54 protein-coding genes (1 of these 54 running past the window's edge) are annotated in these 57,671 nt (G+C 67.3%); 19 read left to right on the forward strand and 35 right to left on the reverse strand.

Translation table 11 applies throughout. The features are described 5' to 3' along the window. Positions 1-239 precede the first annotated feature (239 nt). From ABD932_RS30525 to thyX, 3 genes are all read right to left on the reverse strand, one after another. A complete protein-coding gene (locus tag ABD932_RS30525; RefSeq protein WP_345017531.1) occupies positions 240-1,925 on the reverse strand; it encodes a ribonuclease J in 1,686 nt (561 codons plus the stop codon). A 157-nt stretch (positions 1,926-2,082) separates the two neighbouring features. Then, positions 2,083-2,982, reverse strand: coding sequence for a 4-hydroxy-tetrahydrodipicolinate synthase (dapA, locus tag ABD932_RS30530; protein ID WP_345017533.1), 900 nt, complete (start codon positions 2,980-2,982; stop codon positions 2,083-2,085). 233 nt (positions 2,983-3,215) lie between these two features. Next, the gene (gene thyX, locus ABD932_RS30535; protein ID WP_126395501.1) at positions 3,216-3,956 is read right to left on the reverse strand and encodes an FAD-dependent thymidylate synthase; all 741 of its coding nucleotides are present in this window, start codon (positions 3,954-3,956) and stop codon (positions 3,216-3,218) included. Positions 3,957-4,156: 200 nt separating this feature from the next. Between thyX and ABD932_RS30540 the strand changes: the two genes are divergently transcribed. After that, the gene (locus ABD932_RS30540) at positions 4,157-4,393 is read left to right on the forward strand and encodes a hypothetical protein (protein WP_345017535.1); all 237 of its coding nucleotides are present in this window, start codon (positions 4,157-4,159) and stop codon (positions 4,391-4,393) included. Positions 4,394-4,483: 90 nt separating this feature from the next. Continuing rightward, positions 4,484-5,038 (forward strand): hypothetical protein, encoded by a 555-nt coding sequence (locus ABD932_RS30545; protein ID WP_345017537.1) that lies wholly within the window; start codon positions 4,484-4,486, stop codon positions 5,036-5,038. Positions 5,039-5,198: 160 nt separating this feature from the next. Here ABD932_RS30545 and ABD932_RS30550 read toward each other — a convergent pair whose 3' ends face one another. The 6 genes from ABD932_RS30550 to eccD form a co-directional block, all read right to left on the reverse strand. Continuing rightward, on the reverse strand, positions 5,199-5,651 hold the full coding sequence (locus ABD932_RS30550) for a tetratricopeptide repeat protein (protein WP_345017539.1): 453 nt from the start codon (positions 5,649-5,651) through the stop codon (positions 5,199-5,201). A 14-nt stretch (positions 5,652-5,665) separates the two neighbouring features. Beyond that, positions 5,666-6,418, reverse strand: a complete 753-nt coding sequence (gene dapB, locus ABD932_RS30555) for a 4-hydroxy-tetrahydrodipicolinate reductase (RefSeq protein WP_345017541.1) — start codon at positions 6,416-6,418, stop codon at positions 5,666-5,668. Between the two features lie 50 nt (positions 6,419-6,468). Further along, the gene (locus ABD932_RS30560; RefSeq protein WP_345017544.1) at positions 6,469-7,776 is read right to left on the reverse strand and encodes a M16 family metallopeptidase; all 1,308 of its coding nucleotides are present in this window, start codon (positions 7,774-7,776) and stop codon (positions 6,469-6,471) included. 52 nt (positions 7,777-7,828) lie between these two features. Beyond that, positions 7,829-10,051 (reverse strand): polyribonucleotide nucleotidyltransferase, encoded by a 2,223-nt coding sequence (locus ABD932_RS30565; RefSeq protein WP_345017546.1) that lies wholly within the window; start codon positions 10,049-10,051, stop codon positions 7,829-7,831. A 363-nt stretch (positions 10,052-10,414) separates the two neighbouring features. Next, complete coding sequence (gene rpsO, locus ABD932_RS30570; RefSeq protein WP_033529274.1) at positions 10,415-10,702, reverse strand: 30S ribosomal protein S15; 288 nt, start codon at positions 10,700-10,702, stop codon at positions 10,415-10,417. Positions 10,703-10,979: 277 nt separating this feature from the next. Further along, on the reverse strand, positions 10,980-12,443 hold the full coding sequence (eccD, locus tag ABD932_RS30575; RefSeq protein WP_345017552.1) for a type VII secretion integral membrane protein EccD: 1,464 nt from the start codon (positions 12,441-12,443) through the stop codon (positions 10,980-10,982). 262 nt (positions 12,444-12,705) lie between these two features. On the opposite strand from eccD, the gene eccCa reads away from it, so the two are divergent. Further along, positions 12,706-16,644: a type VII secretion protein EccCa gene (eccCa, locus tag ABD932_RS30580; protein WP_345017554.1), complete on the forward strand. Its 3,939-nt coding sequence runs from the start codon at positions 12,706-12,708 to the stop codon at positions 16,642-16,644. A gap of 201 nt (positions 16,645-16,845) precedes the next feature. Here the strand turns inward: eccCa and ABD932_RS30585 are convergent, their stop codons facing one another. The 6 genes from ABD932_RS30585 to ABD932_RS30610 all read right to left on the reverse strand — a co-directional run bounded on the left by ABD932_RS30585 (position 16,846) and on the right by ABD932_RS30610 (position 21,899). After that, positions 16,846-17,448, reverse strand: coding sequence for a hypothetical protein (locus tag ABD932_RS30585; RefSeq protein ID WP_345017556.1), 603 nt, complete (start codon positions 17,446-17,448; stop codon positions 16,846-16,848). Between the two features lie 63 nt (positions 17,449-17,511). After that, on the reverse strand, positions 17,512-18,402 hold the full coding sequence (locus ABD932_RS30590) for a hypothetical protein (RefSeq protein ID WP_345017558.1): 891 nt from the start codon (positions 18,400-18,402) through the stop codon (positions 17,512-17,514). Between the two features lie 27 nt (positions 18,403-18,429). Further along, complete coding sequence (locus ABD932_RS30595) at positions 18,430-19,551, reverse strand: hypothetical protein (protein WP_345017560.1); 1,122 nt, start codon at positions 19,549-19,551, stop codon at positions 18,430-18,432. Positions 19,552-19,556: 5 nt separating this feature from the next. Continuing rightward, positions 19,557-20,774 (reverse strand): WXG100 family type VII secretion target, encoded by a 1,218-nt coding sequence (locus tag ABD932_RS30600; RefSeq protein ID WP_345017562.1) that lies wholly within the window; start codon positions 20,772-20,774, stop codon positions 19,557-19,559. A 56-nt stretch (positions 20,775-20,830) separates the two neighbouring features. Continuing rightward, entirely contained in the window at positions 20,831-21,118 is a 288-nt protein-coding gene (locus ABD932_RS30605) for a WXG100 family type VII secretion target (protein ID WP_093911607.1), read from the reverse strand. 109 nt (positions 21,119-21,227) lie between these two features. Continuing rightward, on the reverse strand, positions 21,228-21,899 hold the full coding sequence (locus tag ABD932_RS30610) for a hypothetical protein (RefSeq protein ID WP_345017565.1): 672 nt from the start codon (positions 21,897-21,899) through the stop codon (positions 21,228-21,230). A 920-nt stretch (positions 21,900-22,819) separates the two neighbouring features. Between ABD932_RS30610 and ABD932_RS30615 the strand changes: the two genes are divergently transcribed. From ABD932_RS30615 to ABD932_RS30655, 9 genes are all read left to right on the forward strand, one after another. Further along, on the forward strand, positions 22,820-24,475 hold the full coding sequence (locus ABD932_RS30615; RefSeq protein WP_345017567.1) for a nucleic acid/nucleotide deaminase domain-containing protein: 1,656 nt from the start codon (positions 22,820-22,822) through the stop codon (positions 24,473-24,475). An 83-nt stretch (positions 24,476-24,558) separates the two neighbouring features. Continuing rightward, the gene (locus tag ABD932_RS30620; protein ID WP_345017569.1) at positions 24,559-25,188 is read left to right on the forward strand and encodes an SUKH-4 family immunity protein; all 630 of its coding nucleotides are present in this window, start codon (positions 24,559-24,561) and stop codon (positions 25,186-25,188) included. Between the two features lie 494 nt (positions 25,189-25,682). Continuing rightward, a complete protein-coding gene (locus tag ABD932_RS30625; protein ID WP_345017571.1) occupies positions 25,683-26,456 on the forward strand; it encodes a nucleic acid/nucleotide deaminase domain-containing protein in 774 nt (257 codons plus the stop codon). Between the two features lie 36 nt (positions 26,457-26,492). Beyond that, positions 26,493-28,337: a hypothetical protein gene (locus tag ABD932_RS30630; protein WP_345017573.1), complete on the forward strand. Its 1,845-nt coding sequence runs from the start codon at positions 26,493-26,495 to the stop codon at positions 28,335-28,337. 346 nt (positions 28,338-28,683) lie between these two features. Then, the gene (locus ABD932_RS30635) at positions 28,684-30,261 is read left to right on the forward strand and encodes a hypothetical protein (RefSeq protein ID WP_345017575.1); all 1,578 of its coding nucleotides are present in this window, start codon (positions 28,684-28,686) and stop codon (positions 30,259-30,261) included. After that, a complete protein-coding gene (locus ABD932_RS30640) occupies positions 30,261-32,000 on the forward strand; it encodes an outer membrane protein assembly factor BamB family protein (RefSeq protein ID WP_345017577.1) in 1,740 nt (579 codons plus the stop codon). The genes ABD932_RS30635 and ABD932_RS30640 overlap by 1 nt, the downstream gene beginning before the upstream one ends. Before the next feature lie 104 nt (positions 32,001-32,104). After that, positions 32,105-32,422, forward strand: coding sequence for a hypothetical protein (locus tag ABD932_RS30645; protein WP_345017579.1), 318 nt, complete (start codon positions 32,105-32,107; stop codon positions 32,420-32,422). Positions 32,423-32,964: 542 nt separating this feature from the next. Beyond that, complete coding sequence (locus ABD932_RS30650; RefSeq protein ID WP_345017581.1) at positions 32,965-33,660, forward strand: hypothetical protein; 696 nt, start codon at positions 32,965-32,967, stop codon at positions 33,658-33,660. An 8-nt stretch (positions 33,661-33,668) separates the two neighbouring features. Further along, positions 33,669-34,913 carry a S8 family peptidase gene (locus ABD932_RS30655; RefSeq protein ID WP_345017583.1) on the forward strand — a complete coding sequence of 415 codons (1,245 nt, stop codon included), beginning with the start codon at positions 33,669-33,671 and terminating at the stop codon, positions 34,911-34,913. An 87-nt stretch (positions 34,914-35,000) separates the two neighbouring features. Here the strand turns inward: ABD932_RS30655 and ABD932_RS30660 are convergent, their stop codons facing one another. From ABD932_RS30660 to ABD932_RS30675, 4 genes are all read right to left on the reverse strand, one after another. Continuing rightward, positions 35,001-35,492 carry a hypothetical protein gene (locus tag ABD932_RS30660; protein WP_345017585.1) on the reverse strand — a complete coding sequence of 164 codons (492 nt, stop codon included), beginning with the start codon at positions 35,490-35,492 and terminating at the stop codon, positions 35,001-35,003. Positions 35,493-35,732: 240 nt separating this feature from the next. Next, on the reverse strand, positions 35,733-36,206 hold the full coding sequence (locus ABD932_RS30665; RefSeq protein WP_345017587.1) for a hypothetical protein: 474 nt from the start codon (positions 36,204-36,206) through the stop codon (positions 35,733-35,735). A gap of 167 nt (positions 36,207-36,373) precedes the next feature. Next, positions 36,374-37,369 carry a WXG100 family type VII secretion target gene (locus ABD932_RS30670; RefSeq protein WP_345017589.1) on the reverse strand — a complete coding sequence of 332 codons (996 nt, stop codon included), beginning with the start codon at positions 37,367-37,369 and terminating at the stop codon, positions 36,374-36,376. Further along, entirely contained in the window at positions 37,366-37,686 is a 321-nt protein-coding gene (locus tag ABD932_RS30675) for a type VII secretion target (RefSeq protein WP_345017591.1), read from the reverse strand. Before ABD932_RS30675 ends, ABD932_RS30670 begins: the two co-directional genes overlap by 4 nt. Positions 37,687-37,979: 293 nt before the next feature. On the opposite strand from ABD932_RS30675, the gene ABD932_RS30680 reads away from it, so the two are divergent. Both ABD932_RS30680 and ABD932_RS30685 read left to right on the forward strand, forming a co-directional pair. Continuing rightward, positions 37,980-38,687 carry a hypothetical protein gene (locus ABD932_RS30680; RefSeq protein WP_345017593.1) on the forward strand — a complete coding sequence of 236 codons (708 nt, stop codon included), beginning with the start codon at positions 37,980-37,982 and terminating at the stop codon, positions 38,685-38,687. 92 nt (positions 38,688-38,779) lie between these two features. Beyond that, positions 38,780-39,328, forward strand: coding sequence for a hypothetical protein (locus tag ABD932_RS30685; RefSeq protein WP_345017595.1), 549 nt, complete (start codon positions 38,780-38,782; stop codon positions 39,326-39,328). Between the two features lie 121 nt (positions 39,329-39,449). Here ABD932_RS30685 and ABD932_RS30690 read toward each other — a convergent pair whose 3' ends face one another. The 8 genes from ABD932_RS30690 to ABD932_RS30725 form a co-directional block, all read right to left on the reverse strand. Beyond that, positions 39,450-40,070, reverse strand: a complete 621-nt coding sequence (locus tag ABD932_RS30690; protein WP_345017597.1) for a hypothetical protein — start codon at positions 40,068-40,070, stop codon at positions 39,450-39,452. A gap of 46 nt (positions 40,071-40,116) precedes the next feature. Continuing rightward, a complete protein-coding gene (locus ABD932_RS30695) occupies positions 40,117-40,827 on the reverse strand; it encodes a hypothetical protein (RefSeq protein WP_345017599.1) in 711 nt (236 codons plus the stop codon). Continuing rightward, positions 40,824-42,110, reverse strand: a complete 1,287-nt coding sequence (locus tag ABD932_RS30700; protein WP_345017601.1) for a putative T7SS-secreted protein — start codon at positions 42,108-42,110, stop codon at positions 40,824-40,826. Before ABD932_RS30700 ends, ABD932_RS30695 begins: the two co-directional genes overlap by 4 nt. Beyond that, the gene (locus ABD932_RS30705; protein ID WP_345017603.1) at positions 42,110-42,436 is read right to left on the reverse strand and encodes a hypothetical protein; all 327 of its coding nucleotides are present in this window, start codon (positions 42,434-42,436) and stop codon (positions 42,110-42,112) included. Before ABD932_RS30705 ends, ABD932_RS30700 begins: the two co-directional genes overlap by 1 nt. Positions 42,437-42,643: 207 nt before the next feature. Further along, the gene (locus ABD932_RS30710) at positions 42,644-42,871 is read right to left on the reverse strand and encodes a hypothetical protein (RefSeq protein WP_345017605.1); all 228 of its coding nucleotides are present in this window, start codon (positions 42,869-42,871) and stop codon (positions 42,644-42,646) included. Between the two features lie 293 nt (positions 42,872-43,164). Then, the gene (locus tag ABD932_RS30715; protein ID WP_345017607.1) at positions 43,165-43,818 is read right to left on the reverse strand and encodes a hypothetical protein; all 654 of its coding nucleotides are present in this window, start codon (positions 43,816-43,818) and stop codon (positions 43,165-43,167) included. A gap of 129 nt (positions 43,819-43,947) precedes the next feature. Next, complete coding sequence (locus tag ABD932_RS30720; RefSeq protein ID WP_345017609.1) at positions 43,948-44,253, reverse strand: hypothetical protein; 306 nt, start codon at positions 44,251-44,253, stop codon at positions 43,948-43,950. A gap of 557 nt (positions 44,254-44,810) precedes the next feature. Beyond that, on the reverse strand, positions 44,811-45,119 hold the full coding sequence (locus ABD932_RS30725) for a hypothetical protein (RefSeq protein WP_345017611.1): 309 nt from the start codon (positions 45,117-45,119) through the stop codon (positions 44,811-44,813). A gap of 486 nt (positions 45,120-45,605) precedes the next feature. Between ABD932_RS30725 and ABD932_RS30730 the strand changes: the two genes are divergently transcribed. Further along, positions 45,606-46,250, forward strand: a complete 645-nt coding sequence (locus ABD932_RS30730) for a hypothetical protein (RefSeq protein ID WP_345017613.1) — start codon at positions 45,606-45,608, stop codon at positions 46,248-46,250. Between the two features lie 123 nt (positions 46,251-46,373). On the opposite strand, the gene ABD932_RS30735 is transcribed toward ABD932_RS30730, so the two are convergent. Continuing rightward, positions 46,374-46,904, reverse strand: coding sequence for a hypothetical protein (locus ABD932_RS30735; protein ID WP_345017615.1), 531 nt, complete (start codon positions 46,902-46,904; stop codon positions 46,374-46,376). 9 nt (positions 46,905-46,913) lie between these two features. Here ABD932_RS30735 and ABD932_RS30740 point away from each other — a divergent pair, with 9 nt between their 5' ends. From ABD932_RS30740 to ABD932_RS30750, 3 genes are read left to right on the forward strand one after another with little or no spacing between them, the layout of a single operon-like run. Further along, on the forward strand, positions 46,914-47,237 hold the full coding sequence (locus ABD932_RS30740; RefSeq protein ID WP_345017617.1) for a hypothetical protein: 324 nt from the start codon (positions 46,914-46,916) through the stop codon (positions 47,235-47,237). Further along, on the forward strand, positions 47,234-48,274 hold the full coding sequence (locus ABD932_RS30745; RefSeq protein WP_345017619.1) for a WXG100 family type VII secretion target: 1,041 nt from the start codon (positions 47,234-47,236) through the stop codon (positions 48,272-48,274). The genes ABD932_RS30740 and ABD932_RS30745 overlap by 4 nt, the downstream gene beginning before the upstream one ends. After that, positions 48,271-48,906 (forward strand): hypothetical protein, encoded by a 636-nt coding sequence (locus ABD932_RS30750; protein WP_345017621.1) that lies wholly within the window; start codon positions 48,271-48,273, stop codon positions 48,904-48,906. Before ABD932_RS30745 ends, ABD932_RS30750 begins: the two co-directional genes overlap by 4 nt. Before the next feature lie 331 nt (positions 48,907-49,237). Here ABD932_RS30750 and ABD932_RS30755 read toward each other — a convergent pair whose 3' ends face one another. The 5 genes from ABD932_RS30755 to ABD932_RS30775 all read right to left on the reverse strand — a co-directional run bounded on the left by ABD932_RS30755 (position 49,238) and on the right by ABD932_RS30775 (position 54,510). Further along, positions 49,238-50,299: a hypothetical protein gene (locus ABD932_RS30755; protein ID WP_345017623.1), complete on the reverse strand. Its 1,062-nt coding sequence runs from the start codon at positions 50,297-50,299 to the stop codon at positions 49,238-49,240. Positions 50,300-50,655: 356 nt separating this feature from the next. Continuing rightward, positions 50,656-51,306 (reverse strand): hypothetical protein, encoded by a 651-nt coding sequence (locus ABD932_RS30760; RefSeq protein ID WP_345017625.1) that lies wholly within the window; start codon positions 51,304-51,306, stop codon positions 50,656-50,658. A gap of 2 nt (positions 51,307-51,308) precedes the next feature. Beyond that, positions 51,309-53,543, reverse strand: a complete 2,235-nt coding sequence (locus tag ABD932_RS30765; RefSeq protein ID WP_345017627.1) for a hypothetical protein — start codon at positions 53,541-53,543, stop codon at positions 51,309-51,311. A 57-nt stretch (positions 53,544-53,600) separates the two neighbouring features. Continuing rightward, positions 53,601-53,930: a hypothetical protein gene (locus ABD932_RS30770; protein WP_345017629.1), complete on the reverse strand. Its 330-nt coding sequence runs from the start codon at positions 53,928-53,930 to the stop codon at positions 53,601-53,603. A 376-nt stretch (positions 53,931-54,306) separates the two neighbouring features. After that, entirely contained in the window at positions 54,307-54,510 is a 204-nt protein-coding gene (locus ABD932_RS30775) for a DUF397 domain-containing protein (protein WP_345017631.1), read from the reverse strand. 183 nt (positions 54,511-54,693) lie between these two features. On the opposite strand from ABD932_RS30775, the gene ABD932_RS30780 reads away from it, so the two are divergent. Further along, positions 54,694-55,101: an ATP-binding protein gene (locus ABD932_RS30780; RefSeq protein ID WP_345017633.1), complete on the forward strand. Its 408-nt coding sequence runs from the start codon at positions 54,694-54,696 to the stop codon at positions 55,099-55,101. A gap of 189 nt (positions 55,102-55,290) precedes the next feature. On the opposite strand, the gene ABD932_RS30785 is transcribed toward ABD932_RS30780, so the two are convergent. Both ABD932_RS30785 and mycP read right to left on the reverse strand, forming a co-directional pair. Further along, positions 55,291-56,457, reverse strand: coding sequence for a S8 family serine peptidase (locus ABD932_RS30785; RefSeq protein WP_345018078.1), 1,167 nt, complete (start codon positions 56,455-56,457; stop codon positions 55,291-55,293). A 254-nt stretch (positions 56,458-56,711) separates the two neighbouring features. After that, positions 56,712-57,671, reverse strand: the 3' portion of a protein-coding gene (gene mycP / locus ABD932_RS30790) for a type VII secretion-associated serine protease mycosin (RefSeq protein ID WP_345017635.1). 369 nt of this gene lie beyond the right edge of the window; 960 of the gene's 1,329 nt are visible here — the last part of the coding sequence; its start codon lies beyond the right edge, outside the window — the gene reads right to left on this strand; the stop codon is at positions 56,712-56,714.

Genomic DNA, 57,671 nt, shown 5'->3' on the forward strand with positions numbered 1-57,671 from the left:
TCTCGATCCGATTTCCTCGGTGCTTTCCAGGTTTCCGCTCTCGCGTTTCCCTTTCCGGCGACTCCGACTTTATCAGAGATTCTGAGTCGGAATTCCCGCCCCCTCCGGGAGCTGGTTCCGGTGAACGAAGCTGCCGGGTTCCCGTTCAGGCGGAGCCGTAAACGTACTGGAGCGGGGCGCCTCGATGCAAATCGAGGCGCCCCGCTCCGGATTCGCCTGGTCGAGCGTCCGACGGACCGTCAGACCTCCACCACCACAGGCAGGATCATCGGCCTGCGGCGGTACGTGTCCGAGACCCACTTGCCCAGGGTCCGGCGTACCAGCTGCTGCAGCTGGTGGGGTTCGACCACACCGTCCTGGGCCGACCGCTCGAGCACCTCCGTGATCCTCGGGACGACGTCCCCGAAGGCGGAGTCGTCGATGCCGGAGCCACGGGCCTGGATGTGCGGGCCACCCGTGATCTTGCCGGTGGAGGAGTCCACCACCACGAAGACCGAGATGATGCCCTCGTCGCCGAGGATCTTGCGGTCCTTCAGGGCCGGCTCGCCCACGTCGCCGACCGAGAGGCCGTCGACGTACACGTATCCCGCCTGGACCTTGCCGGAGATCTTGGCCTTGCCCTCGATGAGGTCGACGGCGACGCCGTCCTCGGCGATGACGATGCGGTCGTGCGGGACGCCGGTCAGGGCGCCCAGTTCGGCGTTGGCGCGCAGGTGGCGCCATTCGCCGTGCACCGGCATCAGGTTCTTCGGGCGGCAGATGTTGTAGAAGTACAGCAGCTCGCCCGCTGACGCGTGGCCCGAGACGTGGACCTTCGCGTTGCCCTTGTGGACGACGTTCGCGCCCCAGCGGGTCAGGCCGTTGATGACGCGGTAGACCGCGTTCTCGTTGCCGGGGATGAGGGACGACGCCAGGATCACCGTGTCGCCGTGGACGATACGGATCTGGTGGTCGCGGTTGGCCATCCTTGACAGGGCTGCCATCGGTTCGCCCTGCGATCCCGTGCAGACCAGGACCACCTCGCTGTCCGGGAGGTCGTCCAGTGTCTTGACGTCCACGACCAGGCCCGGCGGGACCTTCAGGTAACCCAGGTCGCGCGCGATGCCCATGTTGCGGACCATCGAGCGGCCGACGAAGGCGACCCGGCGGCCGTACTCGTGGGCCGCGTCGAGGATCTGCTGGATGCGGTGGATGTGGCTGGCGAAGCTGGCCACGATGATCCGCTTGCGGGCGCCCGCGAACACCTGGCGCAGGACGTTGGAGATGTCGCGCTCGGGCGGAACGAACCCCGGGACCTCGGCGTTCGTGGAGTCGGAGAGGAGGAGGTCGATGCCTTCCTCGCTCAGCCGCGCGAACGCATGCAGGTCGGTCAGGCGGTTGTCCAGCGGGAGCTGGTCCATCTTGAAGTCGCCCGTGTGGACCACCATGCCGGCCGGCGTACGGATGGCGACCGCCAGGGCGTCCGGGATGGAGTGGTTGACCGCGACGAACTCGCAGTCGAAGGGGCCGATGCGCTCGCGGTTCCCCTCCGCCACCTCGAGGGTGTACGGGCGGATGCGGTGCTCCTGGAGCTTGGCCTCGATGAGGGCGAGGGTCAGCTTGGAGCCGATCAGCGGGATGTCCGGCTTCTCGCGGAGCAGGAAGGGGACGCCGCCGATGTGGTCCTCGTGGCCGTGCGTGAGGACGATGCCCTCGATGTCGTCGAGGCGGTCCCGGATGGACGAGAAGTCCGGCAGGATCAGGTCGATTCCGGGCTGCTCCTCCTCAGGGAAGAGCACTCCGCAGTCGACGATCAGCAGGCGGCCGCCGTACTCGAAGACCGTCATGTTTCGGCCGATTTCGCCGAGGCCGCCGAGCGGGGTGACCCGCAGGCCGCCTTCGGGGAGCGGCGGGGGCGAGCCGAGTTCAGGATGCGGATGACTCAAAAGACTCTCCTCACCACGCGCGCCACGTACCGGTAGGGCACGTGGCGCGCGTGACGTTCGTGCAGAAGCAGTTGTCATTGTGTGTAGGGCGCAGGCACCGGTGGCCCGCTTATTCAGTTGTGGAGTCTGCTGCGCGCCGGGCGCGCCAAGTCTGTTGTCAGAGCTGTACCCCGCCTGCGGCAAGATCGATCTTGAGCTGCTCGATCTCCTCGGGGGAGCACTCGGCCATGGGCGCGCGCAGGGGGCCGGCGGGCAGGCCCTGGAGGGCGAGTGCGGCCTTCGTCGTCATGACGCCCTGGGTGCGGAACATGCCGGTGTAGACCGGGAGCAGCTTCTGGTGGATCTCGGTGGCCTTCTGGACGTCGCCGGAGGTGTACGCCTCGACGAGCGCGCGCAGGTCGGGGGTGACCAGGTGGCCGACGACGGAGACGAAGCCGACCGCGCCCACGGAGAGCAGCGGCAGGTTAAGCATGTCGTCGCCGGAGTACCAGGCGAGGCCGGAGCGGGCGATGGCCCAGCTGGCGCGGCCGAGGTCGCCCTTGGCGTCCTTGTTGGCGACGATCCGCGGGTGCTCGGCGAGGCGGACGATCGTCTCGGTGTTGATCGGGACGCCGCTGCGGCCGGGGATGTCGTAGAGCATGACCGGCAGCTCGGTGGCGTCGGCGATGGCCTTGAAGTGCCGGTACAGGCCCTCCTGCGGGGGCTTGTTGTAGTACGGCGTGACGACCAGGAGGCCGTGTGCGCCCACCTGTTCCGCCGCGCGCGCGAGCTCGAGGCTGTGGTGGGTGTCGTTGGTGCCGACTCCGGCGACGACGTGAGCCCGGTCGCCGACCGCCTCCAGCACGGCTCGTACGAGGTCCGATTTCTCCGCATCGCTGGTGGTGGGCGACTCACCGGTGGTGCCGTTGATGATCAGGCCGTCGTTGCCTGCGTCCACCAGGTGCGTGGCGAGTCGCTGCGCGCCGTCGATGTCGAGTGCGCCGTCCGCCGTGAAGGGCGTGATCATGGCGGTGAGGACCCGCCCGAAGGGGGTCTGCGGAGTGGAGGTCGGAGCCATGGGTTACACGCTACTCGTTGCGCACGGCCTGGTCTGCCCTCGGGGGGTTCGGAAAAGTCAGGACAAAGATGGAGCCCGGCACTGCCTGCTCGGGGGTTCAAGCAGTGCCGGGTCCGTTTGATCAGGCTAGATGAACTTCACTAAATGCCGCAATACGGACACCTCATGAGGCTGGTCCATGCGCCTGCGCTCGGCCGGGGACGGGGTGTGCCCGGCCGGGGAACGCCGGTGCGTTACGGCGCCACGCGGCCGTTCGCGTTGAAGGCGGCGTGCGTCAGCGGCATGAGCTTCGCCCACTGCGCCTCCATCTGCTCGCCCACCATCTCGATCTCCCGCTGCGGGAAGGACGGGACCTTGGCGAGCTCGTGCTGGGTGCGCAGGCCGAGGAAGTGCATCAGCGAGCGGGCGTTGCAGGTGGCGTACATCGAGGAGAACAGGCCGACCGGGAGAACGGAGCGGGCGACCTCGCGGGCGACGCCGGCGGCGAGCATCTCCTGGTAGGCCTCGTACGACTGCCGGTACGAGTCCTCCATGACGCGGCCGACCAGCTCCTGCTGGGCCTGGGTGCCCTCCACGAAGACGTACTTGCCCGGGCGGCCCTCCTGGACCAGCTTGCGGGACTCGTCGGGGACGTAGAAGACGGGCTGGAGCTCGCGGTAGCGGCCGCTCTCCTCGTTGTACGACCAGCCCACGCGGTGCCGCATGAACTCGCGGAAGACGAAGATCGGGGCGCTGATGAAGAACGTCATCGAGTTGTGCTCGAACGGGCTGCCGTGCCGGTCCCGCATCAGGTAGTTGATCAGGCCCTTGGAGCGCTCGGGGTCCTTCTGCAGCTCCTCCAGGGACTGCTCGCCGGCGGTGGAGACGCGGGCGGCCCACAGCACGTCGGAGTCGGCCGCGCTGTGCTTGACCAGCTCGACGGTGACTTCGCTGCGGAAGCTGGGCTTGAGGTCGTCGGCGGGGGTGTCGGTCACGGCTCGGAGGGTCCTTCCATCACTTCGCTGGGCGGCGCCCACTCTACGGGTCGGCACTGACAACAGGGCGTTCGGTGCCGGGTCGCGACATACGTCCGCGAATTTCTGTGAATTCGGTGAAACCGGGCACCATTTGGGGCACTCGCTCGTCTGTGTTGATGACGGTCACTCATACGATCCCGAGAGGAGACGACCTCCCGATGTTCCGTCGGCGCGAGCCCGTTCCCTTCGCCTTCCTCGCCGAAGCCGACCGATTCCGCAGCAATGTCAGTCCCCCGCCCCGCGAGCGGGCGTCCGTCGGTCAGATCGCCGGGCGCTGGCTGCTGGGCCTCACCATCGTCGCCGGGCTCGTGGGCTCGCTGGTGGTCGGCATGCCGGCGCTGTCGACCGACACCGGCGCGCAGACCCAGCAGTCGCAGGCGTCCCAGGGGCGCTGACTCCTTCGGACCCCCAAAGGTGGTGAGGGGGCACCCGGGTCGATAACCTCACCGGGCACAGCCCATGCATGGATTGAGTGAGGACCAGCCGTGCCCCTGCCCTTCCTGACGGCCGACCGCACCTTCGAGGCGGCCGACGATGTCGCGTTGCCCTTCGAGGACCGTGAGCGCTGGCGGCGCCCCTACCGTCCCGGGCCGTGGCGGGTGGGCGTGGCGGCCCTGTGGTTGCTGCTCGCCTCGTACGTGCTGTTCGCGGCGGTCATCATCGCCCTCACCGGCACGGTGACCGGGGCGGCTGTCGTCTTCGGCATCGCCCTGGTGATCATCACCGGCGCCCTGCGGCTGCTGCGCATGGGCGTGTGGGTGAGTGCGCACGGGCTGCGCCAGGTCGGCTTCCTGCTGACGCGTACGGCGCCCTGGGAGCAGGTCGTCGCCGTGCGGACGGTGCAGCAGCCGGTGCGCTGGCTGGGGTTGCCGCGCACGGTGCAGGGGCAGGCGCTGTTGCTGGTACGCCGAGGTCGTGCGGCGGATGACATGCCGGTGCTGATGACCACGCACAATGGGGACTTCCTGGGGCGCGTCGCGGCGTTCGACCGGGCCGCCGACGCAGTCGAGGCGTGGGCCGCGGAGAACTCCCGCGGCTGACCATGACGGTTACGCCGAAGGGGCCGGTCCGCGGTGAATGCGGGCCGGCCCCTTCGGCATACGGCTGAGGAGTCGTGGCGGGACTCGGGGCCACACGGGTCTCGGGGCGCCCTGCGCTCAGAGCATCTTGCCCTCGCTCCTGACCTCGCCCCGGCTGACCTCAGGCCTCGACGGTCTTGCCGTCGTGCAGGGCGATCGCCCGCTGCATGGCCTTGCGGGCGCGCGGGGTGTCGCGGGCGTCGTGGTAGGCCACGGCCAGGCGGAACCAGCTGCGCCAGTCGTCGGGGGCTGCTTCCGTCTCGGCCTTGCGCTTGGCGAAGACCTCGTCGGCCGAGTCGCGGTCGATACGGCCGCTGGGCGTGCGCCTCAGCTCATCGACGGGCAGGGCGCCCTCGGCGTCGAGTTCGGCGGCGAGGGAGTTGGCCTTGCGGACGAACTGGGTGTTCTTCCACAGGAACCAGAGCCCGATCACCGGCAGGATGAGCACCGCCACGCCAAAGGTGACGGTGAGGACCGTGCCGGACTGGATGAGCATCACGCCACGGCTGCCGACCAAGACGAAGTAGACGACCAGGACGGCGGCCGTTATGGCATAGGAGAGCTTCGCGCGCATCAGTGAGTCTCGTGTCAGCCGAGGTCCAGGAAGTGCTCCAGGCCGAAGGTCAGGCCCGGAGTGGTCACCACGCGGCGCGCGCCGAGCAGGATGCCCGGCATGAAGCTGCTGTGGTGGAGGGAGTCGTGGCGGATGGTGAGGGTCTCACCCTCGCCGCCGAGGAGGACCTCCTGGTGGGCCAGCAGGCCGCGCAGGCGGACGGAGTGGACGGGGACGCCGTCGACGTCCGCGCCGCGCGCGCCGTCCAGGGCCGTCTCCGTGGCGTCCGGCGCCGGGGCCGTGCCCGCCTCGGCGCGAGCCGACGCGATGAGCTGGGCCGTGCGCGTGGCCGTACCGCTCGGGGCGTCGACCTTCTTCGGGTGGTGCAGCTCGACGACCTCCACCGACTCGAAGTAGGGCGCGGCGATCTGCGCGAACTTCATGTTCAGGACGGCCCCGATGGAGAAGTTCGGCGCGATGAGCACGCCCGTCTCCGGGGAGGCGGCCAGCCAGCCCTTCAGCTGCGCGAGGCGCTCGTCGGTCCAGCCCGTCGTACCGACGACCGCGTGGATGCCGTGGTTCACGCAGTAGTCGAGGTTGGCCATCACCGAGTCCGGCGTGGTCAGTTCGACGGCCACCTGAGCGCCCGTCTCCGCGAGCGTCTCCAGCTTGTCGCCCCGGCTCAGGGCCGCGACCAGCTCCATGTCCTCGGCGGCCTCGACCGCCCGTACCGCCTCGGAGCCGATACGGCCCTTGGCGCCGAGGACCGCCACGCGCAGCTTGCTCATGTCTCTTGCTTCCTTACGTCGGATGTTCCGAGGTTCCGAGGGCGGACGGGTCAGGCGACGGCGTCGTTCAGCCGGGACGCCTGCTTGTCCTTCAGCGGGCCGATGACCGACAGCGAGGGCCGCTGGCCCAGGATGTCGCGGGCGACCGAGCGGACGTCGTCCGGGGTGACCGCCGCTATCCGAGCCAGCATGTCGTCGACGGACATCTGCTCGCCCCAGCACAGCTCACTCTTGCCGATGCGGTTCATGAGCGCACCGGTGTCCTCCAGGCCGAGGACCGTGGAGCCGCGGAGCTGGCCGATGGCGCGGCCGATCTCGTCGTCGGACAGGCCGTGCTCGGCGACGTGGTCGAGTTCGTCGCGGCAGATCTTCAGCACGTCGTGGACCTGGGAGGGCCGGCAGCCCGCGTACACGCCGAACAGGCCGCAGTCGGCGAAGCCGGACGTGTACGAGTACACGCTGTAGGCCAGGCCGCGCTTCTCGCGGACCTCCTGGAACAGGCGGGACGACATGCCGCCGCCCAGCGCCGTGTTCAGCACGCCCAGCGCCCAGCGGCGATCGTCCGTGCGGGACAGGCCGGGCATGCCGAGGACGACATGGGCCTGCTCGGTCTTGCGGCCGATCAGCTCGACGCGGCCCGCGGTGCGCAGGGCGCGTCGGCCGATGCGGGGAGCGATGGGCTCGGCGTCGCCGTTCTTGAACGCGCCCGCCTTCTCGAAGGCGGCACGGACCTGTCGTACGACCTTGTTGTGGTCGATGTTGCCCGCGGCCGCCACGACGAGGTGCGTCGGGTCGTAGTGCTTCTTGTAGAAGCGGCGGATGCGGTCGGCGGTGAGGGCATTGACCGTGTCGACCGTGCCGAGGACCGGGCGGCCGAGGGGGTTGTCGCCGAACATGGTGTGCGCGAACAGGTCGTGCACGCAGTCGCCCGGGTCGTCCTCGGTCATGGCGATCTCTTCGAGGATCGCACCCCGCTCGACGTTGACGTCCTCTTCGAGGATGAGCGAGCCGGTCAGCATGTCGCAGACGACGTCGATGGCGAGCGGCAGGTCGGTGTCGAGCACGCGCGCGTAGTAGCACGTGTACTCCTTGGCCGTGAAGGCGTTCATCTCGCCGCCGACCGCGTCGATGGCGGACGAGATGTCCAGCGCCGACCTGCGGGTGGTGCCCTTGAAGAGCAGGTGCTCCAGGTAGTGCGTGGCGCCGTTCAGGGCCGGCGTCTCGTCGCGGGAGCCGACGTGCGCCCAGATACCGAAGGTCGCCGAGCGGACCGAGGGCAGGGTCTCGGTGACGATGCGCAGGCCGCCCGGGAGGGTGGTCTTGCGGACCGTGCCGATGCCGTTGGTGCCCTTGATCATGGTTTGGGTACGGGCGAGGNNGGGGGGCCCGTCGCCGTGGAGCTACTCGACGTCACTTGTCGGTGTCGTCCTTCTTGTCCTCGGAGGCCTCTTCCTCGCCCTCGACCACGGGGACGAGCGAGAGCTTGCCGCGGGAGTCGATCTCGGCGATCTCGACCTGGACCTTCTGGCCCACACCGAGGACGTCCTCGACGTTCTCCACGCGCTTGCCGCCGGCCAGCTTGCGGATCTGCGAGATGTGCAGCAGACCGTCCTTGCCCGGGAGCAGGGAGACGAACGCACCGAAGGTGGTCGTCTTCACGACCGTGCCCAGGTAGCGCTCGCCGACCTCGGGCATCGTCGGGTTGGCGATGCCGTTGATCGTCGTACGGGCGGCCTCGGCGGCCGGGCCGTCGGCGGCACCGATGTAGATCGTGCCGTCGTCCTCGATCGTGATCTCGGCGCCCGTGTCCTCCTGGATCTGGTTGATCATCTTGCCCTTGGGGCCGATGACCTCGCCGATCTTGTCGACCGGGATCTTCACGGTGATGATCCGCGGGGCGTTCGGGGACATCTCGTCCGGCGTGTCGATCGCTTCCATCATCACGTCGAGGATGTGGAGGCGGGCGTCACGGGCCTGCTTCAGGGCGGCGGCCAGGACGGAGGCCGGGATGCCGTCCAGCTTGGTGTCGAGCTGGAGGGCGGTCACGAACTCCTTGGTGCCGGCGACCTTGAAGTCCATGTCGCCGAAGGCGTCCTCCGCACCGAGGATGTCGGTGAGGGTGACGTAGTGCGTCTCGCCCTCGATCTCCTGGGAGATCAGGCCCATGGCGATACCGGCGACGGGGGCCTTCAGCGGCACACCGGCGTTCAGCAGCGACATGGTGGAGGCGCAGACCGAGCCCATGGACGTCGAGCCGTTGGAGCTCAGCGCCTCGGAGACCTGGCGGATCGCGTAGGGGAACTCCTCGCGCGTCGGCAGGACCGGGACCAGGGCGCGCTCGGCGAGGGCGCCGTGGCCGATCTCGCGGCGCTTCGGGGAGCCGACGCGGCCGGTCTCGCCGGTGGAGTACGGCGGGAAGTTGTAGTTGTGCATGTAGCGCTTGCGGGTCACCGGCGAAAGGGTGTCCAGCTGCTGCTCCATGCGGAGCATGTTCAGGGTGGTGACGCCCAGGATCTGGGTCTCGCCACGCTCGAACACGGCGGAACCGTGGACCCGCGGGATGGCCTCGACCTCGGCGGCCAGGGTGCGGATGTCGGTGACACCGCGGCCGTCGATGCGCTTCTTCTCCTTGATGACGCGCTCACGGACCAGGGTCTTGGTCAGCGAGCGGTACGCGGCGGAGATCTCCTTCTCGCGGCCCTCGAACTCCGGCAGGAGCTTCTCGGCGGCGAGCGCCTTGACGCGGTCCAGCTCGGACTCGCGCTCCTGCTTGCCGGCGATGGTCAGCGCGGAGGCGAGCTCCGGCTTGACGGCGGCGGTCAGCGCCTCCAGGACGTCGTCCTGGTAGTCGAGGAAGATCGGGAACTCGCCGGTCGGCTTGGCGGCCTTGGAGGCGAGGTCGGCCTGGGCCTTGCAGAGCACCTTGATGAAGGGCTTCGCGGCTTCCAGACCGGCGGCGACGACCTCCTCGGTGGGGGCCTCGGCGCCACCCTGGACCAGCTTGATGGTCCCCTCGGTGGCCTCGGCCTCGACCATCATGATCGCGACGTCGCCGTCCTCCAGGGTGCGGCCCGCGACGACCATGTCGAAGACGGCGTCCTCGAGCTCGGTGTGCGTCGGGAAGGCGACCCACTGGCCGTTGATCAGCGCGACGCGGACGCCGCCGATCGGGCCGGAGAAGGGCAGGCCGGCCAGCTGCGTGGACGCGGACGCGGCGTTGATCGCCACGACGTCGTACAGGTGGTCGGGGTTGAGCGCCATGATCGTGGCGACGACCTGGATCTCGTTGCGCAGGCCCTTCTTGAAGGACGGGCGCAGCGGGCGGTCGATCAGGCGGCAGGTGAGGATGGCGTCCTCGGAGGGACGGCCCTCACGGCGGAAGAAGCTGCCGGGGATCTTGCCGGCGGCGTACATCCGCTCCTCGACGTCCACCGTCAGCGGGAAGAAGTCGAGCTGGTCCTTGGGGTTCTTGGAGGCGGTGGTGGCCGACAGCACCATGGTGTCGTCGTCCAGGTACGCCACGGCGGAACCGGCGGCCTGCTTGGCCAGGCGGCCCGTCTCGAAGCGGATGGTGCGGGTGCCGAAGGAGCCGTTGTCGATGACGGCCTCGGCGTAGTGGGTCTCGTTCTCCACTAGCGTTTTCTCCGTTACTTTGTCGTCTTTTGTCCCGTCGCTGCCCGTGTGGCAGGGGGACGGTGGCGGAGAAGCGCTCCGTGCGGTGCGGGCCGGTCTTCGATCGAAGCACCCGGGGCTCGCTTCCCCCCGGGGGCCACTACCGAGGACCGGCGGCGGCTAGGTGCGCTTCTCCTCGTTGTGTACGTCGTTCCGTACGTCGTGCTGTACGCCGTACTGTGTCGTGCGTATTGCGTTGTGCTACCACACTACAAAGCGTGAGTGACACTCCGCATGTTTCCGAACGTACGGCAATACTTTCCGTACGTACGGCAAAGGGAGCGGCCCCCGATCGTCACGGGAACCGCTCCCCTTCACGGCGTCTTACTTGGCGCCCGCCGCACCGCGGCGGATGCCGAGGCGGTCGACCAGCGTACGGAAGCGCTGGATGTCCTTCTTGGCCAGGTACTGCAGCAGACGGCGGCGCTGACCGACCAGGATCAGCAGACCACGGCGGGAGTGGTGGTCGTGCTTGTGGGTCTTGAGGTGCTCGGTCAGGTCCGAGATACGACGCGAGAGCATCGCGACCTGGACCTCGGGGGAGCCGGTGTCGCCCTCCTTGGTACCGAACTCGCTGATGATCTGCTTCTTCGTAGCGGCGTCGAGCGACACGCGTACTCCTCATGTTCTGTGGTTGCCGCCGAGTGCCCCTGGTCTTCATCTCAGGGAAGCTTCCGTGACTCGGGAGGCGGGGATCCGCTGGGTGCAGCCCCAGGTGAACCGGGGGCGCAAACACAGACGGCCGTCACACAGCGTACCAGTCCGGCGGCGCGGCCCCGACCGCGGTATGCGGAGCGGGCACGCGTGATCGTCGTGGGGTACGCACAGCACAGCGGCTGCCACCCTCGCAGGTGACAGCCGCTGTGCGCTGTTCGAGGCCGGTCGGCAGTCAGCTGGTCATGCCCCGGGCGGCCGCGTACAGGTCGAGCACGGCCAGGCAGAGCGGGACGAGCGACAGCAGAACCGCTCCTTCGCTCAGGTCGAGCATGCGCCCCCAGAAGGGGGTCACGCCCTTGCGCGGGACGATCAGGGCGATGGACACCAGGAGCATGGCGGCCAGGGCCACAGCGGCGGAGAGCCAGATGGTGCGGATGTCCAGCGGGGCGCTGTTCTTGTTGTAGAGCAGCTCCTTCAGGATGTCGGCCGGCGGGTTCAGGGCGAGGCCGAGCACCAGCAGGCAGATCGTGATGATGCCGGAGACCATCAGGGTCACGACCTGGGACGTGTACAGGAAGAGGCGGGCCCGCATCAGCAGGGCGAGGCCGGCCGCCAGCGACAGCAGCTGGGCCCAGCCGCTGGTGGAGAAGCCGAGCACCACACCCGCGGAGGCGACGCCGCCGACCGCGCAGCCGCCGACGAGGCCGAGCAGCAGTTCGTGCCCGCGGCGCGCCTGGTCGTTGATGACCTGGAAGTCGACGGGCTCCTGCTCCTGCTGGTCCTCGGAGCGTCCGCGCTTGGCGATCTGGTCGGGCGAACGGAAGCCGATGGGGAGCTTGGCGAAGCGGGCGGACCAGCCGGGCAGGAAGCCGATGACGGCGATCATGACCACCGCGGTGACGGCGGCGGTCTCACGCGGCTCGGCCTCGGTGACGATCGCCAGGAAGGTGGCGAGGACGCCGACGCCGGCGGCGAACGCGGCGGCGATGAAGGGCGCGTCGTTCTGAGGCAGCATCAGGACGAGCAGCACCGCGGCGACGAGGACGACCGAGAGCCCGATGAGGAGGTGCAGCCGTCCGGGTCCCTCGCCGGCGGAGACGCCCACGATGCCCGAGCCGCCCACCATCAGGTGGGGCAGCGAGGCCAGGCCCAGGGCGGCCGCCGCGAGGTGGTCGTCGTAGACCCGCGCCCGTACGGCGGCGAGCGCGACGAGGACGACTCCGGTGACGCCGGCGATGATGCCCGGCAGGCCGTTCATGTCGTGGGCGATCGGCTCCGAGAACCACAGGGCCAGGGCCATCATGGTCAGCAACAGCCCGCCGGCGACCAGGCCGACGCTGCGCATCATGCGGTCGTTCCAGCTGCGGCGGTCGGTCTCGACGGCGGATGCCACGGCGTCCACGACATCGTCGAAGACCGCCGGCGGCAGTGAGTCCGCGAACGGCCGCAGAAGCAGCAGTTCGCCGTCGCGGATTTGCAGTTCGGCGAGTGAGCGGCCGTCGTCGAGGACGGAGCCGTCCCTGCGTACCAAGTTGTACCCGGTGGGCGCGGCCTCCTCAGGCGTCTGCCCCGAAAGCCGGAGGATCTCCGGGTACACGTCAGAGAGCGGCACATCCTCGGGAAGTGCCACATCGATCCGGCTGTTCGGTGCCGCCACCGTGACTCTGCAGAATCCGGTTGCTGAAACCGTACTCACTGACGGTTCCCCCTCGTCCAGTACTCGGTGATTCGTCGCGGTTTGCCAGGGCGATTCCCGCTCCGCGCTTCGGTTGGAGCGTCACCCTACCGTCCCCACGCGGCATCTCCCCATCCCCTCCCGACTCAACGTCCCCGCAGAACAGTAGGATCAACGCCCGACTCCTGGACCCGGCTTCGACCGGCACGAGTTGGCGTACGTACGGGGGCCGTCACGACGGGGGCGGTTCAAGATTGCGATTGCGTGAAGGACTGGTGGATCGGTGAGCGTCGTCATCGTCAAGCGCCCGCCGCGGGTGTTCCCGCCGGAGGTGCCGAGTGAGGAGGTCAAGCTCGAGTCCCCTCCCGAAATCCCTCGCAACGAGGACGACAGCCTGTTGATGAACCTGCTGCCGATGCTCGGCATGGGTTCGTCGGCGGCGTTCTTCTTCATGCCGGGCGCCCAGGGCTTTATGAAGATCATGGGCATGCTGATGATGGTGTCCACGGTCGCCATGCTGATCGCCCAGATCGTGCGGGCCCGGAAGGGGCCGTCCGGGCAGATGGCCGAGGGGCGGCGGGACTACCTCAAGTACCTGGCCCAGAAGCGGCGTGAGATCCGGCGCACCGCGCACAAGCAGCGCGACGCCCAGTACTACCTCCACCCCGCGCCGGAGCAGCTGTGGGCGCTGGTCGCGGAGGGATCGCGGCTGTGGGAGCGGCGTTCCACTGACCAGGACTTCGCCCAGGTGCGAATCGGTCTCGGCCCGCAGCAGTTGGCGACTCCACTGGTCGCGCCCGAGACGGCGCCGGTGGACGAGCTGGAGCCGCTGACCGCCCATGCGATGCAGCAGTTCATCGCCAGCTACGGCACGATCAACGAACTTCCGCTGGCGATCGGGCTGCGCTCCTTCTACCACGTGACGATCTCCGGCGAGGCGGAGACGGTCTACGGCCAGACCCGGGCGGTGCTCGGCCAACTGGCCTCGCTGCACTCGCCCGAGGACGTGCTGATCGCGGTCGTGGCCGCGCCGGGCGCGGCCGTCGACTGGGAGTGGACCAAGTGGCTGCCGCACATGCAGCACAAGGAGTCCGACGGCGCCGGTACGCGGCGGCTGCTCTGCTACGACCTCGGTGAGCTGGAAGAGGCGATCGCCCACCAGCTGGAGGGGCGGGCCCGCTGGAGCCGGGACGGTCAGCCGGTCCTGGACCAGCCGCACGTGGTCGTCGTGCTGGACGGCGGCGGCGTACCGCCGGACTCGGTCCTCGCCTCGGCGGAGGGCCTGCAGGGCGTGACCATCCTCGAGGTGGTGCCCGGTGAACTCGACGAGCTGCGTGGCTCGCTGTCGGTTCGCGTGTATCCCGACGGCATGGAGCTCGAGGCGGGCACCGGTGTGTTCACCGGCATGCCCGATGTGCTGTCGCAGGCCCAGGCGGAGTCGCTGGCCCGGCAGTTGGCGCCGCTGCGCCTCGGTGCGGCCGACGCGGACGAGCCGCTGCTCGCGAACCTGGACTTCACCGACCTGATGCAGATCGGTGACGCGGCGAGCGTCGACGTCTCGCGTACCTGGCGGCCTCGTACGCTGCACGAGCGGCTGCGTGTCCCGATCGGCCTCGGCGAGAACGGCGAGGCGGTCATGCTGGACATCAAGGAGGCCTCGCAGGAGGGCATGGGCCCGCACGGCCTGTGCGTCGGCGCCACGGGTTCCGGTAAGTCCGAGCTGCTGCGCACCCTGGTGCTGGGCCTCGCGGTGACCCACTCGTCCGAGACGCTCAACTTCGTCCTCGCGGACTTCAAGGGTGGTGCCACCTTCACCGGCATGGGCTCCATGCCGCACGTCTCCGCGGTGATCACCAACCTGGCCGACGAGCTCACGCTCGTGGACCGTATGCGCGACTCCATCACCGGTGAGCTGACTCGCCGCCAGGAACTCCTGCGGCAGTCCGGCAACTACGCCAACATCACCGACTACGAGAAGGCCCGTGCGGCGGGCGCCGCGCTCGACCCGCTCCCGTCGCTCGTCCTGATCATCGACGAGTTCAGCGAACTGCTCGCCGCCAAGCCCGACTTCATCGAGATGTTCATCCAGATCGGCCGAATCGGCCGTTCGCTGGGTGTGCACATGCTGCTCGCCTCGCAGCGACTCGAAGAGGGCAAGCTGCGCGGTCTCGACACGTTCCTGTCGTACCGGATCGGTCTGCGGACCTTCTCGGCGGCGGAGTCCCGTACGGCGATCGGTGTGCCCGACGCCTATCACCTGCCGAACGTGCCCGGCGCGGGCATCCTGAAGTACGACACCGACACGATGGTGCAGTTCAAGGCCGCGTACGTGTCGGGCACCTACCGGCCGAACGGGCCGACGGTCCAGGGCGGCGGACGGATCGACCGCTCCCCGGTGCTGTTCACCGCCGCGCCCGTGCCGGTGCGGATCCTCGCCGAGCCGGAGCCGGAGACCCGTCGGGACCAGGTCGACGACGCGCTCGCCGACACCGTGCTGGACGTCATCGTCAGCCGCCTGGACGGTCAGGGCCCGCCCGCCCACCAGGTGTGGCTGCCGCCGCTGGACGAGCCGTTCAGCCTCGACCAGATCCTGCCGGTGCTCAACATCAGCGCGGAGCGCGGTCTGCACGCCGAGGGCTACCACGCCCAGAGCAAGCTCGTCGTCCCGGTCGGCCTGGTCGACAAGCCCTTCGAGCAGCGCCGTGACGTGATGTACGCGGATCTGTCCGGGTCCGCCGGTCACGCGCTGATCGTCGGTGGTCCGCAGTCCGGCAAGTCGACGCTCGTGCGCACGATGATCACGTCGTTCGCGCTCACGCACACGCCCACCGAAGTGCAGTTCTACGCCCTCGACTTCGGCGGCGGCGGCATGCTCGCCCTGGAGAACCTGGCGCACATGGGCGGCGCGGCCTCCCGTCTGGACCAGGAGAAGGTCCGGCGTACGGTGGCGGAGGTGCACGGCATCCTCAACGCCCGCGAGGAGTTCTTCCGCTCCAAGAGCATCGACTCGATGGCGACGTTCCGTAACCGCCGCGCGCAGGGGCACTACCCCGACCAGCAGTGGGGCGACGTCTTCCTCATCATCGACGGCTGGGGGACGTTCAAGAACGACTACGAGATGCTCGACCCGGTCATCGCGGACATCGCGACCCGCGGTCTCGGTTTCGGTGTTCACCTGATCATCACCGCGACCCGGTACACCGAGATGCGGCCGGCGCTGCGCGACCAGATCCTGAGCCGTCTCGAGTTGCGTCTCGGTGACGCGATGGAGTCGGAGTTCGACCGCAAGCGGGCCGAGAACGTGCCGATGGGCAAGCCCGGTCGTGGTCTGTCCCCGGACAAGCTGGACTACCTCGCCGCCACGCCCCGTATCGACGGGTCGACCGCGGTGGAGGACCTCGCCGACGGTATGGCGAACCTCGTCCAGAACGTCAACAACGCCTGGCAGGGCCCGACGGCGCCCAAGGTGCGGATGCTGCCGACGATGCTGCACGCGTCCGAGCTGCCCGGCGGCGGCGACTTCGGCAGCCGGGGTATCGCGATCGGCGTCGACGAGCTCACGCTGTCCCCGGTATTCGTGGACTTCGAGACCGACCCGCTGTTCGTCATCTACGGCGAGAGCGAGTCCGGCAAGTCCTCGCTGCTGCGGTTCATCGCCAAGCAGGTGTCCGAGCGGTACGCGACCAACAAGGCGCTGTTCGTGGTGTCGGACTTCCGGCGCGCGCTGCTCGGCCAGGTGCCCGAGAGCCACATGTACAAGTACTGCGCCTCGGGTCCGCAGCTGCAGGAGGTCATGGAGTCGCTGGCCGGCTCGATGAGCCGCCGTATGCCCGGGCCGGACGTGACGCCGGACCAGCTGCGCAACCGCAGCTGGTACAACGAGCCGGACGCGTTCATCTTCATCGACGACTACGACCTGGTCGCCACGTCGATGGGCAACCCGATGTCGGTGCTCATGGAGTATCTGCCGTTCGCGCGTGACCTCGGTCTGCGCATCATCCTGGCCCGCACCACCTCGGGTGCTTCGCGGTCGTCCTTCGAGCCGGTCCTCACCCGGATCAAGGAGCTCGGCGCGCAGGGCATCGTGCTCGCCGGTGATCCGTCGGAGGGGCCGGTGTTCAACAACATCAAGGCCGCACCGATGCCGCCGGGACGTGGTCAGTTCATCTCGCGCCGGACGAGCGGGCAGCTTGTTCAGACGGGATATCTGCCGGAGAGCTGATTCGGCTCCGGTTGAGGGGGTGGTCCGGTTCTCCGGGCCACCCCCTCCGCGTTCCGGCCGCCGAACCGGGACAGAGGGAGCGGCGGCGCCTTCCGGATACGGGACGCGGATACACGAAAACCCCGAGGCTCGGAAGCGGGCCAGGGCCGCTCCGGCTCGGGGTGGTCGAGGAACTCCGGCTCAGGGGGAGGAAACTCCGACTCAGCTGGACGAGTCGTGCAGAACCGCCTGTGCGTAGGCCAGGCGAGGATCCAGGCGCTTCACGCGGACCTTGTACTTGTCCGTCGTTCCGTAGAACTTCAAGGGCGCGCGCCCCAGTCCGAGGCCTCCCTTCGTCCGCCACGCAGTGCGCGTGGGCAGAAACCAGTCGGGCCCGCCGTACCCACCGAGGAAGCCGAGCACGTTGTAGATCGCCAACAGTGGGCAGAGCACGACGTACACGACCCACGAGGTGATGGTGCCGCTGCGGCCGACCAGTTTCGTGCCGTTCGGCAGGCCCATCTCGTACGGCCGTCGCCACCGTTGGGTTCGGGCGGGTGGCCGCAGCACACCCAGCTCGGCTCCGTCAGGCGCCAGCACGACCAGGATGCCGTCCTCCGAACCGCCCTCCGTCGTCCGCGGGACCACAGAGCACAACGGCTTGAGACCGGCCGGGTCTTCATAGAGGGTGAATCCAGGGCGGAGGTCGTCCGGCGCGAATTCGTTCGGAAGCCCTCGTCCGACCAGGACAGGGCTTTCGCCGCTGACCTTGATGATGTGCCGAAGAACGTAGGCCGCTTTTTCCTGCTCGTCCGCTGAGGGCACATGCACCTTGAACGCGGTAACACTCACAGTTCTGCCTCTGTTTGACTCGTCGCTTCACACCGCTCAAATGCGGGAGTCGAAAAGCTTGCGGAGCTGAGGGGAGAGTTCCGGGACGACGGCACCGGCCGCCTGAGCGCTGGTCAGTTGGTCGAGATACCGTCGCGCCTCCACGGCCAGTTCCCGCTGCCGCTTGCCGAGCCTGTACCCGGCCACCCAGGTCCAGACGCCGAGGGCGACCAGCAGCACGGCGGCGAACGCGGCCGGCACGTCCTTGACCACGGCGTAGCCCACCCCGGCTGCTCCGGCGCCGACGAGGATCCAGCCGCCCTCGTCGTGCCAGCCGCCCTGCTCCGCGATCCGCTCGTACTCCGCGACCGCCGTGGGCTTGGGCGGCAACGGCGCGGGGCCTCCGGCTCCGACCGAGGACCGCGGCCGTCCGGGGGCGGTGCTGCCGCCCGGCGGCGCGGTGAACGGCGGCAGCGGGGCCGCCTCCGTTCCCCCACCCCCACGCCCGGTCAGCCAGGCGGGGACGAAGGCCACGGGCGCGCCGTGCGCGAGGGCCGCCGCGAGGACATGGCGGTAACCCTCGAGGAAGGGGTGACGCAACTTCCGCGTCCCCTGCCGGTAGACACGGACGAAGGCGACGACCGACAACACGAGCAGGGCGGCACCGGGTGCGACGGCGAGCCCGACGTTCTCCGGCTTGCTGAGACCGCCCCACAGCAGCCAGGCCAGCCCGACGGTGCCGGCGAGCGAGGCGGTCCACACCAGTCCGCCACGCGCAGTGCGGCGCAGGGACGCCTCGTGCTCGGCCAGCTGACGTCTGACCGCCTCGTCGTCGAAGTAGTCGTAGCCGTAGGTCCTGCCGAACTCCCGTACGGCGTTGCCCAGCCGGGAGTCCGCGGTCAGCGCACGTGCGCTGACCGGCAGGGGATCACTGCCGTTGTTGCCCATATGGTGGCCGCCTCCTCCGGCCGGGGACTACCCGAAAACGGAGTCGCCCGGGCCACTCACCGTTCGCGTGCAGGGTGCGACGACCTCGATGACGAGCCGTCGTCGGCCGACGACCAGGGTGGCGTCGACTTGGTGCCCGGAGCCACCGGCCGCGGCCAGGGACACGCTCTGGCCCGGTGTGCCCGAGAGCTTGAGCCATCCTTGGCTCTGGAAGGCCTCGCCGAGGCGATCGACGGCGGCGGCCAGCAGCGCGTCGTCGACGTCGTCCACCTGCCAGTGGTGGCGTGCCGTGCACGCCGACCGCAGGCCCTTGGTCCAGCAGTCGGGGCAGGTGATCGCGGACACCACGTTGCCCTCGTCCATACGGCCGCGTACGGCGAGACTGTCGAGGACCCGGCTGGAGTGGGCGTAGAGCTCCTGGACTACGGCAGGGTCGGGCGTCACGTCCAGGACCGGCTCGGCCTGGGAGAGCGCCGCCGCCATCTCGGCTTCCTCCTCCGAGGCCCAGTCCAGCGTCCGGACGATCGTCGCGAAGAGCTCCGAGTAGAGGTCCCAGTCCTCCATGCACGGCGTGGAAAGCTCGAAGACCAGCATGTCGGTGTCGCCGGGCAGCGGAACGTACACCTGGATTTGACCGCGGGGCACCTCCAAGGGCTGCCCGGTGGGGGAAGCCTCTGCGGAGATCGTGAACGGTGCTCCCCCGATCCTCACCACGGCCTGGCTGTCCCCCCTGCCGGAGGGCAGTGAGCTGATCTTGACGTCGTCGTCGGGGTAGGCCCGCTGAAGAGTGGAGAAGGTCTCCGACAGCACATCGTCGGCCTTGGTGTTCTCCAGCGGCATCCGGTAGACCGCGACGGTGGCGGTGCTCGGGCGGCCGTCCATGTCCATGAGGCAGAAGCCGGCGTACTCGGCGCCGGCTTCCTGCAACTGGGCCGTGATCTCCAGGTAGAGGACGAACATCGTGATCTGATCATCCTCGCTGCCGTTCGCGAGAATCGTCGTGACCAGTTCGCCGAGCCGGTCGCCCGCCTCGTCGAGCTCCTCCGCGTCCACGGGGAGTTCGTGGAAGAAGGGCGGCATGATCCAGCCGACATGGAACTTGCCGTTCGGGGCCTGGGAGCCGGCCGTGGCCGTGGTGACTTCGGTCATCTCTCTCAGGCCGCCAGCGTCTGGTGGAACTTGTCACCCGTGGCCGGCCAGGGCATCGTCTGCACCTGCTGCGGAGGCGTGCTGCTCCCGCCCTCGTCCCCTCCGAAGAGAAGTTTTCCGGCACCGAAGAGAGAGCCGCCCGCCTTCATCGGGAGCGAGATCTTCCAGACATCGGCTTCGGGCAGGGCCTTCCCAAGCCTGCCCAGAACCTGCTTGTTGATCTGGTTCGCGACGACGCCGTTCTTGATGCCGCCCATCAGGCCCGCGCCGGTCCCGCGGATGGCTCCGGCGAGCTTCGCGCCCTTCGCCGCGCCCTTGATTCCGGTGATCAGGCCCTTGGCCGCCCCGAGACCGGGGAGAAGGCCGACAGCATCCATGCCGATCTTGAAGGGCGAAGCTCCACCCATCCAGTGGCCTGCCATGGCCGCGCCCGCGAACACCATGGAGCCCGCGCCCAGAATCGCCGAGGCGACCTGGCCACCGATCGGGAGGACGTTCACCACAATCGCGGCCGCGGCGAGTGCGCTGGAGATGGTGGAGAACAGGTCCGCGTTGTCGATCAGGAAGTTCTTGAAGCCGTCCCAGGCGCCCTTCAGGCCATCCGTGATCTTGTCCCAGACGCTGATGTCCGGCGGGCGGTTCTTCGACGCCTCGCGGATGGCCTTCTCGGCCTTCTCGGCCTGCTCCTCCCAGTTCTTGCGGAGCTCCTCGCCCTTCTTGATGAGCGACTGCAGATCGGCCGCGGCCTCCTTGGCCGCCGCCGAGGCGGAGTCGGCCTCCTCCGAGAGGGACTTGGCCTCCTGCTCGGTGAGCTGGCGGAACATCGCCCCTTCGATCTTGACGTTGACCCGGTCGACCGCTTCGTTCTTCTGGTCGAGCCGCTTGCGGGCATCGAGCGCCTGTTCCTCGAGGCTCTTGGCCCGCTGCTGCATGGTCTGGAGTTCGTCGTGCCAGCTGCGGAGCGCCCTGGAGCAGGCGTTCATCGACTCGTGGCCCTGCTTCAGGTACTTGGGCAGCTCGCCGACCTTGTCCTGGAACTTCTTGGCGGCCTCGCCGTCCCAGACCCCGTCCGTCTTGCCGATGCTCAGGAGCATCTCGCGCATCTCGTCGAGCTCGTCGCCGACCGTCTTGACGTCGTACGCCAGCGACTCGATCGTGTGCAGATCGCCCTTGGCCGGGTTGAACGTCAGACCGGGCCAGTTGGGATCGTCGAACATTCCCATCGTCTTCTCCCCGTTGTGTACGAGTTGTGCAGGTTTTCGGATCAGCGAGGCCAGAACTACGCCTGGCTGAAGCCCTTTTGCAGCTCCTTGTCGGTCGACTCGTACGACTCGACAGTCTTCTTGAGCCCCTCATGCAGCTGCTTGGCGCCGTCGGCGATCCGCTTGATGCCGTCGCCCCAGTCGTCCTGGAAGTCGTCGCAGGCGTTGTCGAGACCGTCCGTACCCAGCCCCTTGGGACCCACCTTGTTGAGCCGCTCCTGGGCGCCGCGCATGCGGTCGTCCACCTGGTCCAACCTGTTGATCAGGGTCTTCATACGATCGACATCGATCTGGAAGTCCGCCATCCCCGTGTCTCCCCGTAGTTGTGATCCAGTGACCGCCGCACAGATTATCGGAGCCAACCTCCGTGATCCACGGAGAGGTTCGCGGTCGCCAACATGGCATGGCTGCCCGTCAGATGCCGTCCCACATGTGCAGCACGGCCTGGGCGTAGGCGAGCCGGAAGTCCACCCGAGGCGACTCGAAGTGGAAGATGCAGCCGCCTCGGTAGTCGATGACGGCGTCGGAACCACCGGACCGGTGCCACAGCGCACGACTCGGAGGTTCCAATTCCCAGGCCGACTCCTTCTTCGCCTCGTCCTTGTCCCCGAGCATCAGCAGCAGGAGCCCTTGGACGGTCGAGAGCGCCCACACGACGGAGTAGATCGGGAAGCCGAGGAGCGACCAGGCCACCCAGCCCCCCACCGTTCCCCTCTTCGCGGTCAACGGCTCGCCCCCGCTCGCCGCTTGCAAGATCCAGTGCGCACGGCGCGGCCAGGGCAGCACACGTCCGCCGCTCCGAGTGATCCGCCCGATGACCGTGCCGTCGCCACCGCGAACGTCGTAAGCGCCTTCGTCGATGGACCGGACGGAGCAGAGCACCTCACCCTGCAGGCCGCTGATGTGGAACGGCGGCCGTGCCGTGCGCCCTCCCTTCGGGGCGTCCTGCGGCACATGGACGTACGCGATCGCGTTACCCTTCGTCGCCGGGTCCACCGAACGGATGGTGACGGTCGGCTCCCCGGCCGGGACCCGGTCGTACCTGCTCAGCCTGTAGTTCTGGATCTCGACCATGGTCAGTGGCATGGGGTTCGGACTCGGATGCGGCGTCGAAGCCAGGGCCTGCCCGTACTGTCCCGGCGCCTGCGGCTGCCCCGGCGGCTGTCCTTCCGAAGCCCATCCCTGGCCCTGGCTGCTGTAATTCATGGCCGCCCAACTGTCGGTGCTGTTTGACGATGACGATGACGAGACTCAGGATCGCAGAGGTGGGTCGGGCATGTCGTGGGGCGGGTGGTGGCCGAGCGATCCGCTGACCGCTCCTCCACAGGACGGCCACACCACCACGCTGAACTGTCCATACTCAGCGCGCCGCGCACCGTGAAGGTGTGGTACCGGCACTTGTTCGCCTGGTCCGAATTCGTGGACGCCGCCCCACACTTGGGAGTCGGCCGTGTGCTGTCACGACGAAGGAAAGACCCGGTGTGCAACCGCACGACAGCGGGAATCCCCAGCGAGGTCATAGTTGCAGCTCGCCGCCCGAAGCTTGTCCGCGCTCTCCTCATGTGCGGGGCGCGGCGCCCTCGCCACGTCCTGCCAGGCGGTGACGCATCGCTCGAAGGCAGGACCTGAGCCCTCGCCCCCGTAGGCGTCGTAGACAGAGCACCACTCGCAGGGCACCTGCGATGCAGCCGAGCCGATGTCCTCGGCGGCGTCAGGGCGACGGGCGTTCTGCTGATACCCGCTCGTGTCTCAATCGACTGGGTCGTCGTATCCCCCCGGAGTCTCATGCGCCCAAGCTCAGCGTGACCTCAGCAAGCTGCGGAAACGACAAGCAACCTTGGGCTGAGGTTCGGCCTGCCGACGTGGAGGCGACCGGAGCAGCTCCCGGTGCACGGTCGCCCAGCGACAGCCATGTCATAGATCGAGACCAGTGCGCCTTGACGAGCTTGCACACATGAACTGTTCGAAGTTACGTTCCATCAAGTCGCTTTCGAACGGGGGTTCTTGTGGGCGTCACCCTGCCGAGTTATCTGGACGAGGCCCTTGATCTGATCGGTGTCAGCTGGCCGAACGTCGACGAGGACGACTACCGCGACATGGCGACGGCGATGCGCGAGTTCGCCGACGACATCGATGACGGCGCCGGGGAAGCCCACAAGGCGATGACCGATCTGCTCGGGGGGAACGAAGGCCTCGCGGTACAGGCGCTCGAGAAGCACTGGGGCAAGGTCAAGGACACACACCTGGCCAACCTCGCCGAGGCGGGGCGGTTGGCGGCCACGGCGCTGGACGGTGTGGCCACGGTGATCGAGGGCGCGAAGCTCGCGGCGATTGTGCAACTCGGCATCCTCGCCGCGGAGGTGGCGGCGGCGATCGCCGCGTCGCCCGTCACGCTGGGCCTGTCGACGCTTGGGGGCCTGGCGGCGACACAGGCCACCCGGATCGCGGTCAAGCGCATCCTCAAGGAAGCTTGCGAACAGATCCTCGAACGGGTCATCGAGACCGCGACGGGGCCGGTCTTCGAGGCGCTCGGCTCGATGGCCGGCGACCTGGTGGTCCAGTTGGGCGGCAACGCCCTCGGCGTACAGAACGGCGTCGACCTCGGCCAGACCGCCAGGGCCGGCAAGGAAGGCCTGAGCGAAGGCATCGACAGCGCCAAGGCGAGCGCCGACGGGGCGATGAGGCTGAACAGCGCGACCGGCCCCGGCGGAGGCAGCGGCCAGTTCAGCCTGGACCCGGATTCGTTCGACAGGGCCGGTACGCAACTCAAGAGCGCGGGCGGCAAGATCCGCAACGGGGCGGGCGGCAAGCTGTCCCGCGCCAAGTCCGCGCACGGCCGCACCAAGGGCAAGGACCCGCTGGCGGACGCGGGCAACGCCGGGCTGGAGCAGGTCGTAGAGGGCATCGAGCGGGGCGTCAAGCGGTCTGCCGATCACCTCGAGGAGAACATGACCCGTGGCCTGAAGAAAATGGCCGCCAACCACAAGGACAACGACGACCGAACGTCGACCGAGCTCCAGAACATCGGCAAGAAGCACGTCTACCATGTGGATGACCAGGGGAAAGTCACCCGTCTCACCTCTTCGGGGCACCAGGATCTGACGGCGGACGACAGAGCCCGGCTCACCCCGCTCAACCTGCAGGGGGACCATGTCGGCCGGAGGGTGGCCGGTGACTACCCTTTGCCCGCTCCGGCGGATCGGAAGAGGAAGTCCTCGGAGCAGGTCGCCTTCGGAAGCACCGATCTGTCACAGGCCACGAGGATGGCGCGCGATGCCAACAAGGACTACGGGCAGGCCCGCAAGGGAAAGTTCACCAGCCGTAACTACGCTGCGGCCCGGTACGAACCGGGGGGCTCCGAGAAGGAGTTCATACTTGTGGGCCGCAGCAAGTGGCCCAGCTCGCATTCGGAACGGCAGGTCGGGATACCGTTCCTCGACACCGGGAACGCGAAGGGGATGTCGGAGCTCTATACCGAGCGCGAACCGTGTACGACCGGGCCGGGCGCCAAGGACTGCAGTGCTTGGATATCGGAACATCTCCCGGACAGCGTGCGTGTGTCGCACACCGTCGAGTACGGCGACACAGCCGAGTCGAAGCAGAAAGGCAACGACGAAATGGAGCGGTACCTCAACGGTATCAATCCGAAGAAGAGGCACTGAAATGACTGCGAGGCCGCGACACCCACCCGCTCCGCGATAAATGCCCCACGGAAAGAATCCCGAACCGGCCAACAGGACGAAATATGCCCCAGCTCGCTGATCGCATGATGATGCAGTCCGTCTTCCCCGCGGAGCGGCTTGTGACCCTGGACGAGAGAAAGCTGCCCGCGGAACTCGGCGAGTCCACCCGTTCGCTGCTGACCGATGTCGGCCTTCCGGACGACCGGAGTTCCTTCTTCGTGCTCGACGGCGGGCTCTTCGACGGCGAAACCCCGAACAAATTCCGCCGTTGCGCGGAACTCCGCTTCTTCTCCCGGTACCAGGAAATGCCGATAGATTGGGAGAACTGGCTGGTCCTGGGGGAAATTTTCGCCGATGTCGTGGCCCTGGACCCCGTCTCCGGCGCCGTGTACTGCCTGCCGGACGGAGAGTACCGGGCCTGTCCCCTGAACCAGAACCTCGACTCCTTCCTCTATTTCCTCTATCTACTGGAGCTCGAACGCCCCAACTACGACTTCTCGGTGTCGGACGAGATCCCGGACTCGGAGGGCGTGGCAGCGTCCCTGAGAGAGCGGATGATCCGCGTCGATCCGCTCCCGTTCGCGGGGGTGGAGCCCTCGTGGTCGGATGAGTTCGACTGGGAGGCCGAGGACGCGCCTCGCATGCCCACCTGGGATGTTGTCCTTTCGAATGTGTACGAGTCCATTGGCTAGACGGGACGGTGCGCATGTCCTGCGCGATGTCGGCATTCCGACCCGCCCCAATCCCTGCTTCGACTTCGACGACGACATCGCCCTGGACGGAGTCACGGGAGTCGTTCACTGCTTTCCGGGTGACGCGTCGAGGATCTATCAGCTCAACAAGGATCTCAACTCCTTTGCCCAATTTCTCCACCGCTGGAGAAGGAACGCCTGAACAACGACTTCGAGACCGTACAGGAGACCCCGGCCCTGAGGGCGCAGCACGGCGTGTGACCGAGCAGATGACGGAAATCGACCCGGAAGCTCTGGCGGTGCGCAATTCCCGCTGGCATGACATCCTCGAGTACGTTGGCAGCCCAGAGGCCCGGTGAGCGAGCGGTGACAATATCGTCGGCGGCACGTGATAGTTTCCCCACGTGGTAATGGTCTTTCCCAGGGGTGTGGCAGCGATGAACGGCAGCGAAATTCGGCATTTCGGGCGGACTCCGCCCGCCGGTGCGGCCGACGTGCCCCGCAGTGTCCGGCGGCTCGCGCAGATCGCCGTCCCCCTGGCGGTCGGACCGTACTTCGCCACGGCCGAGTCCGACCATGTGCCGCTGCAGGGGTTCGCGCAGTCCGTCGGGCGCACGGTCGTGCAGGAGGAGTGCCGGCAGTGGGCACGCCTCGGCTCCGACCGGGGCTTCGAGCTCTGCGCCGACGACGAGGGCGTCGTACGCGCCGTACTCCTCGACTGGTTCGAGGCGTTGAGGTTCGTGAACTCGGCACCGGAAGCGTTCGCCCAGTCGCTAGCCGCGCTCGACCAGGCCCTCGCCGCGATTCTCGGCACCGATCTGCCCCAGGAGGCGGCCGCCGCGTACGCGGACCTCGAACAGCGGCTGCGGACTATCGACCCGCCGGCGTTCGAGGGGCGGGAGAACTGGTGGCCGCTCGTCCTCGACGACATCAGGGACACCGCGAGCGCGGAGTGGTTCGCCGCGTTCGAGATCGTCGACGAGCGCGGCAAGAAGCAGATCGTCACGCAGTCCGGCGGGATCGGCGTCCACCCGGAGGAACGGCTGTGGGGCCGGCTGCGGGCCGCGGGTGTCGAGCCGCAGCAAGTGCTGCGGATCCACACCGAGTTGGAGGCCTGCTTCACTCCGGGCCACTACTGCTCGATGTGGCTCGGGCAGGTCTTTCCCGAGGCGCAGCTGACGCACAACTTCCCCTACGGGGAGACGGCCGAGTCCCGTGCCGAGGGCATCCGGCTGCTGCGCGAGGCGACGGGGCAGCCGCCGCGTTAGGACGCCGGGACACGACAAGAGGGGGAGCCGTACGACATGACCGTCGGTGCCGTAACTCCGGACATGGCCTCTTGGCCACCGCTCGATGACGACAAGCGGGCCCACGGGCGGCAGCTGCTCGACTGGGCCGCCGACGACAGCGGGGCCGGGCCCCGGCTGTGCCTGGTGCGCGGTGCCGAACGCAGCGGCAAGAGCCATCTGCTCGCCTGGTTGCTGGCCGGGGCGACCCGCAACCCGCAGACGACCGTCCACGCCACCATCCTGGCCGAGGGGCTGACCGCCGAGACCTTCGCCTGGGAACTGGGACGGCAGCTCGGCTACGGTCCGCTGTCCCCGGAGCGTCTCCTGGACCGGATGGCCCATGACGAACGGCCACTGCTGCTGCTCGTATCCGATCTGCACCGGGCCGGTGCGGGGCCCGCGGATCTGCCGCCGGCGACAGCGGCGTCCCTGGTCGCCGACCTGCTGGAGCCGTTGCTGACACTGCCCCACCTGCGCGCCGCCGTCGAGGTGGGCGACGCTGGGCTGCTGCCCGCGGACGACGCCGAGACCATCGACCTGCCTGCCCGCACCGCAGAGCCCCGCGAGAGCGACAACCCCCGGTCCGAGGAGCTCTTCGCGACGGTCCCGCGCACCCCAGACGGCCGACCGGACTGGACGCAGGCGCCCGCCCCTGTCCTGCGCCACATCCTCGACGCGGCCCTGCGAGCCGACGACGCAGGTGCCGCCGTACGCAGCCTGCTGGCCGACCCCGGATTCCTGGTGCACGGCTCGGCCACCGCGCTCACGGCCGTACTCGCCGACGAACGCATCCCTGTACCCGGTCAGCTTCGCGAGGTGTGGCAGCACGCCGCACCCGAACTGACGGCGCACCACACGGACAGCGCCGAGCGTGCCGCCCTCCTGCACACCGCCGCCGCAGGCACGGACCCGGCACTGACCGAGTATCTGCGCCCCCTCGCCCAGCAGCACTGGTGGTCCACACGCTGGGCACGGCCGGACCTGCGGCCGGCCGCACTGGCCCTCACGCCCGGCGAGGAGCACCGCCTGCTGGCGGCCGACGTCATGGGGCGGCTGCGGACGCACGACGTACACGACGGCGGCCCGGCCGACGCGGCGAGCGATCCGTCATCGATACGCCCGGGCTCCGCGCCGCCCTCCGCACGACCGGGCCCCTCCCCGTCGTACGAACTACCGGGTTCCTCCCCTTCCTTCGTACGCCCCGTTTCCGTCGCCCCCCGCGACGCCCGCTCACTGCTCCTGCTCGACCAGTCCGCCACGCTGCTGCCCCTCACGACCGAGGACGATCCGACCGCCGCCACCGTGCTGGGGCACATCGCCGAGCACCATGGTTCGGCCGCCCTCACCGAGGCCGAATCCCAGGTCACCGCGCTCGGCAGCGCCGGCCCGCAAAGCCCTTACGCGATCGTCGGCGACCAAGGCGGCAACCTCCATGTCTGGTCCCTGAGCGACTATCAGGACACGCCCCGCTCTCACCGCGTGCACGAGCAGCCGGTCACCGCAGCCACCTGCCTGCACATTGCCGCCGACGGCCTGACCCTCACCTTCAGCGCCGCACTCGACGGCTCGGTGCGCCTGTGGGAGACCTCGGCCGAGCCGATGCCGGTCCCCGTGGAACAGCGCCCGACCCTGGCCACCGCCCTCGCCGCCGCCCAGACCCCCGCCGGCCCCGTACTCGCCGTCGCCTGGAGCGACGCCGAACTTCACCTCTGGCACGTGTACTCCGGCCAGATGCGCGTACTCCCTCTCCTGGACGCATGCCACGCCCTCGCCCTCACTCCCGACGGCCTGCTCCTCGTCGGAGGTCCCGACGGGCTGTATGCCGTACGACTGCGACTCGACGCGCTCTGGGAGCTGTGACAGCGGAGTGGCTGGCGCGGCGTCGTGACAGCGGAGTTGTGAGGGCGGTGGCCACACAACATCTTCACGAGCTTTATCACATGGATAGGGAACCGCCCCGGCCTGCAACTGACCTGCTTGTAGGGTGTCATGAGCATTAACGGGGATGCTGAGGCATGAGCGGCGAGTCATCGCCCGTGCGAACACACTGAAGTTGGTCACGCTGAGCTGATCAGGCTCAGCCGAGGGGGTTGAGCGTTCAGGCAGCGCTCCATTTCTCTGTGGGCTTCGCGGCCACGAGCTCTCCGATGCATGCGCGGCACTTCCCGGTCCCGCGCACCATCGAGATTCAGGGGAGAGCGAGTTCATGTCGTACCCTCCGCCGCCCACAGGCCCGGGCGGCGCGTATCCGCAGGGGCAGGGAGGGTGGGCGCCGGCGCCACAGCACGGCGGCGCGCCGTACCCGCCCCAAACCACGCCGGGACCCGTCGGCTACCCGCCGCAGTATCCGCCCGGCACGCCTCCAGGCTGGCCTGGGGCGGCGCCCCACACGCCGTACCCGCAACAGCAGCCCCCGGGGGGAGGCGGCGGTGATCAGGGCAAGGGTCTGAAGAAGGCCGTCATCGGCGTCGTCGTCCTGGCCGTGCTGGCGGTCCTGGGAGTCGGCGGGCTCGCCGTGTACCAGGCCGTCGGCGGCGGCTCGCTGCCGTCCGCGGGCGGCGACACGCAGAGCGAGCAGTTGCTCAGCCCCGAGGACATCGAGGAGTTGCTCGACGGCCGTAGCCAGGCGTTGAAGAGCGGTGACGAGGACGCCTATCTCGCCCCCTTCACCGGCAAGGCCAAGGCCACGCAGCAGAACCTTTTCCAGAATCTGCGCAAAATACCCTTCTCGCAGGCCGAGTACTCCATCCTCAACCAAAGCGGCAACACCACCGACGAATACGGCGACGGGGCGTCGGTCGCCCTCGACGTCGCCTTCGTCCACAAGATCCAGAACGTGGATGTCCGGCCGGTGTCCGAGTGGTACCGATGGATCATCAAGCGGGAATCGAAGGACGCCGAGCCGCAGATCACCAGAGTGGGGCCCGCGTCCGGCGCCTACGGCTCCGCGAGCTACGTGTACTACCCGGCTCCCTGGGACCTCTACGAGGACATGCACGTCGTGAAGCAGGACCACTCGCTCACGATCTCGGACAAGAAGTACGCCGCGGACACGGACCGTTTCGCGCCGTACATCGAGAAGGCCGCGAAGGACGACATCGAGCTGTGGAAGTCGAAGGGGCCCGCGGGAACCGAGACTCCCACTGGATTCGTGACGGTTCTCGAGCGCGACCGCAAGACGTATTCCTCCCTGTACGGCTCGCAATCCGTCGAGTGGGAAGCCGGCCAGAGCGTGGCGATGCCCAGCTTCGACGCCGATTCCAGCGGTGCCGAGAAGGACCTGGAGTACGGCGGCGCCCGAGTGAAGATGGACATGTCCGGGAAGCGCTTCACCAACGCGACGTACTGGCCGAAGCTCGTCCAGGAGATCTCCCACCACGAGTTCGCGCACGCCATCGTCCAGCCCCTCGAGGCCGCCTCCGGCTTCGACTCCGAGAACTACCTGAGCTGGTGGGTCGTGGAAGGTTTCGCCGATTACGTGGCGTTCCGTTTCGACCGCGAGCTCGGCGAATGGAGCATCCGGAACGACGTCACCGGTAAGGCATTCGGGGGCTCACTTCCCAATGACGCCGGGTTCGACGACGAGGTCTCCACGAATTACACGCTCAGCTACATGGCCATCCGGTTCATCGCCGAAAAGGGCGGCGAGGCCGCTGCGTTGAAGTTCGTCACCGACCACTACGACAACCCTGACCAGCTCGACCAGCAGCTGCGCGAGGCCACGGGCATGGGCAAGAGCGAGTTCGAGGCCGCCTGGGCCAGTTACGTGAGGAGCAACAGCTGATGTCCACAGACGGTATGCAGGGCGCCGGCGGCGGGTACGGCCAGCAGCCTCCACCGCCCGTACCCCCGCCGGGATACGGCTACCCCCAGCAGCCTCCGGCGCCACCGCAGGGCCCTCCGCAGAGCCCACCACAGCCTCCGCAGCCTCCCCAGCAGTACGGGTACGGTGCGCCGCAGCAGGCCCCGCAGCCTGGGCCGCCGCAGGCTCCCCCGCCGGGATACGGCCATCCCCAACAGGCGCCTCAGGGCTACGGGCATCCCCAACAGTCCCCGCAGGGCTACGGATACCCGCAGCAACCTCAGCAGGGCCCCGGCTACCCCCAGCAGCCCCCGCAGGGGTACGGCCAGCAGCCTCCGCCCGGGTACGGCTACGGCGGCCCCGGCGGTCCTGGAGGCCCCGGCGGCCCGCCTCACCAGGGGAACGCGCGCAAGAAGCCGGTCGGGATGATCGTGCTGCTCGTCATGGCCGTACTCGTCCTGAGCGGGGCCGGTTACGGGGCCTGGTACATGTTCGTCGGCTCGGCGAGCAACAACGTGCTGTGGAGCGTGGCCGCCCCCAAGCCGCAGGGATCGACCGTCGACGCGAACATCGGTACCAACCGGGGCACCTGGTTCACCGACAAGGCGGTGGTCCAGGCCCTGACCGGCGGAGTGAAGGCATACGACCTCGATACCGGGAAGCAGCTGTGGGCCGCGCCCTTCCCCGGCGGCACCAGCCAATCGTGCATCGCGCCCGAGGACTCTTCGGGCGACATCGGTGTCGTCACCTATGGTGAGAGCAGGGCCTGCGACCACGTCGTGGCATACGACCTCAACACCGGCAAGAAGCTCTGGGACAAGAAGATCAGCCTCGGTGACTCCTCGGACGGTGCGTCGGTCGCTCGTGCCGGCGACGTCGTCGTCATCAATGGCGGAAACACGGCGCTTGCCCTGAAGGCGGCCGACGGTACACCGGCCTGGAATCCGAAGCGGTTCGCCACGGCCGACTGCGGCAGCGGCGGCTTCAGCGGTGGCGAGGCGCTGCTCAGGGTCCGTCACTGCCAGATCAGCGACCCCGACGACCCCGACTGGGGAGATGGATGGGACGAGGTCTCGCTGGTCGATCCGGCGACCGGCAAGGCCCGGTGGACCTACCGTCACGAGATCCCCGAGGACAGCTTCGGCGAGCTCTCCAGCGGCAGCGTTCTTTCGACCTCTCCCATCGTCATGATCCGGGACGGCGACAACGGAGAAGCCCTTTTCTCCCTTGACGACAAGACAGGGAAGGTACGCAGCGAGTTCTCCCCCGCCAAGCCGGCTGAATACCTCCATACTTCCGGCTCGGACGGCGGTCGCTGGCCGGAGGCCGGCGTCTTCGGTGACACGTTCGTCATGGGCGTGTCCGAAGAGAACAGCAAGGGCCTCATGGTCGCTTACGACCTCGACAGCGGTAAGCAGCTGTGGAAGACGGAGTCGGCCCAGGGCAAGGAGTACTACCCGCTGCCGACGGCCGGAGGCGATCGCATCCTTGCCTACGTGACCAGCAATGACAACGACAAGGGATCCGAGCTGGTCGAATTCGGAGCCGAGGACGGTTCGATGAAGACGGTCGTGGAGTACCCGATCGAAGTCGACAAGGCGATGTCCACTACCGGCAGGCCCTTCTGGCACAAGGACCGGCTCTTCATGGCCTTGGCGGACCCCCTCACCGGCTTGGGCGACAAGGCGTACACCCTGGTCGCCCTCCCCACCACCGACTAGCGGCGACACAGACAGACAGCCGCCGGGTGCCCGACTCCCACGAGGATCGGGCACCCGGCCGTATGACGACCCCGACCACTTGCGCCACGGAGACCGCCGGCCTCATGCCACCCGACGCCCCCACTCCACCCGCATTCCCACCCACAACCCCCGAACAGGCCCTCGCCATCGTCCGCAGCCGCTACGCACAACCCGAGCTGCCGGACGGCACCCCCGCTCCCCTGCACGTCCACGAATTCGACATCGGCTACCTGGTGTACCCGACGTTCCCGCCTGCCACCGATGCCTCGGGCCCGCCCCGGCCCGCGGCACCGGGCGGCAGCAAGATCATCGTCGCCAAGGACACCGGCGAGACGGTCGCCGTCCCCAACTACCCGGTGGAGACAGCCATAGCCCTCTACCGCGGGCAAGCCCGTCAATAAGATCGTTATGGGAGCTCCACGGGACCGCACACACCTTGCGTCTGCGAAGGTCATAAGGTGTCGGGAGACTCACGGGGGACGCCGAAAGGTGTGCGAGTGGCTCGAGTCGAGCCTCGCGGTGACCTGGGTACGGGTCGGTGGAGATGCGGGCTCCTGTCGTGTGAGCCCGGACCACGCATCGTGCTCCCTCGCAGAAGGACGTGTGAGAGGGAACCATGTCTTACCCCACGCCGCCCAGCGGCGGTAATCCGTATGGGCAGCCGCCACCGCAGAGTGGTTGGCAACCGCAAGGACAGGGGGCGGCCCCGGTCCCGCCGCCCATGCCGGCGGCACCCCCAGGGCCTCCCCCGGCTGCCGCTCCGGCTCAGCCGGGTCCGTCTCCGTACGGCGGTTACGCCGCCCCGCCCGCGAACCACCCCGTCCCCGGAGGGCCTGTCCCTGGCGGCGCTGTTCCGGGATACGCCGTCCCCGGCGGCCCTGTGCCCGGGGCGCCGGTGCCCCCCTCGGGCGGCGGACGAACCGGCCGTAAAGCCTTCGGCATCGTGCTCACCGTCTTCGGCGTGCTCGGCATGCTCGGCGGCGGGGCGCTGGTGGCGCACGCGTACAGCAACGCGCAGCAGGTGATACCCAACCAGGCCTACACGTCCGTGGTGTGGCGCAACGAAACCACCGAAGCGCTCTTCCCGGAGACCATCGGCGACCCTCCCAACTACACGTACGAGGCGTCGGACAAGAAGATCGCGCAGTGGAACCGGATGGGTATCTCCGAGGACACCTCGTGCTCCAAGGGCCTCAGCGGAGAGACCAAGGAGAAGGCGCTGGAGCTCGGCTGCGAGGCCGTGCTGCGTGCCACGTATGTCGATCTCACCGGTGAGATGGTGGCCACGGTCGCGATCGTCGTGATGCCCAAGGACAGCGAAGCCGGGTCGGAACTCGGCCAGTACCTCGAGGATCAGTCGGGGGAGGACGTCCCCGATGCCGCGGTGGTTCCGCTGAAGGTTCCCGGGACGCTCGCGGCCAAGTGGCAGGAGAGCAGGCGCAACGGCATGGGCGGGGACCCCGTCGGAACGTACGCCGTCGCTGTCACCACCGGCGCGGTCGACGGGCGCAATTCGGCCAACCTTCCCGGCGACTTCGGCGAGGGCGTCGGGACAGTTGAGGACCGAAAGCCCTGGATGGACGAGGCCGACGCCCTCGCCACCACGTTCGGCACCCACATCATGAACCTGGCGAGGTGAACACCGCGGTGAAGTTTCAGACCATACGCGCGACCTGCACCGTGGTAGCCCTCGCCGGCCTGCTGGGCACGCTGGCCACCACGCCCGCGCAGGCGGCCACGCCGGTCGGCTGGGAAGGGCAGGCGCTCGGCCTGTCCGCGGCGCAGCAGCAGAGCCAGGGCGAGGGAATGACCGTCGCCGTTCTCGACTCGGGTGTGATGGAGAACCATCCCGCCCTCAAGGGCAAGGTGACCACCGGCCCCGACTTCCTCGAGGACGGGCTGGAGCCGGGGGACCGGAAGTGGGGGCAGCACGGCACCGCCATGGCCTCGGACGTCCTCAAGGTGGCCCCGAAGGCCAAGATCCTCTCTGTGCGCGTGATCGACGACGAGAAGAACGACACGCCCGACGTCAAGGACCTGGAGGACCTTCGGAACCAGGGCAAGAGCCCCATCGAGGAAGGCATCCGTTACGCGGTCGACCACGGGGCCGACGTGATCTCCATGTCGCTCGGCAGCAGCGACTGGTTCAACACGTACTCCGCCGAGGAGTCCGCGGCCGTGGACTACGCCCTGGTCGCAGGCGTGCCCGTGCTCGCCTCGGCCGGCAACTCGGGTGACGGGCTCAACAGCGTTTCGTACCCGGCCGGTTACGCGGGAGTGATCGCGGTGGCCGCCATCCAGCAGAACGGCACCCGCGCCGACTTCTCCACGGTGCACACCTACAACGACGTCGCCGCGCCGGGCGTCGCCATCACCAGTGCGACGAACACCGGCGGCTACAAGCCGGTCAACGGCACCTCGCCGGCCTGCGCGCTGGCCGCCGGCGTCGTGGCGCTCATGAAGGCGAAGAACCCGAAGCTGACCCCCGCTCAGGTGAACGACGTCCTGATCGCCACCACCAACCGGCCCGCCGGCGGCGGCAGCGCCCTGCTCGGCTACGGCCCGATCAACGCGGCCGCGGCCGTGCAGGCCTCCTCCTCGCCGCCCGAGGACGAGACGGCGCCGGTGGCGTACAAGGGCAAGGAGTACCTGGCGACGCCGGACGGCACGCCGAAGAGCACGCACCCCGAGCTGGAACAGGAGCTGTGGATGACCGGCGCGGTCGCTGGCGGCGTGGGGCTGGTGATGCTGATCGGGGGTGTGCTCCTGATACGGTCCGGGCGCCGCAGAGCGCCGACGTCGGCGCCGATGGGACCGGGCGGAGCGGGCGGACCGGGCGGACCGGGCGGACCGGGCGGCATGATGCCGCCGCAGGGGGCCTACCCGCGCTGAGTGCGCAGACTGCCGCTCAATGAGAAGCTCCTGTCGGCCGGAGGCGCATCCGTTCCGCCGGCCGACAGGAGCTTTCACGTTCGCCGATCAGGCAGATACGGCGGCCGCCACCGCCGCCGCGACCCGGCCGACGGCTCGGTCATGGACCAGCATCAGCCCCGAGCAGTCCTGCCCACCCGATGGGTCCTCCTCGTACACCCAGTACAGCGCCAGGAACTGCGCCAGCAGCAGTACGGGTACGACGCACACAGCCGCCGCGGCCACGCGCCCCTGCCACACCGCCCCCGGCCGGTGCCCCCGCCGGCGCGCCCCGCGGCGCAGGGACAGCAGGAGCAGCAGGGCGGCCAGGCCGCAGACCGGGGCGGCCCAGGCGGTGACGTACATCCGCATGGACGGGCCCAGATACCGGCAGTTCTGGAAGGTGTCGCCACCGAAGGAGAAGTGGGCCGCCGGCAGCCCCGCCGAGGCGACGACCAGGACGGGCACCAGCAGGGACCGGCGGCGCCAGGAGGAGGCGAGGGCTGCGGAGGCAGGCGTCGGGAGAGGACACTCACGGCCCTGGACGTGGCGTGTGTGCACTCGAGTGTCCTCTCGGCCAATGTGCTGAGCTCGTACTTCCAGTTCCGCGAGGTCCAACTCACGGTGAGTAGGCCGTAGGTCTCGAGGAACTCCGGACTTCCCAGATCGCCCGCCGCCGGGAATGTCACTCGTCCGACCAGTACCTCTCCTCCGAAGCCAGGCACCCAATGTCCGGCAATTCCGGGACACCTTGAACTTCCAGGTGTGACGGCCGGCTGTCCGAGTGCAAATCCCCAAGCCCTACGACGCCATGGGCATGGTGTCCCGCCGAAGGTGCTCCGGGAACGCCGTGAAGAAGTTCACGGCTCCCTGGCTGGGCAGGCACACCCTCACCCAAGAGCCGTCATTGAAACCGATCTCGTAGGTGTCCGCGTCCACATCCGTACGGTGCCGGATCCAAGCCACGTGATGCGCCTCTGTGCTCCACCCTTGCTCGACCACGCCCAGCTGCCCGGCAGTCCTGCGACGCGCTCGCTGCACATATGCGATCCCCAACCGACGATCCGTCAGCTGGAGGACCGGCAGTGCACCCGTCGTTTTCGACACCGGCCGGAGCGCGGCGGCCAGCTGCCCGCCGAGGCTGTTCCAGCCGCCCTCCAACGGCTTGCCGTGCCTGCGCCGCCGCTCGAAGAGCCAGTCGAAGCCGCCGATCTCAGGCAGGGTCACCAGCCGCCAGAAAACCCGGGAGACGCCCGCCAGCCTGTCCCCGGGCATCCGAAGACCGCGCAGCACCCGGGGCCGTCGACTCCGCCGTGGCTTCGGCAGTCCGTGGCCCGGCAGGGTCACTTCACTGCCGAGCAGCCGCTCATCACCCTGCAACGCCTCTGCAGCCCGAGCCCTGACCTCTTTGTAGGGCACACGGCGGAAATCCACAGGCAGGCTCATCCGAAAACTTCCCTCACCGATAGGGCCGACCGCTCCTTGAAGCTCTGCGGTTCCGGCCGGTTCTGGTACTCGGCCTGCTCCGCAGTGGGCTTCGGCGTGGCTGCGTCCTGGTGCGCCACATCCCACGTACGGTCACCGATCCGCACCTCGTCCAGGCCGGTGGTCCGGTGAAGGGTCCGTTCGGCGCCGTCCGCCCATCCCGCGACCGCCCCGTCGACATCCCACCCGGTTTCGTGCTCCAGCACACTGCCCGCCGTGGGCGCCGCATCGATCGCGGCTCCCACCATCTGAGCGCCGAGTGCCTTCTTGACCGGGTACTTGACGGCTGTCTTGATCTTCTTGCGGGTCGGCTTGTGTCTCCACGCCGCCCTGGCCTTGGTACGGAGCCGCCGCAGCTTCTGCAGCGCCCGCAGTCGGTCGGCCAAGTCCTTGAGCCGGTCGGCCAGTTTCGCGGTGATACGTACGGCCTTCAGCATCCGGTGCGCCGTGCCCGCGGCGGCGATGAGTGGTCCGATCGCCGCTCCCACCCCTGCGGTGAGCAGCGCCACGATGGCGGCCGTGGCGGCGGCGACCAAGAGTGCCTCGACGATCTCAACGATCAACTCGACCATCGCCTCCTCGGCGACGGCACACGCCTCGGCCGCCATCTCCAGGAGTTCGGCGATCGTGATCATGTCCTCGGCCTCGTCGAGCAGACCCTGCTCGAACTCGGCCATCTGGCCGCTGAACGCCTTGGCCGCTTCACCCGTCCAGGACGCCTCGAGTGTCCGGCGCTCCGCCCGCAGATCCTCGACCACGCCCTGCATGTCACGGGCGGCAGCGCGCCACTCCTGCGCGACCGCGAGCAGCCGTTCGTTGTCCCCGCTGACCTTCTCCAGGTAGTCGTCGAGCCCGAGCTCCTTGATGGCCGCCCGGATCGTCCCGTCGAGGGCCCCGGCCAGGGGGTTGCTCCAGTCGACGGAGAAGCCGACCCTGTCCAGTGCGTCACTCACGCGGTGTCACCGCCGAACGCACGCGCCTGGTCCTCCTCGTTGGCATCGTAGGCATCAGCGCTCAGCCGCAGGCCGTCAGCGATCAGCTGAAGCGTCTCCGTCACGTCGCGCAGGTCCTCTCCGGCCTGCGTCGACTGCGTGTCGTAGTCCGCCTTGAGGCCGTCGGACTCCGCCAGCTTTCCGAAGACACCACTACTCAGGTCCAACCCGGACGTACGGCGCCGGATCACCGCCACTCGGTCGCCGGCACTGTCCAATGACTTGGCGAAACGCCGCAGCGCCGCGCTCTCGACGTCGTACCCCGCACCCTGGCTCATCCTGCTTCCCCACGAGTTCGATCTTGCAATGTGCAAAGCCTAAACGCCGGGTTCCCACGTGAGGTGAAGTGGTCATGGCACATCCACACGCCCTACGCCCCAGGACCGCATTCTTCGCTCGTGCCAACGCCCTCACCTCGTGCGATGGAGTCACGCATCTGCACACGATTGAGGTAGAGCGTCAACCACCTGTCCCTGACGGCCCCTGCCCACCACCTTCTCCTGGCGCTCTCCGACTGTCGGCTACGATCCGCTGAGACGGCTGACGGCAAGACAGTGAGAGACGTGTTCGGGTGAGATTCTCGGAGCTGCGTTCCTGGTCGGGCTTCAAAGACTGGATCTCAGGTGCCGCAGTTCCCGACCATCACGCCCATCACGCCCATCACGCCATCGCTCGTGAGGCGCGCATCCGGGCCAGGGCGGCCCTCCCCGCAGGTGAGCGACTGACCGATTCCCACGTCGTGGCGATCGGCGAAGGCGTGCCGACACCTCCGAATCGCATGCGGCGGGACCTGTTCTCGGAGGCCAGGTCGACCAGTGATCGCTGGCTGACGCGTGCGGCCAGGACCGAGCAGTTCCTTGACCGCATGAATCCGGTGAACGCGGCAGTGGACGCCTTCGACAACCGGCGCAAGTACAAAGAGCAGGCGCTGTTCGGGGATTGGGGCAGCGCTGCGGGGCAAATGGCAAGCGCTCTGCAACCCCGTGAGGAATGCGATGCCGTGTCGGTTCTCCTGCTGGGGGACCGCGGCCTGCACCTGGTCCACGTCCAGATGTCTCCGGACGGACGGGAGGTGGGGCCAGGTATCCAATACGGGTGGGGTGTTCCTCGGTCACGTGTGGCGTGGATCCGTAAGCGCAATGGCGCGCGACACGGCACTCATGAGATCGGTTTCGATGACGGATCTTGGGTGAGCGTCTACTTCCCTGTCGCCGGCTGGGGAACGCTGGTGGAAGCCCTCGCCAACCTGAACGGCGGCTCCGGTAGCCGGGCCCGGTGATGCACAGTCCCGTTTCGTTCCCGGAGCCGCGAAAGGGAAAGGAGGACGATATGCGAGAACCATCTGTGCGGGGACGGGATACGCAAGTCCCCATGGACAACGCCGCCTTCGACCACCCAGGGACTCGCACGGCCTGGGCCAAGGCAAGGGGCACGATCCGCACACGCCTGTCGCTCGTGACCTTCCTCTGCGTGGCGTCGTTCGTCACGCTCAGCGTGCTGCAGGGGTTCGGCATCGTCGCTCTGCCCGGCGCCGAGAAGAAGGACGGCGGCATCCTCGGCCTGGTCCTGAGTCTGCTGCTCTTTGTCTACATCGTTTTCCTCTACCTCTACGTCAGCGCCCTGCGCTCCCTCCAGCGAGTCCGGCGCCTCCTCGAGGCACACCCGTGGCGACCGATTCCCGGGGCTCGCAGGCACCCCGCCCTCAAGGATCCGAACGGCGTGCCCATCCAGCTCCAGCTGAACGCGGCGGCGGGGCCCGCGCAGTCGGACAACTTCATGTCGGCCCGCGGTGCCGTCCATAGTCGCCGCTGGCCGGAAGCCATGGAGTACGGCGCCTGGTACGCGGGCGATGTCGAGGGCCACGGTGTCCTCGCTCTCCCCGGCGGCACCGACCTCATGGAGGTCGAGCCCCGTCGCTGAGCCCGGGCTACTCCCGCGGAAGACCAGCGTGTAGCGCGAGCGCGCGGCCGGCTCGGGCCTGGGCTCAGCGAACTGCCGGTAGGAGACGACAGCCTCCTACCGGCAGGAAACAACCTTCTGACTACCGGTAACGCACAGGCCTCTTGATCCCGGCCCGCTTCGCCTGCCCGATGCGGACTTCCCCGGCGCTGTCGCGCTCCTTCGCCGACAACGCCCACTCGGTGGGCTGCATGAAGAGCAGCTCACCACTGCCCGGCACGATGGCCGCGCCGCCGAACGGATCGTCCCCGGCGAACCACACGCCGTTGGCGATGCCGTCCGGCCATCGGGAGCGCCCCAGGGGATCCTTGGCCAGCAGGGTCACCGGCTGACCAGTACCGGCCTTGTCGCCGAACCGCAGGTGGAGCCGCAGAGGCCTCTCCAGCTTGACCTTCTCGACGGGCGAGCGGAATTCCAGAGGGTACGTACGGAGGGCCCGTGCGCACCGCCAGGTCAGGAACAGACGGCCGTAGAGAAGGAAGAAGGCGAACAGGAATCCGAACATTCCCGCGATGGCCAACGGCAACAGGTACCCGCGGACGTCCATCGGCCACAAGAACATCTGGACAAACAACACCGCACTGGGCAGACCGAGTCTGGCGAACCGCGCCAGCGCGGAGCGGTAGTAATACCTCAGTGCGCCCTTGAAGTCCGTGCCGTCCGTCGCATAAGGCGCCTGCGCCGTCTCTGACGCATCTGACACAGCGGAACCTCCCGTCTCGCCCGTGCTCATCCGAAGGGGTTCCTTTTCATCCGAAGGGATTCCTCGTATCGGGCCCGGCCCCAGGAGCTCCGAACGGTCCGGACGCGCCGTTCGCCGCGGCCGGAGCCGCCGGGTCGGTGAAAGTCACCGTACGGGCGACGCCCAGCAGCACTCCACGGTAGTCGTCGGCCAGCTGCACGGACGGAGTCACCATCTGCACGGTGATGACCGACGAGGAGCGCGTGTCCGGAATGACCACCGTGCCCTGCCAGACCGTGTCTTCCAAGGGCTCGTCCTGCCCCTCGGGCGCAGCGCCCGGAGACACGGTGCGCCGTTCCGACTCGATGAGGAAACCCGTCCCGACCGGCAGTTCCACCGGAACGACGCCGTTGTCCACGCCGGTCCCGGCGCCGGCCGCCAACATCTGGGTGAGCGCGGCCTTGGCGTTCCCCTTCGGCGTCGCGAGCGTGGAGACGGTCAGGACGGACATCAGGGGGTCGCCGTTGTCGTCGGGGTGCATTCCGAGTGCGCAGCCCTGGACCTGCTGGCTCTGCAGCATGCTCACGACGACGGCGTAGAGGCGGAACACCTGATCGGCGCGGTCACGGGCCTCGGCAGGAAGTTCGTTGATCTGCCGGGCCATCTCCAGGAGTCCCTCAGCCGTCGGCTGGAGGTCCAACTTGAGGTAGCCGTACGGGAGTCCGTACCAGTACTCCGGCTTCGGCTCGGGCGGCGCGATGTCAAGGAAGCTGTTCACAGTCGGATGCCCCTCATCATTTCGCCCATGTCCGTCAGAATTCCGATGGCGCCGCTCTTCAACCCGGTCGAGGCAGCGCCGATCTTCGTCACCTCGGAGGCATCATGCCCGTAGCCGTTCTTCGGAAAGACGCCGGCGGTCTCCAGCGACGAAGCCGCGTTCGCGAGTACGTTCGCGCCTTGGATGGAGTACTGGAGCGCTCCGACCGCCGGATCCGTCGCGGCCTCGAGAGCCTTGAGCTTGAAGGCGGGCACGATTTCGCTACCGAAGTTGGCCATCTTTGACCCGAGCGACAGGGCCTCTCCGCCCTCCCGGGCGACCGCCGCCGCGAGCCCCGCCTCACTCCCTGCCCTGGCCAGCGCTCCGACGCCGGGCACCATTCCGAGGGTGTCACCGACCATCGCGCCCCAGGCGAACGCCCCTTCCTTCCACCCGTACTTGCCCATCAGGGAATCCCTGAAGTCCTCGCTCGAGAGGTTCTTGGTCATGGCGAGTGCGCTGGCGCCCACGGCGATCGCCGCGAAGATCGGCGCGGCAGGCGTCGGGAGGAGGGCGAGGAGACCGGCGATCGCGCCGATGGTTCCAGCGTGCTCGTAGATCTGCTTGCCGACCCAGGCGATGCCCTCACCGATGGCCGAAACGGTCTTGCTGAGCCACCCCGGCTCCTTCGGAGCCAGCTTGTCGTCGGCCTCGTCGAGCTTGCCGGCGATGAACTCGGCCCGCTTGGTGTGGTCGTCCTCCAGCTCTTGCGCCTTCTTGATGACGTCGTTGTACGCGGTGGTGGCGTTGTTGAGCTGGGTGGTGGCTTCGTTCAGCGCGCTCTCGGCGGCACGCAGCCGGGCCGTAGCGGCATCGGCCTCCGCCTGGGAGGGGTACTCCTTCCCCGCGAGCTTGAGGTCCGGGTGCTTGCTGGCCTCGTCATGACGCTGCTGGGCCGACTCGCGGGCGGTCTTCTTCTCAGCCGCGGCGTCGTCGTACTTCTTCGCCAGGTCCCGGTGGGATGCGAGGTCTCCGTCCCATGTGCCCAGCCAGCCGGCTGCCTTCCCCAGGGACTGCCCGGCGTTCCTCATGTACTCCTTGAGGTCGCCGTCGAGGGAGTCACGGAAAGCGTTCGCCGCGTCGCCCTCCCAGGAGGAGCTGGCCGCGAGCAGTCTCTCGATCTGGCGGTGGCAGTTCTCCAGCGTCTCCGCTGCGGACTTCACCTTCTTCTGCAGCGTCGATACCGCTTCCGGCACGCCGGGAACGGGATTCCAGCCGAGGTTCGGATACGGGTTGGCAGCCATCAGCGGGTCCCCCCTGCGTTCGCGGCCGCCGTGTCGCCCATCTGCTTCAGGGCCTTCGACAGTTCCTCTTCGAACTTCTTGTAGCTCAGCATGGTCGTCTCGACGCCCTCGCCGACCGCCTTGATCAGGTCCTTGAGCTGGTCGGTCCCGTACGCCCACCTGTCCTGGAACGTGTCACAGGCCTCGTCCAGCCGAGGCGTTCCGATCTGGTCGGCCCTGACATCCGCGAGCGCTTTGCGCGCCCCCTCCAGTTCCTCAACCGACCGCTTCAATGTGTCACCAAACGACTTCAAATGGTCAAGATCGACCTTGAATTCCCCAGCCACTGAGGACCCCCTTGTTGGTTGCGCGAAGCGATCAGTTGCGACGCAGGGGGCGATAGAGCACCCCCGTGGCGATGACGCGGGCACAGACTATCGTCGAGTCTTGGAGATTTTGTGACGACTGAATCGTCACATTGAGTGAGCGAACGATCATGAAACATTCGAGCGCACGCGCTCTGCGATTTCAAGATCGACTAATGGCTGATCGAGTCAGGCGCCCTCGAGGGATGACAGTGCGAACGCCAACGGCAGTGTGGCGACTGCCAGGACAAGCCCCGTCGCCGCCATCCCCGCACGGATCTCCCGCTTGCCCCGGACGCCCAGGTAAGCGGCGATCAACGGCATGAGGAAACACAGGAGAAGGCTGTGGTGCCAGCCCTCTTCCTTGACGAGGAAGACCATGACACTCAGACAGGCCGGCACCGACGCGACGCTCATGACCTGACAACGCGAGAGGAAGAGCTCCAGACTGTCGCTCCCGCCAAGGAATGCCATGCTCCGGACCGCCTTCTCTGCCTGTACCGCACGGTGGCCGGGGCCACGGGTGCACCTGAGGGAAACCGTCCGCCGCCGCGAACGGCCGAACGCCCTGGTCGCGACTCGGCCGAAGCCGTTCGCGCCGGATGTGGGGCGTACGCTGATGATCTCGCCGCAGGTGAGCATAGTGCGGCCCTATGCATAGCCGTGCCGCATGAGGTAACCCCGAGGACCCGCGGGCCGGCGGGCAACTGCTAATCCCCCGCCGGGCCGACTGCCCACAACTGGATTCCACGCCAGCGCATTTGCCGAACAAACCCCTCCAGTTCTTCCATGAGTGCGGCACGTTCGTAAGCAGATCCCGGATTGCCCACGGTGTTCTTGCAGTTGTCGTCCCGCCGGGCAGCGGACTGCAGAGTGAACAGGGCCGGGCCGTCGGAGCACTTGGCCGTCGTCCAACTGACGCCGCCGTCGGCGTCCCGCTGGTGTGCGGGCCCGTCGAGCGACGGTGTGTCCTCCGCCCCGTACTCCAGGTAGTCGACGAACGCCTCTTGCGCGTAAGGACCGCACTCGGCTCCGAGTACGTAAGCGGCATTGAGGTCCGCGTCTGCCAGCCTGCCGATCTCGTACGGGGCGCCCCCGCGGTCCGTTTCGGCGGCGATGGACACGCTCTGTGCGGTGGGAATGCCGGAGCACGTCCCGTCTGCCGTATCGAGCGGCTCGTACGCGTCCTTGCTCACCGGCAGGCCGAGACTGCGTACGGGCTTTCCGAGTTCGGCGCCACAGTGCCGGGCCTTGGACACCTTCGCCGCGGTGAAAGTGGCGATCCTCGCGAACTCCGGCCTGTTCGCCGGGTTGTCCAGCGTCTTGTCGACCGTGGTCTCGACGGTGACGGACAGGCCCTTCACGCTCCCGGCCTTGGCGCACTGAGCGCGCCCTCGCCGTAGTCGGGGGCGGCGGATTGGCCGAGCGGCCCGGCCCAGCTCGCAGAAGAAGTCGACTACGCCACGGCCTCAACGCGCGGGGCAAAGATCAAGTCAGCCCTTCTGCGGTTCTGCCGAGCGGCGCAGCACCAGCCACACGGGGAGGTCCCGTGTGCCATCGCGTTGGTCAGCCATCCAGCCGTGCTCCTGCGCGATCTGCAGTGCCCGCCTCGCACCGAACTGCCGGAAGTAGCTGTCGTCGATCTCGATGCGGCCGTCCCTGTGACGCCACAACGTCCCACTGCTCTGCCGTCCTTCGAGCACGGGCGCTCTGCCGTCGAACACCGCCCGCAGTTGGTCCTCGACCCACAGCGCGTCGTGGGAGCATTCCCGGCGCAGACGCTTTCGGTTCAGCCACATACGACGCCTCCATCGGAACCTCCGGCCGCTGCCGGGTGGAGCCGGCGCATCGATGTCCCAAAGGAAAGCGAAAGGGAAGAACACCGCGAAGTACAGGAACAACAGGAGGAGGTACGGCACAAGCCACAGCGCTCCCAGCACAGGGAACCACAACCACTGCAACACATACCGAATGCGCGACGTCACGACGGACTTCGTGGGTCGGGAACCCATCAAGGGGTCAACATCGAGGGAATTCATCCGATCAGGCCTGCCTGATTTTTTTCCTGTTCATCCAAAGGGATTGAGCCCGGCGGCGCGGTCGACGACCCTACCGGCGGTTTCACGCACCTCGTCGATCGACTCGTGAACCTTCTCGGACGCGTACTGCACATCTTCTGTGACGAGCCTCGCGCTCGCCGTCGTCCGTGCTCAGGGGAATCGGATGGAACTCCGGCTGAACCTGGAAACGGAACGCCGCCCGGGCATCCTCGGATTCGGTCCCGCAATGTCGGCGTTGGCCTCGACGGTGGCCTTGTTCGTGGGTTCTGCCACCGAATCGGGCTCAAGGGCGGGCATCACTCACCGCCGTCCTTGCCGGACACCCGGAACGACTCGGCGATCTGGTCCTCCAGCGCCTCGTAGACCTTACGAGACTCCGAGAGCCCCTTGGTGATACCGCCCGTGGCATCGGCGATCAGCCCGATCCCGTAACCCCACTTGTCCTGAAAGTCGTCACAGGCCTCCTCCAACTCTGCATAGCCTGAGCCCTTGGGACCGATGTCCTTCAGCTGCTGCATCGCCGAACGCATGTTGTCGGCGCACTCGCCGAGCTGCGTGATCAGCTGCGCGAGCGACTCGAGCTCGACCTTGTGGTAGCCGGCCACTGTCGATGTACTCCCCCGGTGATGTTGCGCGTCGGCACTCAGGCCGAAAACGGCTTGTCATGCTAGGCCTTCCAACGCATCAAGATCACGCTCGCTCCCGTGTTCTTACCGAGCCTTAACCCGAGTCGTCGTTCGGCCAGGACAGTCCAGGGGTGGGGCAGCGCAAGAATGCCTACTGCTTGATCCCACAAGCCGGGCATCGTCACCGACACTCCGCACGACGCACCGCAGCTTCTGCCGAACCACAGCCCACCCGGAGACGTCGTCAAGGCTTCACGGAGCGGAACAGCCGCGGTCTTTCGCCGAGCGCTCGGCGAAAGCCTTGAGAACAGCGCGTTCGCAAGCCAGGCCCGGATCGCTCGCAGTGGTCTTGCGCCGGTCGTCCTGCTCGGAGGCGGGGAGCACGGTGAACAGGGCAAGGCCGTCAGAGCACTTGGCCGCAAGCGCCCCTTGGCCACGTGAAGGGCTTCGCTAAGCTCACGCACCATGTTGCCCCCGCACACGTCCTCCCCCGCACCGGACGCCACGGTCATACGCACCGGCCGCCGCGGCGCCGTGACCGGGCTCCCCTGTTCCGTGCTCCTCATCACGATCGGCGCGATCGGCGTCTTCGGCGCTATCGTGATTGCTACCGGGAACCAGAAAGGAGAGGCCACACCCGCAGGGTTCGCGGGCCTCGTCTTCATGCTGGCGCTCGGAGCGCTCGGCGTGTTCCTCTTCGTCGGCCATTGGGCGAACCGCCGCAACAGGATCCTCCTGGACCACACAGGTCTGTGGGTCGACAACGGAATGCTTCGCAACGTCATCCCCTGGCAGACCCTCGCCGGAGTCAGCCTCTACTGGAGCAAGCTCGGCCGAAGCCAGAAGGTCTACTCGCTGGAGCTGTTCCCCACCGGCCCCATCGACCGGGACGACCCGGTCCTGTGGGGCCTCGTCCGCGACGAGGAGCCGTTGCATCCCGGCCTTCCCCGCCTGCGCTACCGACTCCCCTTCCCGCCCGCTTGCCGGCAACAGCTGGTCGCGGCGGTGCAGCAACACGTCCCACAGATGTGGCTCGGCGAGTCCGAGCGCGCGACGGGCCACATCGGCCGTCCCGACATCAAGGGGCATCGGGAGCGGGGACTGCAATGACCACTGCGCCGACGTTCGATCGGCTCGTCGCCGAACACAGGTCCACGCTTTCACTGTTGCTGCAGCTGATTCCGCAGTGGATCCGACTCCCCTTGGATCTGCCCCGCGCACCCGGCCAGTCGCTCACTCCACCTTGATGGTGAGGGTCTTGGTCTGCGAGAACTTCTTGCTCTCGATGGTCTTCGGCGTCAGCTGGGCCTCGCACCGGTAGGTTGTGGGCGCCGGTGACCGCCTCGTATCCACGTGCTGTCCAGGAGCGGGGGTCCACGTAGTGCCGTACGTTCCCCGCGTCGTCCACGACCGACTTGACCGAGTCGGCGATGGCCGGGATACGTCCCAGCGGCGTGTGCTCCACCTTCCCTTGAAGGCACCCCAGCCGACCTTGCCCACACGCGCCACGTCGGCGAACGGGATGAACCCGGCGATGTCCAAGCCGATGTCCAGCCAGTTGCCCTTCTTGGCACCGGCCGCCCAGCCGACCCCGTGGAATGCAAGTGCGCCGGCGTTGAGCACCATGCAGACCGCCTCGAAGACGACGGCACCGATCACCGTCTCGGAGAAGACGGTTGCCAGGGCGTCGCACGCCGCACTGCCGTAACCGAGCGAGTTGAGCCCTTGTAGGGTGGCAATTGGATCACGGTAGCAACTGCACACGGGGTGAACATGGGACAGGGAACAGAAGTCGAGAGCGATGCGCTGCGGCGGTATGCCAGAGCCGTAGAGCGTGCCGAAGGCCAAGTAGAAGCCATTCGCAACCGCATCAGACCTCTGGATCTCCCGGCCGGTGCGTTCGGCAAGCTCTCGGAGTCCGACAGCCTCAAGGCCGACTATGACACCCAGTCCACGGAGGCGGAGGCCGACCTGAAGGACGTCATGGAGTCGCTGGCCGCGTTGGCCACAGGTGTGCGCCTGACGGCAGCTGCGTACGACGCCACCGAGGAAGACCACGTCCAGATGTTCGAGGGCTTCGGGGGCGGTGCCGGGTGAGCGTCCTTGATCACATCGGTTTCTCCGTCGACTGGAGCAACCCGCTCGCCGACACGGTGGACAAGGTCATCCGGCAGGCCATCAAGGAGTCCGGCCTCGAAGAAAAGCTGGAGGCGGTCAGCGGCGACAACGAGCGGCTGCGCGAGGTGGCCGGCTACTGGCGCGCAGCCGCCCGCGACATGCGAGGGGTCGTCGACGACCTGGTCGCGGAGCGCCGGGCCCTTCAGCAGACGTGGGCGGGAGACGCGTCAACCGCCTTCGGCGGGACGATGTCCGAGTTCGAAAAGTCCTTGCTCGGCGAGGCCGACGACATGGACACGGTGGCTGAACTCCTGGAGTCGGCAGCCGAGGCATGCACCATGGCCGAAAACGCGATGGTCGAACTCATCGTCGAAGTAGTGGAGGCGCTTCTGGTCGCCGCGGCGACGGCGGCCATCGTCGCCGTGCTGACCGCGGGCGTGGGTGCGGCGATCGGTCCGCTCATCGCTGCGGCGGGCGTCGCCCATCGCGCGATGAAGGCGGTACGCATCACAGCCAAGTTGGCGGACACCCTCGCCGATCTCGCCAAGCGCATGCAGGCACTGCGGAAACTCGCCAAGGCGCGTACCAAACTGCGGGCAGTGTGGCGGGACAAGGGCACGATGCTGCGCCCTGGAAAGCGCAAGCTGCTCAGCAAGGCCATCAACAAGGGTGTCGTGAAGCCCCTTGTGGGTGCCCAGCTGGTGGGAGCGGCCGTGGATGCCGCACCGACGGCCGCAAGCGTCGCCGAGCACTACGGGATGGATACCCAGCCCATCAAGGACGCCGCAGGGAATGTGGCCGATACGGTGAACCGGGCCGGAGACAAAGCCGAAGGCGTGGTGCGTGACGTCACGGGCCATGAGATGGACGTGCCTCCGGTCGACAACCCGTTGCAGTCCCCCCAGTCCAAGGAACAAGCGGAGTACGCCAACCGCCCCGAGCCGCAGCGGTTCGGCGAGCGGCTCACGGAATCAGCGCCGTTTGCCGGAAAATCCGTCCGGGAGGTATTCGGATGAAGTGGAGCGCAGCGCTGCGTCCGTTGCGGTTGAAGGAGGCGGAGGAAAGGGCGGCGCGGGTTCTGCCGGCCGGGGAGCGGATAGTCGCCGGGCAGCCGGTGTGGCCGGGGCAGCGCGTTCCCAAGCCGCGCAGGGGGCGTCGGCCACGTGTGCTGCACGGTCTGCGGATGCCGGGTGACCGGTGGGAAGGGGTGAAGACCCGGCTCTTGTTCCTGCTGGTGGTGACAGATCTTTTGGGCGCCCTTTTCGAGGCGCTGTTCGACTGGGAGCGCAAGAAGGGCAAGCCCCTCAAAGGCGGTTGGAACAGCCTCGCCGGGCAGTTCGCCGCAGCGCTGCATCCCGTGTCGAAAACGACAGGCGTGGTGCAGGTGCTCCTGCTGACCGACCGGCAGCTGCGGGTCACCTACGTCCAGCGGGGCCGCCGGAGAGACGAACTCGGCCATGCCGAGCCCGGTTGGGCCGTGGACATCCAACAGGTCGCGTGGCTTCGCAACCGTCACGACGTATCCAACAAGAACTACGAGATCGGATTCGCGGACGGCTCCTGGGCCCGGGTGTACTTCTCGCCGGTGAACCGGGACTTCCTCGACCGCCTTCCGGCCCACTTCCGGCACGACGCCCCCGCGCCGTGAGGGGGTAACGGCGGCAGCGTGACGACGAGTGTGGCGCCCCTTCACTCCGAAGAGGCGCCGCCCACGACACTCTGCAAGACCACGCTGCGGTGGCGCTTCCGGGACGGCTCCTGGTACGGCGTGAAGGCACTGGGCGCTGGGTGGAAAGACCAGGTAGATGGCTGCCTGTGTGCTGAGTTGGATTGTGATCCACTCTGTGTTGCTCCCACGCACGGCGCCTGACCCCTTGCCCTCCGGCAAGCATCTCTGCGGAGCCCGGGCGAGGCGGTCGGGCTCCGCAGAGATGCGCACTGGAGCCATGTCCGTGAATCTTCCCTACGGCCCCGACAGGCTAGGGCAGTTCGGCCGGGCTGTCGCATCCGTGGCGGGCGGCCGACTGGTCGGCGAAGCGCTGTATATTTGCCCGTTCGTCCTTGGTGAGGGGGTTCGATGTGAAACTGCGGTCGTTCCCGTCGACCGGTGACGCGTTGTAGTAGCCGATCCCCAGGGCGCCCTGGCATGTGGCCGAGGTCCAGGCCGTGTGCCTCTCGACTCCTGAGGGGATGTCGTGGCCGCCGTACTTGCCGTTGACAACGGCGTCGGACGCGTCGCTGAAAGGGCCGTATGCAGCTCTGAGTTGCAAGCTGCCGACGAGTAGACACTCTTCCGCCGGTGACACTCCCGCGGCAGTTTCCCGCACCTCCGACACCGAGGTCATCCCCTTGCAGGTGCCTGTGGCATCGTCGGCCGACACGGTCTTCGCGGCGGCAGCGGGAGCGGTCAGTTCGCCCGCGTTCCCCGGTTCCGTCACGCAGCCTGTCTTCTCCGCCGCGCGCTGCGCTGTTCCGGTGGCCACACGGGCGAGCTTGAGCCGTACAGCCTCCGTGACCTTGCTGTCGTACGGCGAATCGGCAGTCACGAGTACTCCACCGCCGTCTTTCGATGTCCAGTTCTTGCAACTGAGAAGTACGGAAGCGGTGGCCTGGTCGTCTTCAGTGACCATCAAACCCTGCCAACCTGCGTTCATAGGCACGGGAAAGGACTCCGGATCGCCCTGAAAGGTATACGCACCGTACGCGTTCAGGGCACCTGCGGAGGTCTCGATGGAGATCTCGACGCCGTCGACGACGCATCGCGTTGCCAGCCCAGCCGGTTCCGTCACATCTCTGGACACGTCGAACTGCCGACTGGAGACGTCGAATCCGAGGCCGAGTAGGGAGAGTTTCGACTTCCCCGCCAGGTCCAGTACCGAGTCGACGGGAATCATCCCACTGCACGCTCGTCCGGTCTTGGCAGCCGGGTACTGGACCTGAAATCCGTAGTACCCGGCCCCCAGCACGGCGAGGGCAACCGAGGAGCCGATCAGCCGACGTCGCCCTTTTCCTCGGAACAGAGCCCGAGCGTCCCACTTCATCTGCCGCAATCCCTGTCTGCGTGACGATTGACCGAACCTGCATGCACCACGTGTGACCCTCGGACCGCCCAAGGGCTTCCCGGATCAGCCCTGCCCCGTGCCCCTCTTGTCCTGGCCGTAGCCATCCAGGTTGCTCTCAGCCGATTGGAACCCCTGCTCGACCTCGTTGGCCAGGATGTTGTTGTAGGTGGCGATGTCGGCCTTGCTTTGAGCCTCGCGGAGTTCTGGTAGGCGGCCTGGAGAACGGCCGTGGTGGAGTGCTTTACGCCCTGAGGCGGGGGGGTGATGGGTTGGTACGGATGTGAACGGCGCTCGGAGTCTGATGGAGGCTCAGGCGTGCCATGAAGACCGTCAGGTCATTCCGGCCCTCTCGTGGTGCTCAGCGACGGCGAGGCCGTGAGATCAGCAGCTTCCTTGCATCCCACAAGTCCTGCCATCTTCCTCAACACCGGGTAGAGGAGAGAGATCTGGAGCTTCTGGCGTTCAGCGAGAGGGAGCTCCGAGTCAGGGCCGTTGAGCCGGGCAAGAAGGTAATGCTTCTCTTCGGGATCAAGGTTCGGGACGGAGGCGCTGCACTTGACGAGCGCGTAGGCGATCCGCCCATCGGAGTAGGCCTGGTCGCCCACGGAGAAGAACGCTGTTTCGGAGGTATCGGAAGGGCTCATGAGGCCGTAGGCCCAACCGAACCTTATGATCATCCCGCGGTCCGTCGTGTCGGACAGAACGACCCCGCACGCCTCCACGTCGTCGCCCTTGGCTTGCTTCAGCTCATCAGCCACCTTCGTCAGGTTGCTGCTGTACGACGCCTCTTCGACCTTCCTTCCAGCGAAGAGTTTCTCGAAATCCTTCCTCGCTGCCGGACTCAGTGAGGAGTCACAGACTTCCCGGGCGAGCTGTGGGAGCGAGGTCGTCTCCCCTTCACTCTTATCGCTCGAACAGCCCACGGTAGCCATGGCCAAGAGCGGCAAGACCGCTACGGCGAGGGTAAGTGTCGTGCGCTTTGTCATTGTCAGTCCTCCTCCTTGTAGGGAGTGCGAGAACTCTTGCCCTGGTCGTAGCCAGCTGCTGCCGCTGCCGTGAGGTCCCTATGCGGCGTCGAGAACTCCTCGATCCCGTGTGCCGTGATGTAAGCGGTGATCGGGAGGGCCGCACGGCTCTCCCCAGTTCTGGTGTACTCGTCCTGCGCCTGGTTGAGGGAGTCGTCGTTGTTCGCCTCGAACTTCTCAGCGGTGTCGTCGATCTGCTGGCCGACGAAGGTTTCCAGCGCTCCGCCCACGGTCTCCGCAGCCAAGGGAACCGCGATTGCCGCGCCCATGCCTCCGGTCGCGATACCGACCGCGCCTCCGATGACGGCCCCCGTGCCCCACTTGATCCATTCGGTGGACTTGCCGAGTTCTTCCTTCTGCTTCGTCTCGTCCTCCCGGTAGTCCGACTCGATCTGCTTCATCCGGGAGTCGTCCAGCACGCCGTGCACCTGGGCCCCGGTGCGCACGGCGGACTCGGCTTCCGTGGTGTTCTGCGTCGAGTCGAGGACACCGAGCGTGTATGCCTGCTGTGCCTGGGACATCGCCGCGTGGGTGTCCTCGTTCTGCCCCATGACCGTCAGGAAGTCGAGAGCGTCACCTCGGGAAATGGGTGCATGCGCCTGCCCGTTCGTGTCGTACAGCGGGTCGCGCGCCTCGCCATTGCGATCACCGAAGTCCGAGACGCCGTTGTTGAGGTCGTCGATGTACGCGGCGCCGGCCTTACTGAGGCTGTCCTCGATGCCGGGGCGTTCGTGCATGAGCTCCGGGTGGTCCCCGTAGGTCGTGACGAGACGATCCATGACGGCCGCGCCGTCGGCAGTCCGGTGGAGCGGCGGAACCTCGGATCCGTACGGACGGCCGATGGTGGCCGACTCGAGGGCATGACCGAGTGAATCATGGCCGGCGACCTCGCCGCTGTCGTCTCCCATCAGAGCGTCGGCGGGCCAGTCACGGGCCTTGGTGTCCTCGGATCCGCCGACGAGGTAGTCGAAGTTCTCCGTCTTCTTGAAGAAGTCGGCCGAGGCTTCGGGGTTGTGGCCGAGCGCCTCCAGGTAGCCGGTCATGGGGTCGTTGCCACGGTCGTTCTCTGCCCCAAAGTTGAGGTCACCCGTGTTGAAGTTGCCGGTCCACACCATGTCGAGGTCGACCCCGCCGCCCATCTTCCGTTCGTGGCCGACCAGGGCATTGCCGTAGTCCAGGAGGAATTCCCTGTCGTACTCCCCATGGCGCATCAGGTTGCTCATCGCCTGGAAGCCGTACGGGTTGCCCGCGTCGTCGATCTCGAGCCGCTGCGGTCCGAGCTTGATCATTTCCTGCTTCCACTCCGTCATGGCCTTGCTGTCGGAGTGAGTCGCGGTGCCGAGGGTAGTGCCGAGCTGGTTCTGGAGGTCCTTGAGGAGCTTCTCCCGCTCCTCGCTGCGGCCATAGGCTACGGGGTACGGGTCAGCCATCTCGGACCAGAAGGCCAGCGTGCCCTTGGGACCGAGGCCGGTGGCGAACTTCTCCTCGAACTTGGAGTCCTTGTCCTTGCTGTGCTCCTTGAGGAGCGCGTTGAGCTCCGCCAGCTCCCGGTCCGACATGTCTTTGCCCTTGCCGGCCAGCTCCAAGGCGCGGGTGGAGTCCCGGGTCGCGTCGGCTTCGTTCAGCGAGGTGTAGACCTTGTCGTTGAAGTTCGCGTTGTCGCCGCCGAGGTTCTTGTTCAGCGCGTAGCAGGCCTCTTCGTCGGCCTCCGCCGCCTTCTGCAGGATGCCTTCCAGCTCGGAGACGATGGCGTCGATGTCGGCGTGCTGCTGACGGATGAGGCCCTGGTAGTCGGGGTCGTGGTGGCGCATCGGGTCGTCCGACAAATCGTCGCGCGCTGTTACCTCACCTTTGGCGCTGACGTGCAGACCCTTGTTCTTGGCCTTCACGTCTGCGCAGTGACGGAGATCCGCCTGGTAGCCCTTGAGCTTGGTGTGCAAGTCGCCGAGGATTTTGGCGATGCCGTTGGCCTCGATCCGGGCGTCCTCGAACTCCTGCTTCGCCTCGGCGGTCTTGGTCCCCGCATAGGCGGCGGTCAGGACCGGCTGCCGCCAGCCCGCGTCCTTGTACGGGCGCTCGACCCGATCTCCGAAGGCAGTGTGCAGACCCTTGAACTTGGTGGAGGTCTCCGTCCACCGGTCGGCAGCCGTTTTGAGGTTGTCAAGGTTGAGATGGTAGAGCTGCTCGTACGTCGGCATCGGCCGGACTTCTCCCCGTGAGACGATCGTGTGACGGTTGACTGGAGTTTCGGCTCGTCAGCCGAAGGGCGAAGGCTGGACGGACTTCATGGTCTGGGTGTTGACCGCCTCGACCTCGACGAAATTGTTTCGGGTCGCGCCGAACTGGGTGCTGAGGTCTCGGCACCGGCCGACCAAGCCCTCCACTTGAAGAGACCACACCGCGGCGAGGCGGTTGAGCGCGGCGCCCGCCCCGCCGCTCCAATCGGCACTGAAGTCCCTGGCTGCCGCGCGCGTCTCGTCGACCGGATGGTTGCCGGCGGTCTTGGTCTCACCCGCGATCTCCGCCGCCCCATTCCCGGCTTTCCTCAACGACTCCGGATTCTCAACATCTGTACCGCTTGACACGGATTCCCCTTTGCGTCCCCGTTGGCGCGACTCCTACAGAGCCGCATAACAGGTCGAGAATATCGGAAGAGACGCCAAATAGATCATCGACAGTGGAGCCAGGGGAGCGTTTCGGTCAGGTGATCAACTCCGCCAGCCAGAAGGGCTGGTGTAGCTGCTTTCTGCAAGACACGGTCGCCGGTCAAAGTCCAGGCGGCGCGCAGGGTGTTTTCCTGCAGTGGCGGGCTTGCGATGTTTGGTGTTCGCGCCGACGGATCCTGGTGGATCCGAGCAGGAGGGTGACCCAGACTGCCGTAGGTAGCTCAGCAACGGGAAGTTCTTCTTTGCGTGCACCGCGGCAGGCTACAAATCTCCCGTGCGCTACGCACATTGCTGGTCATTGCAGGAGGTGAAGAAAGGCGTCCCACGCCTGAGGACCGAACTTGAGCGCGGGGCCAGCGGGGCACTTGCTGTCCCGTACCGGGATTATGTGAGACAGATCGTCGCCCACCTCGACGCACTCATTGTTGCCGCCGCTGTGCGTACTGCTGCGCCACCTCGCGCCTGACAGATCCGGCGTGCTCTGGCGTACGTTCTTCATGGTCCGTACTACGGGCCGATTTTCGCTATCCCGCCGTCGCGGCAGCGTTCCCAGTGCGCGAGCCCTGGTCACCGCAGTGCTCCACGCCTGGGGAATCGATCAAGACGTCATCGATCCGGCGAATTGGTGCTGTAGGAACTGGTCACCAACCAACTGCGGGCACGCGCCCCAGGTGAACGCCAAGTGGGCATCCGCATCACTCACTCCGTGGAGGACGAGCTGTCACGGCTGGAAGTGAACGAAGCCGGGGAGGGCCGGCCAGACGTACGGAGTCCCAGCAAGGACGACGCCGGCGGACACGGTTTACTGCTTGTGGACGCGCTGACCTACCGCTGGGGTGTCCAGGCACGCGAGGGCGGCATGGGGAAGACGGTGTGGGCCGAGTTGAAGGCCCCGGACATCGTTGCCGTCCCGATCGAGAGGAGGACTGCGGCGGTCACGCTTCACCCCGGGGATCAGGTCAAATTGCGCGGGGTGTGGGGCGGGCAGTCCGCAGTGTCCGGGGTGAACGGTCCGTCACGGGCGGATTCGTCATGGTGCTGGGATTCAATGGCGGGCCCGCAGCGCGGGTGGACGCCGTCGAGCCGCTGATTGTGCGAGTGCCGGGCGAAACGGGTCCTGCGGCGCCGCAGGAACCGGTGAACCGTAGGTTGCCAGACGCGCACCGGGATTGTGATTCCTCCGTCAGCAGGACTGGAGCCACCTGGTGCTCCCGCTATGCCCAGCGCGCGTGATTCCTGGTCGCATCACGCCCGCTGGGGTCTGAGTCTTGTCAGGCCACTACTGCTGAGGCGGCCACTGGCCGTGAGGCGGGGTGGACGGCTGCTGGTACGGGTTCCCATGCGGCGCAACCTGCTGCTGGTACGGGTTGTGCTGGGGCGGGAAGGGCTGCTGAGCGTGTGGGTAGGCGACGGGACCCTCAGGAGCACCGTTCTGGTTCCTGTTTCGCCTGGACCGTTTGACGATCAAGAGCACAGTCAGGCCGATGACGGCCAGACTTCCGACACCGATGACAGTCCAGGCAATGATTGCCTTTCGATCAGCCCTTGCCTGTTCCTCATCGGACATGCCGATCGCAGGAGCGGCCGACTTTTCCTGGAGAGACTCCGGAACGGTGAGCGGACCGTGCTTCGAGCCGGCCGGGATGTCCTCTTTCAGCGCTGCGAGCGGCTGGATGATGCCGTAGCCGTACCTCTTGTCCGGGAGGGACAGTCCCTTCTCGGCGCCGGGGAGCGCCGCGGTCTTCACGAGGCGGTTTGCGATCTGGCCTGCTGTCAAGTCAGGAAACTTTGACCGGAGAAGGGCAGCCGCTGCCGCAACATAAGCAGTCGAGTCAGACGTACCGGTCCCAGAACGATATCCGTTACCGGTGCCCTTTGCGGAGATGATGCGCGTACCGGGAGCTGTCAATGACACAAAGCCACCCGGGTTCGAGCCCTCCCAGATGAAGCCGTCATTCTTTACGGCGCCTACGCCCAAGGCGCCTGGCGAAGCGGCCGGATAGCACTTACCGCCTTTATCGGCTTCATTTCCCGCTGCACCAACGACCAAAACGTCACGGCTCAAAGCATAAGCTACAGCCTCATTAGCCTCTTCTATCTGGTGAGGGTCCGTGGAATCGAAGCACATTGAGACGCTGATCACCGAGGCGCCGCGGTCGACTGCGTACGGAATGGAGGCGGGATATCCTGGCCCGTGGGTACCAAAATCCCGGATCGGCAAGATTTTTGCCTTCGGCGCCAAGCCGATCACACCATCGTTACTGCCATGGCCGTGCGCCGCGATGATTGACGCCATAGCGGTTCCGTGGTCGTCACCGGCATCTGGGGTCGCACTACCCCCATCCATGAAGTCTTTGCCTTCGAGGACGTTGACCTGAAGGTCGATGTGGTTGGCGTTTACGCCATCATCAATGACAGCAACTGTTACGCCATTCCCCTGGGAGATCTACCACACAGCTTCGGCGTTGAGTGCTTCCAGCGCCCATTGGTCTTCTCTGATCTGATCTGCCGCCGAAAGCGGAGCAGAGACAAGAACAAGAGCACCGGCCAATATGCTGCAGCCAGCCGTGCGCATTGCGCGAGTGAGAGCCATCCGTCTTCCCGTTCCGTGCCAAACGCGACTGTGGGCGCAAAGACAAACAATTGTCTTTGCGCCCACACAACCTGCATATCAAGATCCGCGCTGCGTCGTATCCGCTGCTACTGCTGGGGCGGCCACTGCCCGTGCGGCGGAGTGGACTGCTGCTGGTAGGGGTTCGGCTGCTGCGGAGCACCCTGCTGCTGGTACGGGTTCTGCTGGGGCGGGAAAGGCTGCTGGCCGTACTGCGGGTAGCCGGCAGGGCCGCCGGGCCCACCGTTGTTGTTCTTGTTACGCCGGGACCGCTTCACGATCAGGAGCACGATCAGGCCGATCACGGCCAGGGCGATGACACCGAGGACGACGAAGAACAGCATTTGCTTCTGATCTGCCTTTTCGTTTTCTGCGGCGTAGTCGGCGTCGGACTTGCCGGTGCTCGGAGCAGCGGAAGGGCTCTTCACTGCGGACACTGGCGTCTTGAGTGGTCCGGACTCGGAGCCAGCAGGGATGTCCTGCGTCAGGGCGGCGAGCGGGCGAATGGTCCCGTAGCCATACTTCTCGTCGGGGAGAGAGAGCCCCTGAGCGGAGTCAGGCAGCGCCGCCGTCTTCACAAGGCGGTTAGCGACCTGACCTGCCGTTAGGTTGGGGAACTTTGAGCGAACCAGTGCTGCAGCCGCGGACACCAAGGCGGCCGAGTCCGAAGTGCCAGATCCCATGCGCAACTCATTACCGGGGGAACTTGCACTCACGATACGTGTGGCGGGAGCAGTGAGCAGAACTTCCGGACCGGAGTTCGACTTTGACCAGACGACCCCGTTGTCATCAACTCCCCCGACCGTCAGGACACCCGGATACTTCGCCGGAAAGTCGATGCTGTTCACACCTTCGTTTCCGGCCGCCACCACAATCAAGACGTTGCGCTTGAGTGCGTAGGCTACCGCCTCGCGATCTTCAGGAAGGTCCTGATGATTGGATACGGAGATATTTATGACGGAAGCGCCATGGTCCACTGCATAGCGAATTTCATCCGAGAGGCCAGCTTCACCTTCCATATCCCATCGAATGGGAAGGATCTTGGCCTC

Source organism: Streptomyces shaanxiensis (assembly GCF_039537145.1).
In the GTDB taxonomy this organism is placed as follows: Bacteria; Actinomycetota; Actinomycetes; order Streptomycetales; family Streptomycetaceae; genus Streptomyces; species Streptomyces shaanxiensis.

Coding starts and splice junctions, on each gene's coding strand:
- dapA (WP_345017533.1), bottom strand. CDS start 2,982: ATGGCTCCGACCTCCACTCCGCAGACCCCCTTCGGGCGGGTCCTCACC.
- ABD932_RS30540 (WP_345017535.1), top strand. CDS start 4,157: ATGTTCCGTCGGCGCGAGCCCGTTCCCTTCGCCTTCCTCGCCGAAGCC.
- ABD932_RS30550 (WP_345017539.1), bottom strand. CDS start 5,651: ATGCGCGCGAAGCTCTCCTATGCCATAACGGCCGCCGTCCTGGTCGTC.
- dapB (WP_345017541.1), bottom strand. CDS start 6,418: ATGAGCAAGCTGCGCGTGGCGGTCCTCGGCGCCAAGGGCCGTATCGGC.
- ABD932_RS30560 (WP_345017544.1), bottom strand. CDS start 7,776: ATGATCAAGGGCACCAACGGCATCGGCACGGTCCGCAAGACCACCCTC.
- ABD932_RS30590 (WP_345017558.1), bottom strand. CDS start 18,402: ATGGGCAACAACGGCAGTGATCCCCTGCCGGTCAGCGCACGTGCGCTG.
- ABD932_RS30595 (WP_345017560.1), bottom strand. CDS start 19,551: ATGACCGAAGTCACCACGGCCACGGCCGGCTCCCAGGCCCCGAACGGC.
- ABD932_RS30600 (WP_345017562.1), bottom strand. CDS start 20,774: ATGGGAATGTTCGACGATCCCAACTGGCCCGGTCTGACGTTCAACCCG.
- ABD932_RS30605 (WP_093911607.1), bottom strand. CDS start 21,118: ATGGCGGACTTCCAGATCGATGTCGATCGTATGAAGACCCTGATCAAC.
- ABD932_RS30610 (WP_345017565.1), bottom strand. CDS start 21,899: ATGCCACTGACCATGGTCGAGATCCAGAACTACAGGCTGAGCAGGTAC.
- ABD932_RS30620 (WP_345017569.1), top strand. CDS start 24,559: ATGCCCCAGCTCGCTGATCGCATGATGATGCAGTCCGTCTTCCCCGCG.
- ABD932_RS30630 (WP_345017573.1), top strand. CDS start 26,493: ATGACCGTCGGTGCCGTAACTCCGGACATGGCCTCTTGGCCACCGCTC.
- ABD932_RS30635 (WP_345017575.1), top strand. CDS start 28,684: ATGTCGTACCCTCCGCCGCCCACAGGCCCGGGCGGCGCGTATCCGCAG.
- ABD932_RS30640 (WP_345017577.1), top strand. CDS start 30,261: ATGTCCACAGACGGTATGCAGGGCGCCGGCGGCGGGTACGGCCAGCAG.
- ABD932_RS30645 (WP_345017579.1), top strand. CDS start 32,105: ATGCCACCCGACGCCCCCACTCCACCCGCATTCCCACCCACAACCCCC.
- ABD932_RS30665 (WP_345017587.1), bottom strand. CDS start 36,206: ATGCCCGGGGACAGGCTGGCGGGCGTCTCCCGGGTTTTCTGGCGGCTG.
- ABD932_RS30675 (WP_345017591.1), bottom strand. CDS start 37,686: ATGAGCCAGGGTGCGGGGTACGACGTCGAGAGCGCGGCGCTGCGGCGT.
- ABD932_RS30685 (WP_345017595.1), top strand. CDS start 38,780: ATGGACAACGCCGCCTTCGACCACCCAGGGACTCGCACGGCCTGGGCC.
- ABD932_RS30700 (WP_345017601.1), bottom strand. CDS start 42,110: ATGGCTGCCAACCCGTATCCGAACCTCGGCTGGAATCCCGTTCCCGGC.
- ABD932_RS30710 (WP_345017605.1), bottom strand. CDS start 42,871: ATGAGCGTCGCGTCGGTGCCGGCCTGTCTGAGTGTCATGGTCTTCCTC.
- ABD932_RS30720 (WP_345017609.1), bottom strand. CDS start 44,253: ATGTGGCTGAACCGAAAGCGTCTGCGCCGGGAATGCTCCCACGACGCG.
- ABD932_RS30730 (WP_345017613.1), top strand. CDS start 45,606: ATGTTGCCCCCGCACACGTCCTCCCCCGCACCGGACGCCACGGTCATA.
- ABD932_RS30740 (WP_345017617.1), top strand. CDS start 46,914: ATGGGACAGGGAACAGAAGTCGAGAGCGATGCGCTGCGGCGGTATGCC.
- ABD932_RS30750 (WP_345017621.1), top strand. CDS start 48,271: ATGAAGTGGAGCGCAGCGCTGCGTCCGTTGCGGTTGAAGGAGGCGGAG.
- ABD932_RS30755 (WP_345017623.1), bottom strand. CDS start 50,299: ATGAAGTGGGACGCTCGGGCTCTGTTCCGAGGAAAAGGGCGACGTCGG.
- ABD932_RS30760 (WP_345017625.1), bottom strand. CDS start 51,306: ATGACAAAGCGCACGACACTTACCCTCGCCGTAGCGGTCTTGCCGCTC.
- ABD932_RS30765 (WP_345017627.1), bottom strand. CDS start 53,543: ATGCCGACGTACGAGCAGCTCTACCATCTCAACCTTGACAACCTCAAA.
- ABD932_RS30775 (WP_345017631.1), bottom strand. CDS start 54,510: ATGAAGAACGTACGCCAGAGCACGCCGGATCTGTCAGGCGCGAGGTGG.